Source organism: Brevundimonas sp., from assembly GCF_036963785.1.
Taxonomy (GTDB): Bacteria; Pseudomonadota; Alphaproteobacteria; order Caulobacterales; family Caulobacteraceae; genus Brevundimonas.
In genome coordinates, this window is record NZ_JBALUS010000009.1 from 1,700 (window position 1) to 59,370 (window position 57,671).

Annotated in this window: 48 protein-coding genes and 1 tRNA gene (1 of these 49 cut by a window edge); 19 read left to right on the forward strand and 30 right to left on the reverse strand. The window is 66.4% G+C overall.

Annotated features, from left to right (window positions below; translation table 11 throughout):
* The 3 genes from V7672_RS14625 to V7672_RS14635 all read right to left on the reverse strand — a co-directional run.
* Nucleotides 1-3,441, reverse strand: a 3,441-nt coding sequence (locus V7672_RS14625; RefSeq protein WP_335625303.1) for a hypothetical protein, incomplete at its 3' end; no start/stop codon positions are given.
* Nucleotides 3,441-3,989, reverse strand: a complete 549-nt coding sequence (locus tag V7672_RS14630; protein WP_335625304.1) for a hypothetical protein — start codon at nt 3,987-3,989, stop codon at nt 3,441-3,443. The genes V7672_RS14630 and V7672_RS14625, both read right to left, overlap by 1 nt.
* Before the next feature lie 196 nt (nt 3,990-4,185).
* Entirely contained in the window at nt 4,186-4,761 is a 576-nt protein-coding gene (locus V7672_RS14635; protein WP_335625305.1) for a helix-turn-helix domain-containing protein, read from the reverse strand.
* Nucleotides 4,762-4,875: 114 nt separating this feature from the next.
* Here V7672_RS14635 and V7672_RS14640 point away from each other — a divergent pair, with 114 nt between their 5' ends.
* The 6 genes from V7672_RS14640 (at nt 4,876) to V7672_RS14665 (ending at nt 10,830) form a co-directional block, all read left to right on the forward strand.
* Entirely contained in the window at nt 4,876-5,058 is a 183-nt protein-coding gene (locus V7672_RS14640; RefSeq protein ID WP_335625306.1) for a hypothetical protein, read from the forward strand.
* Nucleotides 5,055-5,321, forward strand: coding sequence for a hypothetical protein (locus V7672_RS14645; RefSeq protein ID WP_335625307.1), 267 nt, complete (start codon nt 5,055-5,057; stop codon nt 5,319-5,321). The genes V7672_RS14640 and V7672_RS14645 overlap by 4 nt, the downstream gene beginning before the upstream one ends.
* The gene (locus V7672_RS14650) at nt 5,321-7,414 is read left to right on the forward strand and encodes a recombinase family protein (RefSeq protein WP_335625308.1); all 2,094 of its coding nucleotides are present in this window, start codon (nt 5,321-5,323) and stop codon (nt 7,412-7,414) included. Before V7672_RS14645 ends, V7672_RS14650 begins: the two co-directional genes overlap by 1 nt.
* A gap of 239 nt (nt 7,415-7,653) precedes the next feature.
* Nucleotides 7,654-8,847 carry a tyrosine-type recombinase/integrase gene (locus V7672_RS14655; protein ID WP_335625309.1) on the forward strand — a complete coding sequence of 398 codons (1,194 nt, stop codon included), beginning with the start codon at nt 7,654-7,656 and terminating at the stop codon, nt 8,845-8,847.
* 146 nt (nt 8,848-8,993) lie between these two features.
* Nucleotides 8,994-9,470, forward strand: coding sequence for a hypothetical protein (locus V7672_RS14660; protein WP_335625310.1), 477 nt, complete (start codon nt 8,994-8,996; stop codon nt 9,468-9,470).
* A gap of 271 nt (nt 9,471-9,741) precedes the next feature.
* Nucleotides 9,742-10,830, forward strand: a complete 1,089-nt coding sequence (locus V7672_RS14665; RefSeq protein WP_335625311.1) for an ABC transporter ATP-binding protein — start codon at nt 9,742-9,744, stop codon at nt 10,828-10,830.
* Between the two features lie 732 nt (nt 10,831-11,562).
* On the opposite strand, the gene V7672_RS14670 is transcribed toward V7672_RS14665, so the two are convergent.
* The 8 genes from V7672_RS14670 to V7672_RS14705 form a co-directional block, all read right to left on the reverse strand.
* Entirely contained in the window at nt 11,563-14,760 is a 3,198-nt protein-coding gene (locus V7672_RS14670) for a discoidin domain-containing protein (RefSeq protein ID WP_335625312.1), read from the reverse strand.
* A 16-nt stretch (nt 14,761-14,776) separates the two neighbouring features.
* Nucleotides 14,777-15,598 (reverse strand): carbohydrate ABC transporter permease, encoded by an 822-nt coding sequence (locus tag V7672_RS14675; protein ID WP_335625313.1) that lies wholly within the window; start codon nt 15,596-15,598, stop codon nt 14,777-14,779.
* The gene (locus V7672_RS14680) at nt 15,595-16,548 is read right to left on the reverse strand and encodes a carbohydrate ABC transporter permease (protein WP_335625314.1); all 954 of its coding nucleotides are present in this window, start codon (nt 16,546-16,548) and stop codon (nt 15,595-15,597) included. The genes V7672_RS14675 and V7672_RS14680 overlap by 4 nt, the downstream gene beginning before the upstream one ends.
* Complete coding sequence (locus V7672_RS14685; protein ID WP_335625315.1) at nt 16,545-17,822, reverse strand: sugar ABC transporter substrate-binding protein; 1,278 nt, start codon at nt 17,820-17,822, stop codon at nt 16,545-16,547. The genes V7672_RS14680 and V7672_RS14685 overlap by 4 nt, the downstream gene beginning before the upstream one ends.
* Nucleotides 17,819-19,255, reverse strand: a complete 1,437-nt coding sequence (locus V7672_RS14690) for a glucoamylase family protein (RefSeq protein WP_335625316.1) — start codon at nt 19,253-19,255, stop codon at nt 17,819-17,821. The genes V7672_RS14685 and V7672_RS14690 overlap by 4 nt, the downstream gene beginning before the upstream one ends.
* Before the next feature lie 95 nt (nt 19,256-19,350).
* Nucleotides 19,351-22,392: a TonB-dependent receptor gene (locus V7672_RS14695; protein WP_335625317.1), complete on the reverse strand. Its 3,042-nt coding sequence runs from the start codon at nt 22,390-22,392 to the stop codon at nt 19,351-19,353.
* 1 nt (nt 22,393) lies between these two features.
* Nucleotides 22,394-23,482 carry a LacI family DNA-binding transcriptional regulator gene (locus tag V7672_RS14700; protein ID WP_335625318.1) on the reverse strand — a complete coding sequence of 363 codons (1,089 nt, stop codon included), beginning with the start codon at nt 23,480-23,482 and terminating at the stop codon, nt 22,394-22,396.
* 387 nt (nt 23,483-23,869) lie between these two features.
* Nucleotides 23,870-25,411, reverse strand: a complete 1,542-nt coding sequence (locus V7672_RS14705; protein WP_335625319.1) for a carboxylesterase/lipase family protein — start codon at nt 25,409-25,411, stop codon at nt 23,870-23,872.
* 110 nt (nt 25,412-25,521) lie between these two features.
* On the opposite strand from V7672_RS14705, the gene V7672_RS14710 reads away from it, so the two are divergent.
* Together V7672_RS14710 and V7672_RS14715 are read left to right on the forward strand one after the other, a co-directional pair.
* Nucleotides 25,522-27,030: a PAS domain-containing protein gene (locus V7672_RS14710; protein ID WP_335625320.1), complete on the forward strand. Its 1,509-nt coding sequence runs from the start codon at nt 25,522-25,524 to the stop codon at nt 27,028-27,030.
* Complete coding sequence (locus tag V7672_RS14715) at nt 27,027-27,407, forward strand: response regulator (RefSeq protein WP_335625321.1); 381 nt, start codon at nt 27,027-27,029, stop codon at nt 27,405-27,407. The genes V7672_RS14710 and V7672_RS14715 overlap by 4 nt, the downstream gene beginning before the upstream one ends.
* Here V7672_RS14715 and V7672_RS14720 read toward each other — a convergent pair.
* Complete coding sequence (locus V7672_RS14720) at nt 27,394-28,983, reverse strand: phytoene desaturase family protein (RefSeq protein ID WP_335625322.1); 1,590 nt, start codon at nt 28,981-28,983, stop codon at nt 27,394-27,396. The two genes, V7672_RS14715 and V7672_RS14720, sit on opposite strands and share 14 nt — an antisense overlap.
* A 146-nt stretch (nt 28,984-29,129) precedes the next feature.
* Between V7672_RS14720 and V7672_RS14725 the strand changes: the two genes are divergently transcribed.
* Both V7672_RS14725 and V7672_RS14730 read left to right on the forward strand, forming a co-directional pair.
* Complete coding sequence (locus V7672_RS14725) at nt 29,130-29,627, forward strand: hypothetical protein (protein ID WP_335625323.1); 498 nt, start codon at nt 29,130-29,132, stop codon at nt 29,625-29,627.
* A 55-nt stretch (nt 29,628-29,682) separates the two neighbouring features.
* Nucleotides 29,683-31,257 carry a B12-binding domain-containing radical SAM protein gene (locus V7672_RS14730; RefSeq protein ID WP_335625324.1) on the forward strand — a complete coding sequence of 525 codons (1,575 nt, stop codon included), beginning with the start codon at nt 29,683-29,685 and terminating at the stop codon, nt 31,255-31,257.
* A gap of 9 nt (nt 31,258-31,266) precedes the next feature.
* Here V7672_RS14730 and V7672_RS14735 read toward each other — a convergent pair whose 3' ends face one another.
* From V7672_RS14735 to V7672_RS14780, 10 genes are all read right to left on the reverse strand, one after another.
* The gene (locus tag V7672_RS14735) at nt 31,267-32,367 is read right to left on the reverse strand and encodes a radical SAM protein (protein ID WP_335625325.1); all 1,101 of its coding nucleotides are present in this window, start codon (nt 32,365-32,367) and stop codon (nt 31,267-31,269) included.
* 78 nt (nt 32,368-32,445) lie between these two features.
* On the reverse strand, nt 32,446-33,441 hold the full coding sequence (locus tag V7672_RS14740) for a hypothetical protein (protein ID WP_335625326.1): 996 nt from the start codon (nt 33,439-33,441) through the stop codon (nt 32,446-32,448).
* A 10-nt stretch (nt 33,442-33,451) separates the two neighbouring features.
* Complete coding sequence (locus V7672_RS14745; protein ID WP_335625327.1) at nt 33,452-34,948, reverse strand: MBOAT family O-acyltransferase; 1,497 nt, start codon at nt 34,946-34,948, stop codon at nt 33,452-33,454.
* 6 nt (nt 34,949-34,954) lie between these two features.
* A complete protein-coding gene (locus V7672_RS14750) occupies nt 34,955-36,217 on the reverse strand; it encodes a cytochrome P450 (RefSeq protein WP_335625328.1) in 1,263 nt (420 codons plus the stop codon).
* Nucleotides 36,218-36,253: 36 nt separating this feature from the next.
* Complete coding sequence (locus V7672_RS14755) at nt 36,254-36,661, reverse strand: lasso peptide biosynthesis B2 protein (RefSeq protein WP_335625329.1); 408 nt, start codon at nt 36,659-36,661, stop codon at nt 36,254-36,256.
* A complete protein-coding gene (locus tag V7672_RS14760) occupies nt 36,658-37,845 on the reverse strand; it encodes a nucleotidyltransferase domain-containing protein (RefSeq protein WP_335625330.1) in 1,188 nt (395 codons plus the stop codon). The genes V7672_RS14755 and V7672_RS14760 overlap by 4 nt, the downstream gene beginning before the upstream one ends.
* Nucleotides 37,842-39,560, reverse strand: coding sequence for an ABC transporter ATP-binding protein (locus V7672_RS14765; RefSeq protein ID WP_335625331.1), 1,719 nt, complete (start codon nt 39,558-39,560; stop codon nt 37,842-37,844). The genes V7672_RS14760 and V7672_RS14765 overlap by 4 nt, the downstream gene beginning before the upstream one ends.
* A 21-nt stretch (nt 39,561-39,581) precedes the next feature.
* The gene (locus tag V7672_RS14770) at nt 39,582-41,516 is read right to left on the reverse strand and encodes an asparagine synthetase B family protein (protein WP_335625332.1); all 1,935 of its coding nucleotides are present in this window, start codon (nt 41,514-41,516) and stop codon (nt 39,582-39,584) included.
* Nucleotides 41,517-41,930: 414 nt separating this feature from the next.
* Entirely contained in the window at nt 41,931-42,218 is a 288-nt protein-coding gene (locus tag V7672_RS14775) for a PqqD family peptide modification chaperone (protein WP_335625333.1), read from the reverse strand.
* On the reverse strand, nt 42,215-43,129 hold the full coding sequence (locus tag V7672_RS14780) for a hypothetical protein (RefSeq protein WP_335625334.1): 915 nt from the start codon (nt 43,127-43,129) through the stop codon (nt 42,215-42,217). Before V7672_RS14780 ends, V7672_RS14775 begins: the two co-directional genes overlap by 4 nt.
* A gap of 146 nt (nt 43,130-43,275) precedes the next feature.
* On the opposite strand from V7672_RS14780, the gene V7672_RS14785 reads away from it, so the two are divergent.
* Together V7672_RS14785 and V7672_RS14790 are read left to right on the forward strand one after the other, a co-directional pair.
* The gene (locus V7672_RS14785; protein ID WP_335625335.1) at nt 43,276-43,977 is read left to right on the forward strand and encodes an SHOCT domain-containing protein; all 702 of its coding nucleotides are present in this window, start codon (nt 43,276-43,278) and stop codon (nt 43,975-43,977) included.
* A gap of 210 nt (nt 43,978-44,187) precedes the next feature.
* Nucleotides 44,188-44,454, forward strand: coding sequence for a hypothetical protein (locus V7672_RS14790; RefSeq protein WP_335625336.1), 267 nt, complete (start codon nt 44,188-44,190; stop codon nt 44,452-44,454).
* Here the strand turns inward: V7672_RS14790 and V7672_RS14795 are convergent.
* From V7672_RS14795 to V7672_RS14805, 3 genes are all read right to left on the reverse strand, one after another.
* On the reverse strand, nt 44,451-45,011 hold the full coding sequence (locus V7672_RS14795) for a hypothetical protein (protein WP_335625337.1): 561 nt from the start codon (nt 45,009-45,011) through the stop codon (nt 44,451-44,453). The two genes, V7672_RS14790 and V7672_RS14795, sit on opposite strands and share 4 nt — an antisense overlap.
* 29 nt (nt 45,012-45,040) lie before the next feature.
* On the reverse strand, nt 45,041-45,247 hold the full coding sequence (locus V7672_RS14800) for a hypothetical protein (protein WP_335625338.1): 207 nt from the start codon (nt 45,245-45,247) through the stop codon (nt 45,041-45,043).
* 160 nt (nt 45,248-45,407) lie between these two features.
* A tRNA-Ser gene (locus V7672_RS14805) sits at nt 45,408-45,499 on the reverse strand.
* A gap of 137 nt (nt 45,500-45,636) precedes the next feature.
* Between V7672_RS14805 and V7672_RS14810 the strand changes: the two genes are divergently transcribed.
* The 4 genes from V7672_RS14810 to V7672_RS14825 are packed head-to-tail and all read left to right on the forward strand — an operon-like array spanning nt 45,637 to nt 50,543.
* Complete coding sequence (locus tag V7672_RS14810) at nt 45,637-47,208, forward strand: exopolysaccharide biosynthesis polyprenyl glycosylphosphotransferase (protein ID WP_335625339.1); 1,572 nt, start codon at nt 45,637-45,639, stop codon at nt 47,206-47,208.
* A gap of 13 nt (nt 47,209-47,221) precedes the next feature.
* Entirely contained in the window at nt 47,222-48,673 is a 1,452-nt protein-coding gene (locus V7672_RS14815) for a lipopolysaccharide biosynthesis protein (protein ID WP_335625340.1), read from the forward strand.
* Nucleotides 48,670-49,605 carry a glycosyltransferase family 2 protein gene (locus V7672_RS14820; RefSeq protein ID WP_335625341.1) on the forward strand — a complete coding sequence of 312 codons (936 nt, stop codon included), beginning with the start codon at nt 48,670-48,672 and terminating at the stop codon, nt 49,603-49,605. The genes V7672_RS14815 and V7672_RS14820 overlap by 4 nt, the downstream gene beginning before the upstream one ends.
* Nucleotides 49,605-50,543, forward strand: coding sequence for a glycosyltransferase family 2 protein (locus V7672_RS14825; protein ID WP_335625342.1), 939 nt, complete (start codon nt 49,605-49,607; stop codon nt 50,541-50,543). The genes V7672_RS14820 and V7672_RS14825 overlap by 1 nt, the downstream gene beginning before the upstream one ends.
* On the opposite strand, the gene V7672_RS14830 is transcribed toward V7672_RS14825, so the two are convergent.
* Complete coding sequence (locus V7672_RS14830; protein ID WP_335625343.1) at nt 50,540-51,241, reverse strand: hfsB; 702 nt, start codon at nt 51,239-51,241, stop codon at nt 50,540-50,542. The genes V7672_RS14825 and V7672_RS14830 overlap by 4 nt on opposite strands.
* A gap of 53 nt (nt 51,242-51,294) precedes the next feature.
* Nucleotides 51,295-52,737: a GumC family protein gene (locus V7672_RS14835; protein WP_335625344.1), complete on the reverse strand. Its 1,443-nt coding sequence runs from the start codon at nt 52,735-52,737 to the stop codon at nt 51,295-51,297.
* A 121-nt stretch (nt 52,738-52,858) separates the two neighbouring features.
* Between V7672_RS14835 and V7672_RS14840 the strand changes: the two genes are divergently transcribed.
* Nucleotides 52,859-53,596 (forward strand): polysaccharide biosynthesis/export family protein, encoded by a 738-nt coding sequence (locus tag V7672_RS14840; protein ID WP_335625345.1) that lies wholly within the window; start codon nt 52,859-52,861, stop codon nt 53,594-53,596.
* Here V7672_RS14840 and V7672_RS14845 read toward each other — a convergent pair.
* A complete protein-coding gene (locus V7672_RS14845; RefSeq protein ID WP_292157577.1) occupies nt 53,593-53,892 on the reverse strand; it encodes a sel1 repeat family protein in 300 nt (99 codons plus the stop codon). The two genes, V7672_RS14840 and V7672_RS14845, sit on opposite strands and share 4 nt — an antisense overlap.
* 189 nt (nt 53,893-54,081) lie before the next feature.
* Nucleotides 54,082-54,807, reverse strand: a complete 726-nt coding sequence (locus V7672_RS14850) for a glutathione S-transferase N-terminal domain-containing protein (RefSeq protein ID WP_335625346.1) — start codon at nt 54,805-54,807, stop codon at nt 54,082-54,084.
* Nucleotides 54,808-54,982: 175 nt separating this feature from the next.
* Here V7672_RS14850 and V7672_RS14855 point away from each other — a divergent pair, with 175 nt between their 5' ends.
* Both V7672_RS14855 and V7672_RS14860 read left to right on the forward strand, forming a co-directional pair.
* Entirely contained in the window at nt 54,983-55,558 is a 576-nt protein-coding gene (locus V7672_RS14855; RefSeq protein WP_335625347.1) for an RcnB family protein, read from the forward strand.
* 177 nt (nt 55,559-55,735) lie between these two features.
* The gene (locus V7672_RS14860; protein ID WP_335625348.1) at nt 55,736-56,680 is read left to right on the forward strand and encodes an RcnB family protein; all 945 of its coding nucleotides are present in this window, start codon (nt 55,736-55,738) and stop codon (nt 56,678-56,680) included.
* A gap of 97 nt (nt 56,681-56,777) precedes the next feature.
* Here V7672_RS14860 and gatB read toward each other — a convergent pair whose 3' ends face one another.
* Nucleotides 56,778-57,671: the 3' portion of an Asp-tRNA(Asn)/Glu-tRNA(Gln) amidotransferase subunit GatB gene (gatB, locus tag V7672_RS14865; RefSeq protein WP_335625349.1), read on the reverse strand. Its footprint extends 612 nt past the window's final position; 894 of the gene's 1,506 nt are visible here — the last part of the coding sequence; its start codon lies beyond the right edge, outside the window; its stop codon occupies nt 56,778-56,780.

Below are 57,671 nucleotides of genomic sequence, written 5' to 3' on the forward strand. Positions count from 1 at the left end.
CATCTGGCCCGTGTACTGGAACCGGCTGGTGTAGGCGCCGGCGCGGACGCCGTATTCGTCATAGGCCTGAACGCTGGCAGCCCCAGACCCATCGGCCAGGCCGATCACCGACTGGCGCTCATCGGCCAGCAGCCAGCTCCGCGCGCTGGTGCCCGACCCCGCATAGGAGACCACCACATCGTCCAGCCCTATGCCCGGCACATAGCGCGCCGCCGGGGTCGAGCCGGTCGCGGGGTATTCACCCACCACCTGCAGGCCGTCGTAGAGGAACCGGGTCGTGGCGGTGCCGGCCGCGCGCTCAAGCCGGTTCAGCGGATCGAAGGTGAAGGTCGCCCCGCCCGCCGAGGTCAGATTGTTCTGCGTGTCATAGCCATAGCTGCCGCCCGGTACGGCAGTGATGTTGCCGCGCGTGTCATAGGTGACCGAGGTGCTGCCCGCTTGGGTCACCCGGTTCAGGCCGTCGTTAGTATAGGCCGTCGTGCCGATGGTGGGGGCATAGACATAATTGGCGTTCGAGACCGTCCGCCCGACGATCTGGCCCGCCGGATTGTGTGTGAACGTGATGGTCACGTCCTGGCCCGTGCCGGCGGGGTTATGGCCCAGCGACGACAGACGCGAGACCGCGTCATAGCCATAGGTCGACGACACCCCGTTGCCGCGCGATACCCCGGTGCGCCGGCCGAGATCGTCATAGGTATAGGTCGCCAACACGCCCGGCCCCGACGTCGCCCCGTTCTCACGCACCGCAGCCAAGCCGCCGTACAGGTCCCAGTCATAGGTCGCATAATAGCCGTCCGGCCAGGTCAGGCGGGTCCGCCTGCCGGCCGCGTCATACTGTGAGGCTATCGTGCCCAGGGCGCCGGTCTCGGTCAGCTGACGGTTCAGGGCATCCCAGGTCCAGGCCATAGAGTAGCCCGTGGCGGTCAGACCCGTCATCCGGCCCAGATTGTCATAGGTCATCGTCCGGGTGGCGATGCCCGGTCCCGCAAGGCTGGTCGCCCGGCCGAGGGCGTCGTAACCGATGGTGAAGGTTTGACCTCCCCGGTCGCGCCAGGTCAGAACATTGCCGGACGCGTCGTAGGTGTATTCTTCATAGTCGGTCGTCGAGGTGCCGCCGCCCGTCGCATTGGGATAGCGCAGCTTGACCACCCGACCGAGATCGTCGCGCTCTAGGACCGAACCATTGCCTTCGCCGTCCTCCAGGCTGACTAGCCAGCCGTTGTCGGAGTAGGCCGCTTCCTCGGTCAGAGCCGCGTTCGTGCCAACCCCGGTCTGCACCGCTGTGACGCGGCCCGCCAGGTCATAGGTGGTCTGGCTAATGCGGTCCGGACCGAACGGACCGACGTCTGACGGCGTGCAGGCGGAGGTGGGCGGACTGGCGAAGGTGGCGGGGTTCATCCGCACCGCCTGGCACTGGACCCGGCCTAAGGTGTCATAGGTGACTTGGGACAGAGCGTAGGTCGGACTGGTACCCGCCCCCTGGGCGCGGGTCTGCACGGGCCGGTTCAGCACATCGTAAGTCGTGACCTGTCGCTGCAGCGGGGTGAAGGACGCCCAGGCGGTATCGCCGTAGTCGGTCACTGTGCCGGCCTCGACCAGGACAGGCAGACCCGAGGCATTGTAGGTCACGCGCTGAGCCCTCTGCTCCAGCGCGCCCGAGCCATCCGGGTCGGGCCCGACCACGCCGGTCACCCGCCGCGAGGCGTCGCGGCGGTACTCGACCAGCTGGCCCGACAGGGGGCCGCTCTCGGTCAGGACGTCGCCGTTGTGGTCATAGGTGCGGGTCACTGTGGCCGAGACCGAGCCGTTGCCGGCTCCGGTCACCACGACCGTGGGGTTCAGGTTGTTGGCGACGTTGTCCGCGCCATAGGTCACGGTGGTCTCTACCTCCGTGGCGGTGTTGTCGCAGGACGTGCCGGTGGTGCAGGCCGAGACCGCCGTCGGCAGCGTCACCGGGTCAGGGTCCTCAACGAAGCTGGAGCTGCCGAAGGGGTCGCGCACCCAGGCATTTTGGTCGGCATAGGTGATGCGGGTCTGGGGCCGGGCCGCACTGGTGGTTGGCGCGGGCTCGGTGATGCTGGTCACCCCGCCATGCGTGGAGTCGTAGACATAGTCGGTAACGCCGCCGCGCGGGTCGGTCGTGCTGGTCGGCTGGTTGCAGGTGACGGGGTTGGAGCAGGTGCCGGGATAGCTGGCGGAGGACACGATGTCGGCCTCGGTCGAGCCCGTAGGGGGCTTCAGCGTCGTGGTGGTGACGTTACCGCGTCCATCATAGGCGTATTCCACCTTATTGCCCTGCGGATAGGTAATGCCCGTCAGTCGCTGATTGCTGTCGTAGGTGAAGGAGGTGGTCTCGTTCAGCGGATCCGTCAGGCTCACCAGCAGGCCGTTGGACAGATTGGTCACCGCAACTGTCTGGCCGGTGTCGGGTGCGGTGACCGTGGTGGTGCGCTGGCCTCCGGCGTCGGCGTAGGCATAGGTCCAGGTTCCGCCCCCGGCCTCATAGCTGATCACCCGCGCCTGACTGTCATATTCGAGGATCACCGCCGCCGTCGAAGGGTTGTCAGGAAGGCGGACTTCCATAGTGTTGGTAGACCTCACCAGGCTGGTCGCCTGCCCGCTCTGGTCGGTGGTGGTGTAGGTCGTGCTGGTCGAGTCGCTGACGCTGGAAAAGCTCGCGCTGGGCCAGGTGATCGACGTGTCGCAGTCGGGATCCAGATCCGTGCAGACGGCCCGGTTGTAAGCCTTCACGCCAGTGATCCGCTGCCACTCCGTGGCGTTGGACCCGTCGTTGTTGATGAAGTCGTCCTGATAGCTGAACTTCAGAACATAGCCCGTGTTGCTGGAGACGTTCATCAGCCGCACGTACTTGTAGTACGGCAGCGTCGAGATCTCCTGCACGACCGTCTCATACTCCAGCCGGAACAGTTCGCCGTTGGGGCGCTCCAGCGTCGCCAGACGCGCCGTGTTGTCGGCGATCGGGCTTTGGCTCGGGCTTACCAGACTGCCCTGGAATACGGCGACCGTCCCATCCGGCATGGTGTAGGTGTAGGTCAGCCCCGAGACCGTCAGCGTCTGGCCGACGTTGCGCACCGGCGTGAACGTGTTGCCCGAGCGCGTGAATATATCCGATACCGGACCGATGCTGAGCGCATAGGTCGATCCCGAGGAGTTGAGTGCGCCGGTCCAGTTGTCCCGCCAAGCGGTCGAGCCGATGTAGGTCCGGCTGTAGGTCAGCGATCCGGGCCCGGATCCGATCGCCACAGGCGTTTCGCCCATGACGAAGATGCCGGTGGCCAGGTCCACCCCGCGCTCATCAACGGAATAGTTGGACGGCGGCGGGGCCTGAAGCGGGGCCTGCGCCGCAGAAGTCGAAGCATAGGCCAGAACGGCGAGGGCGACGCCGGCGCCCAGAAGAGCGCGTCGGGCAGGGCGAAACATTACGGAACCTCCCACAGGACGGTGGTGCCCGCGCTGTTCAGGATCACGGCCGTGCCGTCGTTGCGGACCTCCAGATAGGCACCGCTGTTGCCGTTGGTCGCCGTAGCCCAGAGCGCCGTCCCCCCGGGATCGTAGAGCACCAGATTGCCGCCCGTCAGCATTTGCAAACGCAGCGCCGCGCCGTTGCCCGTGCTGCTCTGCCACAAGACGGTCGAGCTCTGGCGAAGCACGACGTTGCCGTCCTGCTCGAACTTGAACTCCACCTGTCCGTTCGGCGACAGCAGCCGCTGGGTCGGCACCAGGGTGTTCCCGGACGGCAGGGTGCTGGTGAAGGCGGTGTTACCCGTGTCCAACTGGCTCCGCGCAGTGCGGTTGTTCGCATCGTCGTAGCCGTAGCTCGCAATCCGAGACCCGGCCGGCTGGGCCGTCGCGACGCCCGAGACCCGGCCTTGCCCATCATAGCGGAACGTCTGGGTCACCTGGGCCTGGGCCGCGAACGGTGCCGCGAGCGCCAAGGTTGCAGTCACGGCAAAGAACATACGCTTCATGATCAGCCCTCCCAATCCGGAGGGTGGTGCGAGAACGCCGTTCCGCGCAACTAGCGCAGGTGGTTAGGGCGACGATAATCTTCTAAGTGATTGAACCGCCGATCATACAAAACCGTGATCGGTCAGCTTGTGCGTTGGGCCGTCTCCGGCACCTGCGCGGCCCCGTTCCGACCGGTCCGAGCCCGCGCCCAAACCCTCACTTCGGCATCACGAGTGTGAACAGCGGCCTCGGTGTGGCCTCTGCGATCGCGGCCGCCACCGCCCAGAGGTTGATCAGGCCCGCAGCCTCGATCGTCTCATTGGCAGCGTCTTCGCTCAGAGCGTAAAGCAGTCGGCATTCGCCGTCCTCGATGAAGGCGTGCCGATAGACCTGGGTCATGTCCTCGAGTTCGGCCAAGATCAGCATGTAAGCATTGTCGCCGGCACGTTCGAGCGAGTCGATGTAGGCGGCGGCTTCGCCAGCGGCTCCATCGACGGCCAGCGTCCGCTTCTGGTGATCGGCCAAGGCGGCGAACACGACGCCCGGCGCCGCCTCCACCGCCACACGCCGGCTGTTGGGGAGCGAAACGCCCAACCCGCGCAAGCGCATCATCAGTCGCATTTCGGCCAGCTCGCGCGGCGTGAAACTGGCCCGGCCTCCCTCGCGTGGGCGCAGCAGGCCCTGGCTGCGCCAATCGCGCTGTAGGTGGAGAGGCGTGCCGGTGATGGCCGCCGTCTCTGAGGGCGTGAACTGCCCCTCGCGATACCGAAGCGAAATTTGCGCGCTTGACATCCCGACCGTTCCGTGTGAAGCGACTACTAACCGCATCGACGATGCGGTATTTGATGTTGGTTACATTATGAACAGTGTCGGCACGACGCGCAAGCGCAATCACAGGAGGAGAGGATGATCTCGCAGATCGACGTGAGCGGCTACGATATGGCCGAGACCTTGGCGAAGGACCGCCGCCGCCGCAGCGAGGCTGAACTGAGCCAAGGCATGAGCGAACTGGACGCCATGCTGCTGCCGCTCGCCCTGGCGGTGGCGCGCCTGTCGGCGCGGACTCAGGTGACAGGGGGCGCCCAGTGAGCCGCGTCGCCATCCACCTGGCCGCCGCGTCGGTCGACCGGGACATCATCCGGTCCCTGTTCCACGACGTGAACCGGGTTGGAGGACGCGTCGTGAACATCACCCTCGGCACCGACAGCGCCGGTGGTCTGCAGACTGCGATAGAGGGCGTGGGCAGCGACTACGAGCAGCTGCTGCTGGTCGTCGGCCGTAAGGTCTACGAGGCGACCGCGCATGGCCCGCATCCCCTCGTCCAGCCGTCCGAAGCAGGGGGACTGCACTGATGCGCGCCCTGCCCCCGCCCGGCAGCCGGGTCGCCATTTACAGCCGCTTCTCGACCGATCGCCAGAAGCAGACGTCCATCGAGGGCCAGGAGCGCCTCTGCGCCGCCTACGCCGTTGAGCGTCAGTGGATTGAGTACAAGCGGTTCAGCGACTCCGAACGGTCCGGCACCACCACCATGGGCCGGGCGGGGCTGTTCGAAATGCTGGCGGCCGCCGACCGAGGCGAGTTCGACGTCCTGCTGGTCGAAGACATCGATCGCACCAGCCGTGACGCGGCTGACATGCATAAGCTCGCAAAGGACCTGGACGAACTGGACATCGTCATCTGCACGGTGGTCGGCGGCGTGGTGACCAACATCGAACTGGCCTTCAAGGCGGTCCAAAACGAGGAGTTCATCAAGCAGAACGCTCAGAAGTCCAAGCGCGGCCAGGAGCTCGCGATCAGCCAGGGTCGCATGTCCGGCGCCGTCGCCTACGGCTACCGCAAGGTTCTGAAGGTCGACGCACGCGGCGAAGCGATCAACGGCCTGCGCGAAAAGCACCCCGAACGGGCTGCGATCGTCCAACGCATCCATGAGGAGTTCGACGCCGGCCGTACCACGTTCGAGATCTGCGCCACCCTGAACGCCGAGGGCGTTCCGGGGCCGAAGGGCAAGGGCTGGCGACCCGGGGCGCTGCTCGGCAATCGCCACGGCGGCCTCGGCATCCTGCGCAACCCGATCTACGTCGGCGAGTACCAGTTCAGGAAGACGAGCCGCCGTCGCCGCAAGGGTCGGATCAAGACGCGGTTCACCGCCGCTTCCGAGCGCATGATCATGCAGCACCCGGAGCTGGCCATTGTCGATCGGGATCTGTGGGACCGCAATCAGGCGCGTTTGGCGGCGAACTTCGACCGGCCGTTCCACACCAAGCGCAAGGTCGAATACGTCTTCACCGGCAAGGTCCACTGCGGCGTCTGCAACTCCACCTGCATCGTCAGCGGCGGGAAGTACGTCTGCACGGGCCGTCAGCAGAAGGGCATCTGCTCCAACTCCCGGCGCGTGCCGCGCGAGGCGGTTGAAACCTCCATCTTCAACCGCGTTAAGGTCCACGTCCTGAACACGGCCGTCCTCGGTCCCGCCCTGTCGGCCTTCCGCGAGGAGGTCGAACGCGCCCGCGCCGACCACGCCGCCAAGGTCCAGAGCCAGGGCGGTCGTCTCAAGGACATCGACCAGCGCATCTCCAACCTGATGGTCCAGCTGGGCGGCGCCGCAGAATCCTCCTTCGCCAGCCAGATGCTGCTCGCCGAGCTGGAGCGCCTGGGCGCCGAGAAACGAGGCCTGGAGCGTCAGGTCAAGCAGGCACCACCCCCTCCGCCCGTCGGCGGCGACGTCGAGGCGATCATCGCCTCGATCTCGGGCACGCTGGATGACCTGCACGCCATGCTCCAGGCTGACGACGCCGAGGCCTCGCGGGCCAAGGAACTGCTGCGCGGACTGATCACGCGGATCGTGCTGGCGCCGACGCCCGGCTCGGTCACCGACGGTCGGGGCGCCGGCGACATGACCGTCACCGTGGAGGGGCCCATGGCCGCGCTGATCGATCTCGCCAGCTTCAACGTCGATCGCGTTGCCAAGCATGGACATCGGCCGATGTTCGATCTTGGCAACGCGATCGACGTTTGGACCTTCTCCTACGTCCTGGAGTGGCGCGATCCGCGTCTGGCCACGGTGCGGGCCGACCTGCCGATCGTAGCACGCCTGCTGGACGAGGCCGACGTTCCAGTCTCGATGGTGGCGATGGTCAAGGCCCTGGGCGACGCCGGGCCGACTACCGGTCCGGATGCCGACCGCACTCCCGACCAGCGTGCCCGCAACGCCGTCGCCTACCTCCAGACCCAGGGCTTCACCCGCTGCGTCAACATGCGCGGCCCCGACACCGGCTACGTTTGGAACGATCGGGGAATCAGCGACGCGGAATGGAAGGCGCGGATCGCTGAGCCGCCGATGACCCAGACCATCCCGGTCATGCGCGCCATCCCGCCCGAAGCCGTGGTGGTCGTGGTGGGGCCACCGGCCCCCGAAGACGTAACCAACGAGCGGGCTGACGAGTGAAGCATGGCCCACGACCCCGGCGCCCGTCTTCTTCGTCGTCCCTTTCCAGACGACTGGGCCGATGACGAGCCAATGACCTTGGTTGAGGCGGTCGCGGTCTTCTACCCGCACGGGCCGCTCACCCTGTCCTCGCTCCGCACTGAAATCCGCAAAGGCCGCCTCCCCACGGCAAAAGTGGCAGGCAGATTTTACGTCACCCCAGCAGCCTTGAAGTCCCTGTTTCATCCGAGTTCCGTCCCATGGCCCGCAGATCGAAAGGCGCAAGACTCTATCTGCGGCGTGGCCGCCCCGAACGAGGCACGGGGTCGGTCTGGGTCATCCGGGATGGATCGAAAGAGATCAGCACTGGCTTCGGCCCGGATCGCCGTGAAGCAGCTGAGCAAGCGCTCAGCGCCTACATCGACGCCAAGTGGTCGCCGGAAACCGCAGATCGCGGCACCCGCGACCCCGCCGACGTTCTGATCGCCGACGTCATCGCGCTCTACGCCACTGAGAAGGCCCCGCGCGTGGCTGACCCTGTTTCATGCAAGGGGCGCCTTGAGGCTCTCTTGGCCTACTGGGGCGAATCGTCGCTCGCCGACATCAAGCGATCCTCCTGCACCGACTATGTCTCATGGCGCGTGCAGCAACCGATCAAGGCCTACAAAAACTCGTCAGACGCGCCCCGCGTCAGCGACCAAGCCGCAAGGCGGGAACTCGAAGACCTGTCCGCTGCCATAGGCTACTGGGCCGAAGAACATCCCCTCACGCGCCGCCCGAAAGTCGTGCTGCCTGCGAAGGCCGAGGGGTCTCGCGATGCGCTGACCCGTAACGAAGCGGCGCGTCTTTTGAAGGCCGCGATGGGCTGGCGGTTTGACCCGCAGACGGGACGCTGGCGCCGACTTCAGGAATCGAGCCGGAAGAACCGCGCCCACCTTCGCCGCTTCCTGCTGATCGGGCTTTACACCGGCACCCGGCCGGGCGTTCTGCCGAAACTGCTTTGGGAGGAATCCCCGACCCAGGCCTGGGTCGATCTGGAGGCGGGGATCATCTACCGGCGCGGCAGGGCGGAGCGCGACCACAGGACCAAGCGCCGCCCATTGGTGAAGATGCCAGGTCGGCTGCTGGCCCACATGCGTCGTTGGCGGCGTCTGGATGTCGCGGCGGCCAAAGCTCGCGGTGAACCGCCTCCAGTCACCGTTCTCCACCATGGTGGCCGGGCGCTGGCGGGGCGCATCCGCACCGGCTTCGAGGGTATCGTGCGCGATGCCGGGCTGGCGCGGGAAGTCACGCCGCATTGGATGCGTCACACCTGCGCGACCTGGCTGATGGAGCAGGACGTTCCACCTTGGGAGGCCGCCGGCTACACCGGCATGACCATCAAGACCCTTGAGGAGTTCTACGGACATCATCGGCCGAGCCATCAGGCACGCGCGCGTCGGGCTCTTGGCTGACGACGGCAGAATGATCTGGGCGACCGCAATGTCGCGCGGTCGAAGATGCCGTCACCCGAGGATCAACCTGTGCCATACGTTGCCGCATGACTCGACAGCGATCGAAGAGCGCCCCGGATCGCCTACTGGCTGTGTCAGGCGGTGCGATGCACATTTGGATCAAGCTGCAATGGGAAGCGAACCAACTTCAGGCAGCGCGAACCAAGCGCCCTTTCGATGTGATCGCGACGCTCTATGGCGCGATCAATTTCGCCATAACGGCGCAATCACTGGAAGATTGGACCATTAAGGCCCTGATCCAACGGGACAGGCGCAACGGCCTCAATGCTGGCGCATACAAAAAGGCGATCGCCGAAGCCGTGCCGATGCAGCCAGCGTTCAGGGACATCGCCAATACCGCAAAGCATGGAGAACATCGGGAGGACAATTGGCTGGGCGGCACCGTCGAGCTGGTGCACATGCCCGGCTTCACCGGAACGGAGCGGGAGTATGTCCTGCTCTACCACGGCGATGGCCCAACCCTACGAACCAGCCTGGAGCTATTCGGCGACGCGACGCTCCAGTGGCGTCAATATCTGACCCGCATGAGGGTGTCGGGGTTCGAAGCTTTGCCGCAGCCCTGACCGTTCTGCCCCTCCCCCCGGAAATCCCCCAGAAACCCCACCAAAAAAACATGAACGAACCCAGAAACGTCGCGACTTGAAGCTCAACAAAGTCAATGCGTTCGCGGGAGAGCACCTCGTTCACACCGAGGGGGTCACAGGTTCAATCCCTGTCGCATCCACCACTCCTTCCTCTCTCCGATCAAATGTCATGAGCAGGTGACACCGCGCTTGATCGGGGCCTGTAACCGGTTACGTTGACGCCAACGAGAAACGAAGGGCAGGAAGCGCGATGGCAGGCGTCCGTCTCAACGGCGTGCGAAAAGACTTTGGCGCCGTGCAGGTGCTGAAGGGCATCGACCTCGACATCGCCGACGGAGAGTTCGTCGTGTTCGTCGGGCCGTCGGGCTGTGGCAAGTCGACCCTGCTGCGCACCATCGCCGGGCTGGAGGATGTCAGCGCCGGTGAGGTCGTGATCGGCGACCGGGTGGTCAATGAGCTGTCGCCCTCGGACCGGGGCATCGCCATGGTCTTCCAGTCCTATGCGCTGTACCCGCACATGACGGTGCGCGAGAACATGGCCTTTGGCCTGAAGCTGGCCAAGCACGACAAGGCCGAGATCGAGCGGCGCGTCGATGCGGCGGCCGCCATCCTGAACATCACCGACTATCTGGACCGCAAGCCCAAGGCCCTGTCGGGCGGACAGCGCCAGCGGGTGGCCATCGGCCGGGCCATTGTACGCGAGCCCGAGGTCTTCCTGTTCGACGAGCCCCTGTCGAATCTGGACGCGGCCCTGCGGGTCCGCATGCGCTACGAATTCGCGGCCCTGCACCAGCGGCTGAAGACCACCATGGTCTATGTGACGCACGACCAGATCGAGGCCATGACCCTGGCCGACCGGATCGTGGTGCTGAACGGCGGGGTGATCGAACAGGTCGGCGCGCCGATGGACCTGTATGAGCACCCCTGCAACCGTTTCGTCGCCGAATTCATCGGCAGTCCCAAGATGAATATGATCGCCGTCACCCTGGTCGAGGCCGGGCCGGCGGGCGCCGTGCTGAAGACCGCCGGCGGCGATACGCTGCGGGCGGCGGTCAAGGCCGAGGGCGCGAAGCCGGGCGATAAGCTGACGCTGGGGATCCGCCCCGAGCATCTGTCGCTGGACGGGCCGGGCGAGGCCATCCACGGCCGGGCCGACTTTGTCGAGACGCTGGGCAATGCCACCTATGCCTATATCGATATCGGCGAGGGCCACGACAGCATGACGGCCCAGCTGGCCGGGTCGGAACGACCGAAGTCGGGCGACCGGCTGGAGCTGAAACTGCAGGCCGAACACGCCTATCTGTTCGACGCGGACGGCAAGGCGTTCCAGCGGCTGTAGGCCGGCAGCGGGCGCTCCTGATTTCTGACAGCGGTGCCGCCCCCTCCACCACTCCGTGGTCCCCCTACCCGCGAACGGGGAGGAGATGAGTGCACGACTCTTTTCCTCTCGCCTGCAGGGCAGAGGTGGAGGGCAGGCGGAGCGCCGGGCCTTCGCCCGGAGAAGATGAATAATACCGTTTCGACGAAGACAGACGCTCCGCGCGGGTGGTTTTCCGGGAGCTTGCGTCGGGTGGCGGTGTTATCGCCTTACCGCAGCGCCCCCGGCGGGCGGGCGGGGCCTGCGACCCGTCCCGGAACGGCCGAGTATCCCCCTCGACCCTTGCCTCGATCCCGCACCCGGAGGCGGAGATCGAGGGTGCTCAGGCCCTGAGGCCTGATCCCGCTCCATCGCTCCTGCCGCTCACAAGGTCGCAGGCCTTACGAGCCCTCCGTGCGACAGGACGCGAGCAGTGTGGCACAGGCCCCCGGTGAGGCGGGAAAGTCGGCGCGGGAAACGCGAGGGGTGTTGGAAGGACGGGGGAATTCGAGGGCGGTCAGGATGGCTGAGGCGTCCGACCTAGCGCGCGGTCCCTTCTCCCGATGGGAGAAGGTGGCGCGTGAGCGCCGGATGAGGGTCGGCGGCTTCATTCGGCGACGGCCGTGGCAGGACCGACGCGACGGCTCACGCCGAAGGTGAGGGAGAGCCCCTCACCCCCTACCCCCTCTCCCACGGGAGAGGGGAAATGGTCTCCTAGCGCAGCTCGACCCTCCGGGTGCCGGGGGGCAGGATCAGATCGCCGCCGGACCAGTCGACGGGGCGGCCGTCGATGCGGGCTGTGCGGGCCTCGCTGCCTTCGGGCCAGGCAAGGACGAAGCCGCCGGGCGGCGTGGCGGTGGTGTCGAGGTCGAGCACATAGCCGCGGCCCTCCTGCCGCAGGTGCCAGCTGACCGGGCCATAGGGGGTGCGCAGATTGCGGATACCGACCCCCTCCTCCGTCTCGATCCAGTCCAGCGGGATGCCGGCGGCCAGCACCAGGGCGTGGTCGCGGTCGCGTTCGTGGACGAACAGGTCCAGCGCCGAACGGATGTAGTCGGAGCTGATCCAGGCGTGGGGCATGTCGCCGATAAAGCGGGGCTCGCGCGCATCCCGACCGACCACCTCGGCCCAGCCGTTCCAGGCCTGCGGACGCAGGTCGCCGAAGAAATAGTCGAAGGCGGAGATCGCGCGGTCGCGCTGGCCCAGCCGCACGAAGGCGCCGACCGAGCGCAGCTCATAGGGGGTGTAGTCGCCCCAGTCGGGCCGGGGCTCCCAGTCCTCGGCCATCAGGGGGGTCCAGTCGCCGGTGCGACGCGCCTCGAAATTCAGCCAGTAGAGGTCGAAGGTCCGGCGCAGCAGGTCCTGGGGCAGGACGTCGATCAGCCCGCCGGGCGACAGGCCGATGGTGGTCGAGGTGGCGTCGAAATCGCCCCGGTCGGCCGCGCCCGCAATCCAGTCGATGTCATGGAAGGCAGCGGTGGCGACTATGGCATTGGCGATGTCGGTGCTGAACTGATCGCGGCCGGCGGCGAAGCGGGCCTCGGCCGCGTCCTCGCCCAGCACGTCGGCGATGAAGACGGCGTCGCGGTAGCCGACCAGACCCCAGAAATCGTCCCAGTAGGAATAGGCCGGTTTGTCGGAATAGCCCTCGTGGCTGATGGTCGGCGGCAGGAGGCCGTAGAGGTGGCGGGTGTCGGGTGTCTGGAACTCGGCCGTGCGGGTCTCGCCGCGCAGTTCGTCCATATAGGCGATGGCGCCCTCGACCTGGGGCCAGACATCGCGCAGCAGGGCGCGGTCGCCGGTGTAGCGATAGACCTCGGCGGCGAGGAAGACGAACTCGCCGTGGCTGTCGTTCTCGGGGACCGGATCGGCGCCGCGCGCGTCGACGCAGCAGGGCACCTTGCCGTTGTCGAACACATAGGGGGCGAACCAGCGCAGATAGTCGGCCGAGATGTCGGCGTGACCGAGGCGGTTCAGCCCTTCGGCGATCATGGCGCCGTCGCGGATCCAGGAGCGGTTGTAGGAGCGGGTCCCGGGCTGGAGGATCGGCCCCTGACGCGACATCAGGATGTGGGCCAGCGAGGATTTCAGCACATCCTCGACCTGCTGGGCCTGGGGCGGCAGGATCAGGTCGACGCGGTCGATCTTTGCGCGCCAGTCGGCGGCGACGCGGTCCTCGACGGCATCCAGAGCGGCCTCGACCGAGCCGGCGACCGGCAGCGGATCTGGGACACCGGCCATGGGCAGCATCCAGCCGAACTGGCGGGTTTCGCCGGGCTGTAGGGTGACCTCATAGAACAGCGCCCCGGCCATCAGGCCGTCATCGGACTCGACAAGGCGCGCGTCCACGGGCTGGCGACGATCCGGCTGGGTCAGCAGGCTGTGGGGATCCGCACCCGCCGCGAACAGGGAGGCAGCGACCGCATCGGGCATCACCAGCGGGCGCACGCGGGTGTCGTCGTTCAGCACCAGCTCGCCCCCGGTCCAGTCGATCTGGGCGATGGGGCCGACGCCGCCCGGGACGGCGAGGAACTGCTTCGGTCCATTGACCTGATAGGGGCGCGCCATCAGGGCCAGGGTGACGGTCCGGGCGCGGTCCGAGGTGTTGGTCAGATGGTAGCGGCCGAACAGGCGGGAGGTCTCGGGCGTGCCGTCGGCGAAGGCCTCGATCTTCAGCGTCAGGCCGTCGGTCTGCCACTGGACCCAGGGCATGGGCAGGTCGTCGTCGCGCAGCCCCTGGGTGATGTTGACGTCGGCCCAGGTGGTCAGGCGGCCGTCTTCCAGCAGGAAGGGTTCGATCGAGGGGCCGCCGCGGCGCAGCTCGATGGCGCCGTCCTCGCCCATCAGGCCGCTTTCGCCGCCGCCGTCGACCCCGACCAGGGTCCAGTAGGGCTGCTCGCCATGGAACCCCCGGGGGTAGAGACCGCGCCGCGATTCCGAGGCCACGGCGGTGATGAAGGCGGTCTGGTCTGCGCCGAAGGCAAGCGGCTCGATCTCGACCTCCGCGAGGCCATAGGTCGGCATGCCGTCGAGCAGCTGCAGCTGGATGTAGCGGGCCGAGGTCTCGGGCAGGCGCAGCCAGTCAGTGCCGCCGTCGCCGTAGTCGACCTGGGTCAGGAAGGTCCAGTCGGTCCCGTCGTTCGAGATGTCGATGCGATAGCGGTCGGCCCAGCCGTCGTCCTGCCAGCGCAGGGTCAGGCCGCCGAACTCGCGCTCATAGCCGAGGTCGAGGGTCAGGTTCTGGAAGCCGCCGTCGGCGGTGCGCCAGACGGTCGAGGGATCGCCGTCGACGGCGTTGGTGGCGGAAAAGCCCTCGGCCTCGGATGTGGCCGACGCCAGCGGGCGCGGCGGCACGGCGGGCTCGGGCGGCAGTTCGCGCAGGGTCAACTGGTCGATCTCGATATGGCCGGACCCGCCCTCGGCGGCGACCACGACGAACTCCATCCGCTCGGCCTGACGCAGCACGGGGTCCTCGCCCGGGCCCCAGGCCTTGGTCACCTGGCGGCGCTTGATGGTGAACAGGGTCCAGTCGTCGGGGAAGTCATAGCGGGTGGTCTGGCGCCACCAGACGTTCTCGTTCTCCGCGTCGGTGAACTTGACCTCGAAGGTGTTGAGCGGGCCGACGCCGCGCACCCAGAAGCTGATCTCGTAGTTTTCCGGGAGGGTGACGTCGATCTCGCGCGCGGCAAAGGCGTAGCCGGCGCGGCCGTTGAAGTCGAAGTCGAGGCGCAGGGCCTGTCCCTCGCGCCCGGGCACGGTGCGGATGGTCGAGGTCACATCGGTCGAGGCGTCGGCTTCCCAGGCGCCGGTCGTCTCGAAGGCGTCGAGCACGCGGGTGTCCTGGGCCACGACGGGCGCGGCCGTCAGAAGACACGCAGCGATCGCAAAAAGACCGTTTCGGATCATGGGCATGGGCAACACTCCTGTCTCAACCCTTGACGCTGCCGGCCAGCATTCCCCGAATGTAATAGCGCTGCAGCGCGAGGAAGAGGATCAGCACGGGGGCGACGGTGATGACCGAGCCGGCCATCATCATTTCAATGTCCTGCACATGCTCGCGCGACATGGCAGCCAATGCGACCGGCAGGGTGTAGTTGGACTGATCGGTCAGAATGATCAGCGGCCAGAGGAAGTCGTTCCAGCTGCCGAGGAAGACGAACAAGCCGAGCGTGACGATGATCGGCTGCATGGTCGGCAGGACCACGCGACGGAAGATCTGGCCCTCGGTCGCGCCGTCAACGCGGGCGGCCTCGAGCATCTCGTCAGGAATGGACAGGGCATACTGGCGGACCAGGAACAGGCCGAAGATCGACGCCAGCCAGGGCACCAGAGCGCCGGCATAGGTGTTCACCAGCCCCATGCCCTTCAGCATCAGGAACAGCGGCAGGGTGCCGATCTGGGCCGGGATGACCAGGGCGCCGATCAACAGTTGAAAGAGCCGGTCGCGCCCGGCGAACTTCAGCTTGGCAAAGGCGTAGCCGGCCGGGACCGTAAAGCCGAGCGCCAGAAGGGTGGCCATGGTGGCCAGCGCAAAGCTGTTCCAGAGGTACTGCCCCATGCCCTGAGTGACGAACAGGGTGCGGTAGTGTTCGAGCGTCCAGCTGTCGGGCAGCAGCGGCGGCGGGAAGGTGGCGGCCTCACCCGTTTGCATGAAGCTGACCGAGACCATCCAGGCCAAGGGGAACAGCACCATCAGGGCGATGAAGCCCACGGCCAGGTTCAGGGCGATGACGCGGGGTTTGAGCTTCATGACGTGGCCCCCAGACGCTTCGACACCCACAGCTGGATCAGGGTGATGGCGAAGATGCACAGGAACAGGATGAAGGCCACGGCCGAGGCGGAGCCGAGGTTCCACCATTTGAAGCCCTCTTCATACATGAAGTACAGGACGGTCACAGTCGACTGGGCGGGCCCGCCCTGGGTCATCACATAGGGCTCGGCGAACAGCTGGAAGAAGGCGGCGACCGAGATGATGCTGACCAGCAGCAGGGTCGGTGCGATGGCCGGCAGGGTCACATGGCGGAACTGTTTCCACGGGCCGGCGCCGTCGATGCGGGCGGCCTCGTACAGCTCGTCCGGGACAGTCTGGAGCACGGCCAGGAAGATCAGCATATTGTAGCCGAAGGTCTTCCACACCACGAACATCAGGATGGCCGGGATGGAGGTCGAGGGCTGGCCCAGCCAGTCGACGGCGGGCAGGCCGACCGAGGTCAGGCCCCAGTTGATGATGCCGTAGCGGGTGTGCAGCAGATAGTTCCAGAGCACCGCCGTGGCGACCAGGGTCGTCACATAGGGGGCAAAGAACATGACCCGCCAGATGGGCCGCCACAGCACCATGCGGGCGTTGAGGATCACGGCGGCGGCCAGCGACACGGCCAGCGTCAGGGGCACGCCCAGGACGCTGAACCAGACGGTGTTCTTCATCGCGCCCCAGAACAGGGCGTTGCCCAGCAGGTTCTGATAGTTGTCGAGGCCGACGAAGCGCAGATTGTTCAGATCGGCGAGCGCGTAGATGTCGAAGTCGGTCAGGCTGAGCAGCAGGGCCGAGACCATCGGGATGACGAAGAACAGGCCGATGGCGATCAGCGACGGGGCGACAAAGCCCCAGGCGGCGCGGCTGCGCCTGCGGTGATCGGAACGCCGGGGCGGACGGGTCGCCTCGCGCGTGGCGGCGGGGGCCGTGACGGTCTGCATGGTCATGAGGCCCCTCCCCGCTCCAGCATCCAGCGGCGTTTTTCAAGCAGGCGGTCGGCGCGGCGGTCAATCTCGGCGGCGGCGGTCTCGGGTGTGTATTCGCCGCGCACCATGCGCTCGGCGACGATCTGCATCTCGGTCACGATCCGCTCCCACTCCGGGGCCTTGGGCACGGCCTCGGCGCGGGCCAGCTGGGCCTTGAACGGCAGGATCATCGGATCCGAGGCGAGCGCCGGCGCCGACCATGCGCTTTCGCGGGCCGGGAGGCTGCCGGTGATCTGGTTGAAGCGGACCTGGGTCTCGGGCTCGAGCAGGTAACGCACCCAGGCCCAGGCGGCCTCGGGGTGGCGGGTGGAGCGAAACACGGCCAGAGAGGAGCCGCCGGGGGCCGAGGCGCCGGGGCCGTCGGGCCCCGGAATGCCGGCGGTGGCCCACTGGGTCTCGGGCGGCAGGCGGCGACGGAAATCGCCGATCGACCACGGACCCGAGAAATAGAAGCTGAAATAGCCGCGCTGGAACTCGGTCCAGACGTTCGAGATCTGGGTGGCGGACACCAGCGGGGCCAGGCCCTCGTCGAACAGGCTCTTGTAAAAGGCGAGCGCCGCGATGAAGCCGGGGCTGGAAAAGTTTCCGCGTGTGGCCTGATCGGCCAGCAGGGGTTCGTCGGCCTGAAGTCCGAAGGTCAGAAGCTGCTCGAACTCATTGACCGGCAAAAGGATTGCATGGTTGCCCTCGCCCGCCACCCGCTTGATTGCGTGCATGGAAGCCTTCCACTCTGCCCAGGTGACGGGGACGGTGTCATAGCCCGCGCGGGCCAGGATATCGGTGCGGCAGAACAGCAGGCGGGTGTCGACATACCAGGGGGTAGCGACGGCCTGACCGTCGACGCGGTTGGTTTCGAGCACGGCCGCGAACTGATCGGTCAACAGGTCGGAGGCAAAGGCCGGCGTCGGCGACAGGGCCCCGATGGCCGCCATTTCCGACACCCAGGTGTTGCCGATCTGGCTGATGTCCGGGAGGGAGTCGCCAGCATAGGCGGTCAGCAGTTTCTGGTGAGCAGCGGTCCAGGGCACGGCCTGGACCTCGACCGCGATGCCGGGATTGCGGCGCTCGAACTCGGGCACCAGTTGCGGCACGGCCGTGCCCTCCGCGCCCATGGCCCAGAAGGTCAGGGGCGTACGTCCATCGCTGCGGCCCGAACAGCCGGCGGTCGCAAGCGCTGCCGTCGATCCGGCCAGCCAGCCCAGTGCCGTCCTGCGGTCGGGCCGGATCAGTGTCATGCGCGGTCCAGCCAGCCGCCCTCGAACCCGGCGCGCTGAAGGCCCCGGATCAGATTGGGCTCGCCGTGCATGTGGGTCCAGACGAGGTTGCTGCGGTGGTTCTCGATCATGACCACGATGGGGCCCTGGTCGATGCCCAGATAGTCGCCATTCACCCAGCCGATGTCGGGCACGATCTGGCCGTGCATCAGCGGCCCGTCCCGTTCCGTCAGGGTCGGGTTGAAGGAGTCGAGGAAGCCCCACTGCGTGTACAGGGCCTCGCCATAGCGGGCCTTCATGGCCTTGAGGCAGGCGGTGACCGCATCCGGGGCGAAGGGCATGGAGGCCATGGCGGCGGTCGGCGCGATGGTGCCGTCGTCGCGCTCGCCCGGCCCACGCGCGGAATAGCTGAAGAACTCACGCTCGCGGCCGTTGATGGTCTGGGTGAAATCGCCCGGGCCGTCGCAGGCGGTCAGGCCCCACACCTCGTCGTCATAGCCGACCCAGCCCATGGGGTTGGTGCGGGCGTAGAACTGCTGGGCCTCGGCGGCGCGGACGCTGTTCTGGAAATAGTCGAAGTCACCGATCTCGGCCGATCTCTCGCGCATCCAGGCATCGCGGATGCCGCGGAAGTCGATGAACATATGGCTGTACTGATGGCCGAACATCGGGGCGAAATGCAGGTGCGGGGTGCCGTATGCGTCCGTCCAGCTGTCGCCGTAGACGGAGCACCACTCGGTCCAGACCTCAGGCGCGACCGGGTGGGTCGTGCTGCCCATGGCCAGCAGCAGGACGATCATGCCCTCGTTATAGACATGCCAGTCGTGCGGGATGTGGCCGGTCTCGGGGTGCCAGCCCATGGAAATGAGGTTGGGGCGGACGACCGCCCAGTCCCACTCGACCCGGTCGTAGATGGCCTGGGCCTTCTCGCGGATTTCGGCCTCGCCGGCGTCCTCGCCGTCGAAATAGCGGGCCGCGAACAGCATGCCGCCCAGCAGCAGGGCGGTGTCGACCGTCGACAGCTCGGTCGTGCCGAAGCGGTGGCCGGTGTCCATGTCGAGGAAGTGGTAGAAGAAGCCCTTGTAGCCGGTCACGCCGGTCGCCTCGGGCCCCTGGGGGGCGTCGTGGAAGAAGCGGATGGTCGTCAGGGTGATGTCGCGGGCTTCCTCGCGCGTCATCCAGCCGCGCTCGACGCCGACCGGCCAGCAGGCCAGGGCAAAGCCCACAGCCGCGACCGACGAAAATGAGGGGGTGGGCCAGCGATCCGGCGTCAGGCCGGTGCGCGGGTCGGTGACATGGCGGAACCAGTCGAAGGTGCGCTTTTGCAGCTCCTCGACATCGGCATCGAGGGCCACAGGGGTCGCAGTGCCGTTGCTCTGGCCGCGTCCACAGGCGGCAAGGCCAGCCAGACCCGCACCCGCCACCGAAGCCAGAAGAAACCGTCTGCGATCCATACTCACACCTTACGCGACTGTCGGGCGAAACCCGAAAACACAAAAAAGAGGGGCCGCCCCCACGCACGGTGAGAGGCGGCCCCAGGCTCAGGAGATCAGAACTTGTAGCGCGCGCCGATCTGGAAGGTCCGGGTCGGGAACAGGACCGACGAGGGCTGGCCGAAGTTCGGGTTGGGGCTCGCTGCCGAGCCGGTTCCACCATCGAAGCCGTTGTAGTTGTCGAAGTTGAACACGTTGATCGCGTCCAGATAGACCGACAGCTCCGAGCCGTTGGGCAGGCCGATATCCTTGGTCAGGCGCAGGTCCAGATTCCGGTACGCGAAGGCGTTCGGAATGATGAAGCTGTACTTCTCAGGCTCGCCGCCATACGGGCGGAAATAGAAGCGCGAACCGGTGCCGTCGAACACGTTGAACGGCGTGCCCGAGCCCAGGGTCAGGATCCCCGACAGCTGGAAGTCCCACGGCAGATCGACGATGCCGTTGGCGACGATGCGGTGTTCCTCGTCGTTGGCCGAAGGCCGGGTCGGCGAGGTCTCGACGCTGAAGCAGTCGAAGCAGAAGGCATCGTTACCGCCGTTCTGGGTCGATTCCGACCAGGTGTAGGCGACGTTCATGCCCCAGCCGGACTCACGCGTGTAAGGCTTGTCGAGCTTGACGTAGAGGGCGGTGAACTCGCGCTCCTTGTTGTGGTCCGAGACCAGGTAGGTCCGGTAAGGGTTCGAGCCGCTCGGCGAGCAGAAGCCACCGTTGTCGCCGAAGCCACCACCGTCGTTGCCGAACGTAGGTTCGCGGCAGCGGTTCAGATACTGCCAGGTGAACTCGTTTTCGGTCTTGCCGTAGGCCAGGGTGAACTCGGTCTGCCAGTCACCAACGCGCTGACGGACACCGAGGTTGAACTGGTCGGTGCGCGGCGGTTCCCACTCGTTCTGGAGCAGGAAGGCCTCACCCCGGCCGGCGATCGTCGCGAAAACCGGGTCCAGGCCGGCAGCCGTCCGATAGGACTCCTGCCACAGGATCGGGTCACCGGCCGAACCGGACGCCACGCCCAGCGGACCGCCCGTGGTGCTGAAGAAGACGTTCTGGCGGATGTCGTTCGGCTTGACGACTTCGTCGTACGAGAAGTTGAAGTTGATCCGGTCGTAGTAGCGACCGGCGCCGCCGAAGATCACCGTCCCGCGGTCCCCGAACACATCGTACGAGAAGCCGATCCGCGGCTGGAAGGCACCCATGAACGGATCGCGGTTGTCACCGGTCGAGATGTACTCGCTGCGGTCGAACCAGCTGGGTGCATATCCCGCCGGCTTGCCGCCGTCGGTGGAGGCGATCCACTGGTCCAGGCCGGCGATCACACTGGCCGGGGTGACGTAGTCCTTGTTGCCTGCGTTCGACTCATAGTCCCAGCGGATACCGAGGTTGATTTCCAGCTGGTCGGTGATCCGCCAGTCGTCCTGGACGTACAGGCCGATGACGGTGTTATCGAGGTCGACGTTCGGGAAGGACCGGCCCAGTTCGACGCGGTACGGGACCGTGGTCGAACCGCTCAATTCCGGACGGCCGTCCACGTCGTAGTAGAACTGCGGGTTGCGGCCGAACTGCTTCAGGACCTCGTAGTTCTGCATCGAGATCTTGCCGCCGACCTTGATGGTGTGGAAGCCGTTCAGCTCCAGCTGGTCGAACGTCAGGTCGTTGCGGACCGTGAAGGCGCGGTCGTGGATGTCCTGGGCACTGTCACGGCCGCCCAGGTTGAGGATCGTGGCTCCGCCGAAATAGTCGGGCTGGAAGCCCGGCATACCCGGGTTGGTGTCGTTTTCGAACAGGCGATAGCTTTCCCCCACGTCGGAGAAGTTCAGAGCCCCCGGCGCGTAGTTGTAATCGCGATAGTCGACGGCCAGTTCGTTGAGGAAGCCGTCGCCCTGCCACTGCCAGCGCAGGTTGCTGGTCAGGGTCTGCTGGCTGAGGTTGGTCGCACGCTCGTAGGCGTTGGCCCCGCCGAAATCGCGGATATCGAACTCATCACGATAGGTGACGCTCCAGTCGACCAGATGGCCTTCGCGCGGCTGCCAGCTGAGCTTGCCGAAGAACAGGTCTTCCTCGAACGGCGCGGCAAAGGTGCCGATGTATTGTCCGAACTGGGTCTGGAAGCGCGGATCCTGACGGCCCAGATTGACGACGGCCGCGCGGTTTTCTTCCTTGCGCTCGTAGGTGCCGAAGAAGTGCAGGCGGTCACGGATGATCGGGCCGCCGAAGGCGACGCCCCACTGCTCGACGCTGAGGTCGGCTTTTTCGTCGCCGCGGCGCTGCGCGAAGACGTCCTGCTCGATCATGCTCTCGTCACGGTACGAGCCGAAGATTTCGCCCTCGAACTCATTGGTACCCGAGCGGGTGACGGCCGTGATGATGGCCGAGGAGGCCTGCTCATACTCGGCCTTGAAGTTCTGGCTGATGACCCGGAATTCCTGGATACCGGCCTGGGGGAACGGGTTCCCGCGGCTGTCGTCCTGACCGATGATGCCGCCCGAGATGACGTTCGATTTCAGGCTGGCGCCGTCGATGAAGGCGTTGACCGATTCCGCGCGTTGGCCGCCGGCAGTGATGGTCTGTTCCTGCTCGTTCACCGAGACGCGGACGCCCGGCGCCAGGGCGGCGAAGTTCAGGAAGTTGCGGTTGATCTGCGGCAGGGTTTCGATCTGCTGGGTCGTGACGTTGGTCGCGATTTCCGGGGTGCGAACCTCGGGCAGACGACGACCGACGACGACAATGTCATCGACAGAGGTGCCGCCCGGGGCGCCCGCGACGACCGTGCCGCTGACGTCGAGGTCCAGGTCGCCGACCTGGCCGACGCCGATGGTGACGACGTCGCTGGCGGTTTCGCCCTCGGCGGTCGTGACGGTGATCTCATAGGTGCCGGGGCGCAGGCCCGACAGGACGTAGCCGCCATTGGCATTGGCGGTGGTCCGCGAGGTGAAGCCCGAGGCCACATCGCGCGCGACGACCGTGGCGCCGGCTTCGCCCACACCGCTGTCGGTCACTTCACCACGGACCGTGGACGTCGCCACCTGGGCCGTGGCCGTTGCAGCCATGCCCATCGACACGGCTATCGCGAGGGCGGAGGCCGCCCCCAGATATCGAATGTTCATTTTAGCCATCCTGGTTTTCCCCCTGAGCGGAAGCTGTCACGCCCGACGGCCGCCCGTCCGCCGCACGTGTGGTTGAGACCGCCGCCCTTGTGGACGTACGGATCACGAGTTCAGGCCGAACGACCTCGCAGGCGGAGGACGACGCGGTCGCCTCACGTCCGGCCTGCGCGGCCTCGATCTGGCCGACCAGACGCTGCAAGGCGCGGCGTCCGGTTTCGGCGATACGAATTCTGAGCGTGGTCAGGCCCGGCCTGACGAGCGCGGCGATCGGCACATCGTCGAAGCCGACCACGGCCACATCCTCGGGGCAGCGAACGCCGGCCTCCTGGAAGGCCAGCAGGGCGCCGATGGCCATCATGTCGTTGCCGCAGAACACGCCGTCGAACCGGCGCGGGGCGTCCATCAGGGCGTGGGCCGAGGCATGTCCGGAGCCCTGGTTGAAGTCCCCCTCGACCACGTGCGGCTTCAGCCCCGCGGCGGCCATGGCCTCGAGATAGCCGGCCAGACGGGCCTCGGCCTCGAGGTTGCCGGCCGGGCCGGCAATGTGGGCGATGTCGCGGCATCCGCCGGCCAACAGGTGCTCGACGGCCGCATGCGCGCCGCCGTTGTTGTCGACCACAATCGACGGAAGGGTGCTCTCTCCGGCCCCGCCATGCATCAGCACCACCGGCAGCCGTCCGGCCATGGCGGTCGCCAGATTGGCCGAGTCGATCTGGGGTGACAGGACGAACAGGCCATCCACCCGACCGCGCATCGAGCGGATCGCAGCGGCGGCGCCGTCGGCGTCGTCATGGGAGCTGGAAACAATCAGGTGATAGCCGTGCTCGCGCGCGGCCAGATCCATACCCCGGATCAGCTCGGAGAAGAACTCGCCGTACAGGTCGGGAAGGATAATGCCGAGGGTGTGGGTCTTGCTGGTCGACAGGCTGCGGGCGCCGCTGTGGGGCACATACTGGAGGGCCTCGGCCGACTCGAGAATTCGCTTGCGGGTCTCTTGGGTAACTGTGTCCGAGCCGTTCAGGGCACGCGAGACCGAGGCCACCGAAACCTGGGCATGACGCGCCACATCGCGAATTGTAGCCGGTTTCATTTTCCGGCCTCGCGGACTGGCGAAGGACATCGATGGAACGTCACGCTTTCAGACTCCCTGGACAATCCAGCCGTGCCGACCCCTTGACGAGGTTCGTCGGTCAAATCGTGTAATCGGTTACATGACACACGAGCCATGAGGCGCGCAAGTGCCCCGATTTGGACACAGGGGCACGGGGCCGGGTGGTCGAGGCGCCCTGCCCCCGCTCCTGCAAAGGCTGGCAATCGAGGCCGGATAACGTCGTTAACGCTGTAAAGCCTGATATTTTTCGCGCGCAGTCGAGCTGTCGGATGGCGTGCCGGCGCCGGCTCGAACAAGCAAGGCGCTGGCACCGGCGCGCCACAGTTCAGTCGAAAATGTCACGGGGGCGCGACCCGATATGCGGCGCTAGGCCCCGGGACGCACCCGGGCGTAGAAGGATTCGATCAGGTCCAGCCGCTCCGCGTGCGGCATCGGCCGGGCGACCGGACCGTCATTGGTGAACTCCAGCAGTTGGTCCGACGCGGAGCGGATGTCGGGCCAGGTCGGGCGGTCGCTCGCGTTCGGATCCCCCTCCCCTGCAAAGGTGGTCCAGTAACCGGCCATGGCGTCGGCGGCATCGTGATCGCGCTGCCCCAGGGGCCGGCCGACCGTGTCGAGCGTGTCGAAGACATAGGGGCGTTCCGAGGCGTGGGTCGCGCCACCGCTGGGCTCGGGATTGGACTCTGGCACCACATCGAAGCGGTACAGGAAGGTCGGATGGCCGGCGGCTGCGTGCAGGCGCGTCAGATGGCGGGCGGGCTCGTTGAAGATCAGGTCGCTGACCACATGGGCATCATAGCCGTCGGGACCGCCATAGGCCGCCAGCAGGGCGTCATGCTCGGCCTCGGTCAAGGCGTCGTCGGTGCGGCCGTAGGCGCCGGCGTCCGTGGGGCGGATCCACCAGAACTCCGCACTGTTGGTGCCGAGGATCAGCGGCACGGGCGCCTGACGTCCGGCGGCGAAGGCTTCGACCACATCCTCGGTCAGGATGATGCCGTCGACGATCAGATTGTCCGAATAGAAGGCCGGCATGGGAGCGAGGAACGCCTCGGCGGGGACCGCCCGCAGTTGCGAGGCATCGGCTTCGGCGGGCAGGCCGGCGCTGCGGGCGAAGGCCAGACCCAGGGCCTGGGCCGAGGGCCGTCCCGGGCGGTCGAGCGCCAGTTCAGCGGAGCGCTGACGTCCCAGGCCGGACTGGACGATGGCCTTGTGGAACAGGCCGCGAGCGGACGGGGCCACCATCAGCTGGGTGACGGCCACCCCGCCGGCGGACTCGCCGAAGATCGTGACATTGCCGGGATCACCGCCCAGGGCCGCGATATTGTCGCGCACCCATTCCAGCGCTGCGATCTGGTCCATGACGCCATAGTTGCCGGCAGGCTCATCCGCCGGGCGATCGGCGGCCAGCGCCGGGTGATCGAAGAACCCGAGACGGCCGAGGCGGTAGTTGATGGTCACCACCACAACGCCGCGCCGGGCCAGCGCACTGCCGTCATAAAGGGCGGCCGTGCCCGATCCATTGTTGTAGCCGCCGCCGTGAATCCAGACCATGACCGGCAGGGCCCCGTCCCGCTCGACCGGCGCCCAGACGTTGAGCGTCAGGCAATCCTCGCTCATGGGCAGGGGACCGACGCCCGGATCGCCGTTGGCGGGGGGCTGGATGCAGAGGGCGCCATAGGCCGTGGCATCCCGTACGCCCTCCCAGTCCTGAACGGGGCCGGGCGGCCGCCAGCGCCGCTCGCCGGTCGGCGGCGCAGCATAGGGCAGGCCCTTGAAGGCAACGACATCGCCTGAGACCGCACCTTGCACGGCCCCGTTTTCAAGCCGGACGGGGTCGACGGGATCGGGCGCAGAGTCGGGCAAGGGCGCAAACACCATCATCAGCGACAGAAGACTGGAGAGGATCATGGGGCGACCCTAGCCTCGCGTTTCGACAATCCCAAGTCAGTCGCTTGACATGCTTTGGGAACCGCTGTCGGGATCGGGCGTTTCGACGGCTTCGTCGAGGGGGCAGCCGATTGAAGTATCTTGAGTTGAGCGATGTGGCCGCGCGGGACATGGCCCGGGCGTTTGATGCCTCGCCCAATCCCTACACCATGCTGACCGCAGACTTCTGCTATGCCGGGGTCAACCAGGCGTATCTGGATGTGGTCGGACGCGCGCGGGACGAGCTGATCGGTCGCAACCTGTTCGAGCTGTTCGACGGCGGAGGTCAGGACGATCAGGCGCGTGAGAATGCCCGCCAGCTCAGGGCCTCGTTCGAGCGGGTCCTGCAGACCGGAGAGCCAGACCATCTGGCCTTGATCCACTATCCCATCGAAATCATCGATGCCGACGGCCGCATGCGGATCGAGGATCGCTACTGGAGCGCCACCCATACGCCGATCCGGGGCGCGGATGGCAAGGTCGCCTATATCCTGCAGCATACCACCGACGTCACCGAGCTGCAGAATCTGCGAAAGCGCGTGCTGGGCGACCAGGACAAGAGCACCGTCATGGAGCTGCTGAGCAGCAATGTCATGGCCCGGGCCGAGCATTTGCAGAGCGACAATCTGCGCCTGAAGTCGGAGCGCAATCGCCTGCTGGACATCTTCATGCAGGCGCCGGGCTTTATCGCGGTCCTGACCGGGCCGGATTTCGTCTTCCAGATGCACAATGAGGCCTATGCCGAGCTGATCGGACACAGAGCGCTGAACGGCAAGCCGGTGGCCGAGGCGTTACCCGAGATCGTGGCTCAGGGATTTCTGAACCTGCTGATCCAGGTGCGGGAGACCGGCGAGGCATTCGAGGGGCACGCCATGCCCGTCCAGCTGGGGACCGGGCCGGACGGCGCCCTGCGCACCCGCTATCTGGACTTTGTCTACCAGCCCCTGCGGGACGGCGTCGGGGATGTGGCCGGTGTCTTCGTCCAGGGACATGACGTGACCGACGTCGTCGAGTCCGGAAACCGGCAGAAGCTGATGATCGACGAGCTGAACCATCGCGTGAAGAACACGCTGGCGACGGTTCAATCCATTGCCATGCAGACGGCCCGGACGCACGCCGATCCCGAGACCTTTGCCGAAGGATTTCAGGCGCGTCTGATGTCGCTGTCCCATACGCACAACCTGCTGACCCGCACCCATTGGGAGGGGGCGGATTTGGCGGATATCCTGACCCACGAGACCGAAGCGCACGGCTCGACGCGCATCCTGCCCAACGGGCCCGTTGTGTCGCTGGATCCTGCCCAGGCCCTGTCGCTGGGCATGATCTTCCACGAGCTGGCCACCAATGCCGCCAAGCATGGCGCGCTGCAGTCCGGGGAGAGCCGCGTGCTGGTCGACTGGACGGTTCAGGATGGCCAGGTGTCGCTCGTCTGGCGCGAGATTGACGGTCCGCCCGTCGTGATGTCCGAACACCGCGGGTTCGGCAGCCGTCTGATAGAGCGGAATGTGCGCCATGATCTGGCGGGACAGTCCCGCTTCGACTATGCCCTTGGCGGATTGATCTTTTCACTGACCTTTCCACTCGAAAGAACTGCGTCATGAGTATTCCGGGACTGGAAGGCCGAAAGATCCTCGTCGTCGAGGATGAATCGCTGGTCGCCATGCTGCTGGAGACCATGCTTGAAGATATGGGTTGCACGGTTTTCGGAACGGCCGCCCGTATCGAGGACGCGCTGGAGATGATCGCAGGCGAGGCCCGGCCGGACGCGGCCCTGCTGGACGTCAATGTTGCGGGCCAGACCGTGTATCCCGTAGCCGAGGCCCTCGATCGCCAGGGCGTGCCGCTGGTGTTCTCGACGGGCTATGGCCAGGGGGGGCTGGCCGAAGGCTGGGAAGGTCGCCCGACGGTCCAGAAGCCCTATACCGAGGCCATGATCCGCGACGCCCTGATGCGGGTGCTGGGCGTCAGAAACGCCTGAGGTCTCGGACCACCGCCCGAGCCGCATTATGGCCGGGCGCCCCGGTCACACCGCCGCCGGGGTGAGCGCCGGAACCGCACAGATAAAGCCCCGGCACCGGCATGCGGTAGTCGGCGTGGCCCAGCACCGGCCGGGCGCTGAACAGCTGGTCAAGGCTGAGTCGGCCATGGAAGATGTCGCCGCCGATCAGGCCGAAGCGGCGCTCCAGATCGCGGGGACCGAGCGCCAGCCGTCCGACCACTGAATCCCTGAAGCCCGGCGCGTGGGCCTCGACCGTATCGATCATCAGGTCGGCGACCGTGTCGCGGTGCGCGTCGTCGAGATCTGGCGCGACGTGCTGGCAGAACAGGCTGGCGATGTGGTGCCCCTCGGGGGCGAGACTGTCGTCGAGCGTCGAGGGGATCAGCATTTCGACGATCGGCTGGCGAGACCAGCCGTCGCGGCGAGCGTCCTGATACGCGCGGTCCATATAGGCGAGGCTGGGGGCGATGATGATGCCGGCGGTCAGGTGATCGCCGAGCCCTGGCCGGGCCGTAAAGTTCGGCAAACGATCCAGCGCGACGTTCATGCGGAAGGTGCCCGAGCCCGACACATGCCGGTCCATCCGTTCACGGAAGTCCGCGGGCACCACCGCCGGATCGACCAGCCGGTCGAACAGCAGGCGCGGATGCAGGTTTGAGACGACCACGCGCCCCCGCACGACCTCGCCCGCCTCGGTCACGGCGCCCACGGCCCGGCCCTTTTCGGTCAGCACTTCGGCGACCGGGGCATCAAGGGTGATCTCGACGCCCGCCTCGACGCAGGCGGCCGCCATGGCCTGGGTGATCGCCCCCATGCCCCCTATGGCATGGCCCCACGCGCCGCGCTTGCCGTTCACCTCGCCGAACACATGGTGCAGCAGCACATAGGCCGAGCCCGGGGTCCAGGGGCTGCCATAGGCGCCGACCACGCTGTCGAAGCCGAACAGGGCCTTGATCGGGTCGCTCTCGAACCAGCCGCCCAGCCATTCCCCGGCCGAGCGGGTGAACAGATCGATCAGGTCGCGCTGGGTGGTCTGGTCCAGCTGCTTGACGCGCAGGCCCAGCGCCCCGGCGGCCAGCGCAGGCCCCAGGCTGGCGAGCCTCAGGCCGGGGGTCAGATTGGGCGGGGCCTTCAGTATCTGGTCGCGCAGCACATCGGCGACCGCGTCCAGCCGCCGGCCGTAATCATCCAGCCGTGCCGCATCGCGCGCGGAGAAGCGGGCCACCTCGCGTGCGGTCAGCCCGCCCTCGCCCACCGACAGGCTGTCGCCGTCCGGCAGGGGCAGGAAGTTCGACATGCGGCGCTCGACCACGCGCAGCCCGTGGCGCGCCAGCTGCATGTCGGCGATGACCTTGGGACTGAGCAGGCTGACGGTGTAGCTGGCGGTCGAGTTGCGATAGCCGGGATGGAACTCCTCGGTGACCGCGGCGCCGCCGACCACCGACCGTCGCTCCAGCACCCGCACCTTCAGCCCGGCCCGCGCCATATACCAGGCACAGACCAGACCGTTGTGGCCCCCGCCCAGCACCACAGCATCCCACGTTTCGCGCGCCATCCCGCCCTGCCCCCGTCTCGATCCCTGCGACGAGCCTAGAGACTGAACAGGCTTGAGGGAATCGATTCCCGCGCCGTCCGTCACACGCCGTCAGTCGACAGAACGCCGATCCGGGTTCACACAAGGACGAAAGCGGAGGGAGATAGGTGGCGCGCTTCAAAGCCATTCTGGCAGTGTCTGCATCGCTGGCGCTGATGATGTCGACGACAGGGTCTGCCAAGGCCCAGGACGGCGGGATGTGGCAGGTCTATATCGCGGGCGTGCCGCTGCGCTGTGCCAGCTATTACGGCGAGCCGGTACGCATCTATATGACCCGGGGCCTGAACAATGTCGGAATCGCCACCCGGGTTCAGAGAGGCCAGCCGATCATCGTCATGAACCCCGATGTTCTGGCCCGCTTCACGCCGCTGGTTCAGGTGTGGTGGTTCGCCCACGAATGCGGTCATCACGCACTTGGCCCCTACAACAGCGAAACCAATGCGGATTGCTGGGGTGTGCGGGTGCTGCGCGATCAGGGCTTCATCCGCAGCGTCCATGATCTTCAGGCCTTTGCCTATGACCTCAGCAGCCTGCCGGGCAGCGCTGTCGGGCATCTGCCCGGACCGCAACGGGCGCAGAACGTGATCAACTGCTCGCTGACCTGAGTGGCCACAGCCGCCGCACGCGTGTAGCTAGGGGTCAGGGAGGGTGCCCGACCCCATGGTCCGTTTTCTGCTGATCGCGCCCAAGCCGCACTGGGATGCTGACTTCGCCGGAATCTCTGGCGGTGCTGAGGACTCTGTGACCCGGGTTGCGCCCATCGCCATCGCCACCGTGGCCGCCCTGGCCCCGCCCGGGCTTGCCATCACGCTGCACGATGAGGCGCTGGCTCCGGTCGACTTCGACGCCGAAGCCGATTTCATCGGCATCACCGCCAATGTCTCTCAGGCCAAACGCGCGATCGAGATCGCCGGGGAGTTCCGGGCCCGCGGCAAGCCGGTGATCATCGGCGGCCCCCACATCACCCTGGACCCAAAGGCCTTTCACGGGGCCTGCGACGTGGCTGTGACCGGCGAGTTCGAGGAGATCGCCGAGAGCTTTTACGCCGACATGCTGAACGGCACGCTGAAGCCCCACTATTCCGGAGGCCGCCCCGACCTGTCGCGCTCACCCGTTCCGGCCTGGGATCTGTTCGACAATGACCGGGCCCTGGTCGGGGTGGTGCAGACCAGCCGGGGCTGTCCGTTCGAGTGCAACTATTGCGACGTGATCCAGTATCTGGGCCGAAAGCAGCGCCACAAGACGCCGGATCAGGTGATCGCCGAGGTCCAGCGCCTTTACGGCCTGGGCTATAACCGCATTGCCTTGGCCGACGACAATTTCACCGTCTATCGCAAACGCGCCGCCGAACTGCTGGACGCCCTGATCGCCTGGAACGGGCAGGACGGGCGCGATCATGTGATCTTTGCCACCCAGGTCTCGATCGATGTGGCGCGCGACGACGACATGCTGGTCCGCTGTGCCGAGGCAGGTGTGTCGAACCTGTTCATCGGCGTGGAGTCGGTCAACGAAGAGAGCCTGAAGGCCAGCAAGAAGCGCCAGAACCTGAACACCGACATGCAGGCCCAGCTGCGCAAGGTGGCCAGCCACGGGCTGAAGATCGAGGCCGCCCTGATGGTCGGGTTCGACGCGGATGATCTGACGATCTTTGAGCGCCAGTACCGGTTTGGCATGGGCCTGCCGGTCGGGACCTTCAAGGTTTCCTCGCTGGTCGCGCCCATGGCAACGCCCATCTATGACGAGATGCTGAAGGCCGGGCGGCTGGACCTGACGGGCGAGCAGGCGCACTTCCCCGGGGCGGACATGGTGACCAACATCATCCCCGCCCAGATGACCAAGCAGCAGCTGTATACCGGCACACGCTGGCTGATCAGCCGGCTGTACAGCCCGGCGGCTTTCTGGACCCGGTTCGAGGCGCTGGCCGATGTTCTGGGGCCCAATCCGCTGCTGAAGCGCGGGACCGGACGGCTTCACAATCCGCCGTCGCGGGCGCGGGCCAATGCCCATTTCGGACGCATGCTGCGCGCGGTCAGTCGGGGCAATCCCGAGATCGCCGAGGTCATCCGCAAGGCAAACCGGCTGATGCGCGCCCGGCCGGATATCCGCGACGGGCTGGCGGACATCCTGACGACGTGGATGCTGTCGCTGTATGTGCACATGGAAAAGGGCGTCTATGACGTGGAATGGGCCCGGATGGAGGCCCCGCCCTTTGACCGGATCCAGTCTGCGGCCTGATCCTGTCGGTCAGGCGGCTAGGGTGGCTTGGCGGGAGGCGTCCCGTTCGATCAGGAAGATGCGGCCCAGGGTGGCGATCATCTCCAGCCAGTCGGCCAGCGAGGCCTCGCTGACCAGATCGGCGTCGCGCGGCTCAAACTTGGACGACCAGCCGCCGCTGTACATCCGGCATTCCGAACAGACGGCGTCAGAGGTGCCGCACTTTTCCTGACCTTGCTGCAGGTCGGTCTTGAAGTAGCGCATCTGGCCGATCATCCGCGAATGGCAGTCGCGGGCGATGCCGGTCTCGGGGTCAATGTCATAGAGGGGCCCCGACTGGGTCGCCCAGGCGTTGTAGGCCTTGGAGTAGACAACGGTTTCCGGAAAGGCGTCGATCAGGTCGTCCATGGTCCGCCGGACCCGGGCCAGGCTGTCGTCGTCCCAAAGCAGATTGCTGTCGGGGTTTGAGATTCGGAAGAACTGCCGGTCATTCCCCTCCCCCTCCGTCAGCTTGCGCAGATAGGTGTGGGTCGGCGAATACATGTTGAAGGTGACGGGCAGGCCGTTGTCGCGGCCGATCTCGGCCAGGCGGCGAGCATCGCCCAGGTTGGTCTTCGTCAGGGTGTAGAGAAGGATGGCACGGGGATCGCCGGCATAGTTGCGGATGGCCTTGTGAAATGAGCGGCCGCCGCGCAGGTCGGCATCGGTGTCAGCATCGACACCCCAGACGGACACGCCGATGCGGTAGGGCACCGCCGGGTCGATCCGGACCGTGCCGTTGGTGCCGACATTGCCATAGGGGAAATACTTGCTGGCGGCGATCAGGCGGTCCTGATGCAGGGCCGGTTCGGCGCCGACAAAATAGGCCATGGTGACGCCGCGTTCCGCCTCGGCGGCGAAGAAACGATCCCAGGTGCTGATGTCCTCAACGCTCTCGATCGGTTTGAAATCATCCGAGAAATAGTAGCAGCCCTCGCAGAACAGGTTGCAGCGCGTGGCGACCTCATAGAAGGCCGGTTTGCGGAAGGCCCGCACAACCCGCTTGGCCTCCTCATAGGACGGTGCCAGATGCGGCGCGCCCTGCAGGAGGGCCGACAGCCGGATCAGTCTGGCTCTGCGATCACTCGACACACGGCCTCCCTCGCCGACCCACGGTCGGACGCCTGACGCTACCATGCCTTGCAACCGCTGGGGAGTTGGCGACGGAATTCAGCCGGAGCATGTTGTCGCTTCCGCCTGACCGCGGGACTTGAGACGGGCGGCGATATCCCTGGAGAAGAGGCGCGCGCCTTCGGGGTTCATGTGATTGGGATCGACGAACAGCTCGGCCGGATAGAGCCGCGCCGGGTTGCGCCAGGCATTGATGACGACGGCCCCCTGCCCCTCGATCCGATCCAGGGATTGCCACAGTGTCTGAAGTTCGGCGCCCATGTGCCGGCGGGTGGCTGCCTGCATCTGTGGCGAGGCGGGGGGCACGATGATGTAGAGCTGTCCGCCGGCCGCGCGGATGTGCGCGTGGATGTCGGTGATCGCCTGGGCGGCGCGCTCCGACACGCCCGGGTCATAGTAGGCGATGGCGTTGACGTCGGACATGCGATCCGACACCTGACCGTCGGCCAGGCTGGCTTCCAGCGCCGGGTCCAGGGTGCCATCAAGGCGCCAGATCAGGGTGTCGATCGGTTTGGCGGGTGAGCGAAGGCCGACCGTCACCAGCATCTGCTGAAAGCGCTTGCGCCAGTCCTGATAGCCGAGCGCGGGCGAGACCCGGGTCACGGCGTACTGACGCCAGTCCCCGTCGATCAGCCCATGGCGGCCGTTGTCGAACAGGAAGCGATAGGTGATACGCCGGTTATGGCTCCGGCCCGACGCGGGGATGGCGTTGTTGTAGAAGGTCGCGCCCGGGCTGAGGGCCAGGAACCACGTGCGGGGCGGATCGGGACGACTGAGCACCAGCTCGACCATGGCCTCGGTCTCGAACACATCCTGCAGGACAAAGAAGAAGTCGGCGCCGTCAAGGCACAGGGTGTCGAACCGGATCGCGCCGCCGACGGAACTGCCGACGATGATGGCGTCCTTGCCCGAGGTGTCGTGCAGCAAGGCGTTCATGGCGTCGATCTGACGGCCGTCGTCGAACACGCGCGACACAATGTTGAGCCCGGCGACCAGAGCCACGGCCAGGACGAGGAACAGGATCAGGCGGCGCATCGGATCCCCGTCAGAAGTTGAAATAGAGGAAGCCGGGCTTGTCGAAGGTCCCGAACATGAGAATGACCGCGATCAGGGCGTAGTAGAAGCCCCAGGCGACGACCGGGCCGCGCGCCTTCAGCCGTTCAAACACGGACCGGCGGCAATCGAACCACTGGAAGATCTCGAGGGCAACGATGGCGATCACCAGATAGCGCGGCATGATGCTGAAGCCCGACAGCAGGGCACCGGGGTCCTGTATGGCCCAGGCGGGGAGCTCGGCCATCCGGCCCCAGGCCTGGATCGCCAGTTGCCAGCTGGGCGTGGCCACCATGGAGCCCAGCAGGATCAGGAAGCTCCAGAGGACCAGCCGGTTCAGACTGTCCTGAAGGCCGACCTCGACCCCGCGCGGCAGACCGAGGGTGCGCGACAGACCATGCGAGACGGCCACCGCCCGACGGCTGCGACGGACGATGCCCTCACCGATCATCACCAGACCCGCGATCACCCCGGCCGCCAGCCAGGTCCAGGCTGCGCCGTGCCACAGGGCGACGATGGCTATGGTCAGCAGGGTCGCCAGCGCCCGGCGGATGGCCTTGTCATCCCGGCGCCCCCGACTGCGCCCGCCTTCCCGGGCGATCGGCAGATAGACATAGTCGCGGAACCAGGTGGAGACGGTGATGTGCCAGCGTCGCCAGAACTCGGCCACCGAGACCGAGGCCAGCGGACGGTCAAAGTTCCGCGTCAGCTGAATGCCCAGAATGAGGCTGGAACCGATGGCGATGTCGGCATAGCCGGACAGGTCGGCGTAGTAGCGATAGATCTCCCCGACGGCGGCCGTCAGCACCAGCAGGGGGGAATGATCCAGCGGCTGATTCAGCACCGGCGGCACGATGTCCGCCAGCCGGTCGGCGATCACCAGCTTCTTGAAGTAGCCGACCAGCATCAGCGCCCCGCCGGCGGCCGCCCGTCCGACCTCGAACACCTTGTGCTGACGGAACTGGGGCAAGAGGGTGCCCGGCCGCTCGATCGGGCCCGCCAGCAACTGGGGGAAATACATGACGTAGACGGCGAAATAGCCGAGGTGGCGCTCCGGTTCTTTCCGGCCGCGATAGACGTCGATCACATATCCGAGCGTCTGGAAGGTGTAGAAGGATATGCCGAGCGGCAGCAGCAGGCTGATCGGCTCGAACGCCTGACTGTCGCCGCCGTGGAACAGCGTCAGGCCGGTATTGGCGACCAGGGCGAAATATTTGAAGGTGAACAACAGCCCCAGATTGCCGCACAGGCTGACGGCCAGCAGGGCCTTGCGTCGCCAGCCCGGCTGCACGCGGGGCAGCATCTGCCCGACGACATAGTCGATCAGGGTCGAAACCCACAGCAGCCACAGGAAATCCCAGCGCCAGGCCGCGTAGAACAGATTGCTCAGCGCGAGCAGGACGACCCACCGCCACCGCTGGGGGGTGAAGAAATACAGCACCACCACGAGCGGCAGAAACAGCAGATAGTCGAGGCTGTGAAAGCTCATGCCCGGTCAGGACCGCGCGTCGTCGCGGTGCGGCGTGACCCGGATCGGCGCACGACCGTCCGGCCTGAGCGCGAAGTCGATCCAGCAGGTCAGGTCCTGGCCGGGATTCGGTAGCAGGCGGTAGCCGCTGACCACATGGCCGATGGCCCGGCTGAGGACCATGAAGGCGAAGGACGTGCCGACGCAGCCTCTGGGCCCGGCCCCGAACGGCAGCCACAGCCGACGGTGGGCGCTGAGATCCTTGCCCATGAAGCGATCAGGGCGGAAGGCATCGGGGCGGTCCCACAGGCGCCGGTTGCGGTGCATCGCGTAGATGCCGAGAACGGCCGTGAAGTCCTTGTCCAAAACCTGATCGCCGACCGGGAGGTCGACCGTCACGTCCCGCAGGATCTGGGGAATGGGCGGATAGAGCCGCAAGGTCTCGTGGATCACGGCGCTGGTCAGGGGACAGGATCGCAGATCGCGCGCGGGGTCGTCCGGGCCGGGCCCCACGGCCCATTCATGGCGCAGACGGTCCTGGATGTTCGGGTGTTTCGCCAGCAGCCAGAGCGCCCATGTCAGGGTGGCGGTGGCATTGTCGTGCCCGGCGTGCAGGAACAGCAGGGCGGTGTTGAGCATCCGGTAGGGCTCGCCGAAATCCTCGGCCCGCACTTCGACCGCGCGGGCACTGAGCGGACGCAGACATTCGATCTGGTCACGCAGCGGGGCATAGGCCAGACGATCCATGGCGTCCGCGGCCTCGACCAGCAGAGGGTCGCTGTGCCGCGCCCGTTCCTCGTCGCAAAAGAAGGCCCGCCACAGGGCCTGCATTGTCAGGTGTCGCGCGGTCCGGAACAGATCAACCGGGCCTTCGTCCCACCCGGACAGGGCATGGGCGCAGGCAAGGGTCACCCGGTCGATCGTGGTGCGTTCATTGGTGCCGTGAATCGGGCTGAGAAAGGCCTGACGCCATTCGGGCCAGTCCATCTCTTCCCCCTGCAGCAGGGTGTCACCAAAGCTGCTGCCCAGGATCCGGTCGTGAAGGCGGGACCGGGGGAACTGCCCCTGCCGGTTCAGCAGCACTTCGGTCACGACCGGCGGATCGGTCACCATGACCATGCGACGGCGGCCGACGGATGCCTCGACGAACGGATGCGTCAGGCAGGTCTCTGACCAATGCCGATCCGGTGCCTGAAGCGCCCGGATCATGCCGGCAAAGCGCAGGGGATCGCGACCCTGAAAGATCAGACGTGGCAAGTCGGCGCTGGCTTCGGTCTGGTTCTCGCTCATCCCCGCCCCGCCGACTCGGCTCCTTCGACGTCCTGCTTACGCCGTCCCTGAAAAGCGGGCCAGTTCGGTGAACTGTCCGGCCACCTCGCCGCCCACGACCATCTGGTCACCCGAGGTCACCCAGACGTGGGCCTTCAGCTCTCGCTGCTGATCCCCTTCGCGCGCAACACCATAGTGGAGCACGCTGGAGATCCCCCGCCGCCGCAGCATGGCATGGGCCGCCAGCCCCTGTTCGAAACACAGGGCCCGCCAGGGCACATTCCGGGCGGCGCGCCGCACCGCGCGTCGGACGGGCATGATCTCGTCACGGGTCCGCGCCGGCCGTCCGCCGGTCCGGACCCCGTGCTTGGCCACATAACGGAAGGGCACGAAGGCGAGGCAGAAGGCCGCCAGTCCCAGAAGGAGGACGGCCTCTGTCAGAATGGGAACGTCACGCAGCCTCATGCGCGCCCCCGCGCCACGAGACGCCGCGCCTTGCGCCACAGCCACAGCGGAACGCGGATGACGACGTAGAGAAAGCCCAGCCCCTGCGGCAGGGGGATATGAACGCGATCATAGTCCCCGGCCCAGTTGCTCTCCAGTTCGGCCAGGAAGGCCCTGGGCGTCGTGCCGATCAGATGGCGACCGATCGAGGTCATGCGCCACGGCTTGCTGTAGGCCGCGATCTCGGTCACGCCCCCACCGTGGGTCAGGCTGGCGTGAGCGGCACGCACGAGGTAGCGGCCGGCGGCATCCAGCTGTGCCGTCGCGAGGGGGCGGCCAAACAGACTTTGACAGAGCGCCAGCGCCACGTCGGGCGCGCGACCGGCACCCATGGCCACTGCCTGATCCCGCAGGCGGACGATTTCGTCGCGACTGCGCCCCTTCAGAAAGGCGGCGACGTCGGCGATCCATTTCAGCCGTGACCAGCTGTGACGGGTGCCATGCACACACAGATAGGCGAACAGTTCGGGATCGGCGAGCGTCCGCAACGTGCCGGATCCCAGAGCCACGGTCTGGGTCTGGCGCAGATCCAGGCCGGATAGCTCATGCGGATTATCGACGAGCTTCCAGTGAAGTTCGAGATAGATGTTCCGCGCCGGATGGAAGAACACGCATTCCTTGGCAACCTGCTGGAAGCGCTTGAAGGCGTCGGGCGCAAGGTCTGCGGGGTAGTTGAGGATATAGCCCTCCCCGATCAGGAGATCGCAGGCGGCATCGATCTGGTCCGGGCGCACGAGGAGATCGATGTCCCAGGAGTCCTTCATGCCCACGTCGCGGTGCATAAGGAGGGCCAGCGCCGTGCCCTTGACGAAGGTTGCGTCCAGCCCGGCCCGATCAAAGACGGACTGAAGGGACAGGCTTTCCTTGGCCAGGTTCAGACTGCGGCGAGCGGCCTTCCCGGCCATCTGCGCGAGCCGCGCGGCCGTTTCGGGCGGCAGGCGCACGCCCGCCTCCGTCAGGGCCCGATGCACCTGGGGCGCCACCCGGTGTCGCGCCACCGTCTGGATCAAGCGGTCTATGTCGAGGGCGGGACTGGCAACGATTGCCCGGAGGCTCGCACTGCGGCCGGCGTCATCGTCCGGACGGCAGCAATTGGCCACGACGTGAAGGGCCAACGGCAATGGCAGGGCTTCGCCCGCCCTCATAGCGGGCGGTCGTCGATCAGACGTCCCTCGTCGAAAGCCACCCGGCGGCTGCACACGGAAAGGCTTTCCGCCCGGTGCGAGATCATCAGGATCAGCGGTCTGGGATCGAGTTCGGCCAGCGCCTTCAGGACGGCGTCCTCGCTGTCGGCATCGAGGGCCGCCGTTGCCTCGTCCAGCACCAGGACATCGGGCTGCCGCAGCAAGGCCCGGGACAGGGCCAGGCGCTGACGCTCTCCGCCCGAGACCATGGCGCCGTCCTCGCCCACGACACTCTGCAGTCCGAGAGACAGTCGGGCGACGACGCGGTCTGCCCCGGTCGCGGCAAGCGCCTTGGCGATTCCGGCTTCGTCGGCCTCGACGCCGCCCCAGAGCAGATTGGCGCGGATGGTGTCGTTGAACAGAAGCGGGTCCTGGGTGACATAGGCCAGGCGGTCCCGCCAGGCGGAAACCGTTTGCGCGTCAAGGGTCTGGTCGCCGACCGTGATGCGCCCCTGCTGCGGCTGGAGCAGCCCGGCCATGAGATCCGCAAAGGTCGTCTTGCCGGCCCCGGACGAGCCGGTAATGGCGACAAATTCTCCGGGCTGAAGCGTCAGGGACAGGGCACGGACGCCGCGCCCGTCCGTCGCGCCTTCGTGCAGATAGGTGACGTCTTCCAGCCGGACAGGACCGCGCAAAGGGGCCGCATTCGAGCGGGGGCTGACGACGGTGCGGGCGTCGTGGGCCAGGTCATCCAGCGTAGTCTGAACCGCTTCCCAGGCCGGAAGAGCATAGGCGACCTGCTGGAGGCCAGATTGAATCTGCATGGCGGGTCCGGCAATCCGCGCCAGCACAACCAGCAGCGTCAGCATGACGGCCGGGGGATAGTCGAGGACCAGGAACCCGAGCAACAGGGAGATCGAGGCGACAGCGGCGCCCAGCAGACTCCACATGACCCTCATGGCCGCCTGGCGATTGATGAAGGCGATCTGCTGGTGGGCGGCGATGCCCAGATCCCGTTCAAATGCCGCGACAAAGGCAGAATGCAGGTTCTGGCTCATGGCCGCCTTGAGCCCGCCCAGAAACCGCCCCAGCTCGACCATCAGCCGCATATTCGAGTTCGTCACCCGGGCGCCGATATCGCGAGTGGCCCCCAGCCAGCGGCCCATGACAAGGGCACCCAGCCCCATCGACATCAGAGCGATAACGGCCAGCTGGGGCGCAAGGGCGAGGGCCACGCCGGCCTGAATGACCACCAGAATGACGGCGACCCCGCCCTGCAACAGGAAGTGCACACCGGACGCACACCGTTGAATGTCCCCGCTCATCAGGTGGGTCACGCGTCCATGCCCGAGTCGATTCAGCGCTTCCCACCGACTGTCGGCGAGGGCGCGGGCGAGCCTCGACCTCTTGCTCTCCAGATATCCCACCTGCAGCGCGCCCATGCGCAGGTCGCGCTGCCACAGGATCAGGGCGCGCAGGGCCATGACAAGACCGAACAGGCCCAGCACCACGATCAGCCTTGAGGCCCCTTGCATCTCGGGCCACAGATTCAGCAGCAGGCCGAGCGGGCCCGTCTGGCTCGCACTCTCCGCAAAGAGTGTCCCCAGCAGCGGAACCAGCAGGAGCAGGCCGAAGCCATCCAGCAGCGCGCCAAGTGCCACCAGGGCGAAAAGCCCCAGAGCACGGCCACCGATGTAGCCTGCCAGATCCCTGACAAAAGCGAGGGGCTTTTTCATCGGACGGACAGCACGGGGAGATCAGGCATTGGTGCGGGTCGCCTTGCGCATGAAATGGCCGGCAGACACGCCTCGCAAGACCAGCAACCGGTAGTGGCGCATCGTCTCGCGGTTGGTCCAGTCCTTCTCCGGCATGGATTGCAGAAGGGTCTCGAGCCGATCCAGGTCCAGAACTTCCGCGACCCCGTCGACATGGCGCAGGCGGCGGACCTCCTGAAGCAGGGATTCGCGCGACGTCTGCACATTCTCGAACCAGTCGGCAGCCTGGTAGCCTTTGCGACGCTCTTCAAGAACCACGGCCGGGAGCCGGTCGGTCAGCCCCAGACGGGCCAGACGACGGGGCAGACCGTCATTCAGATAGGCCTCGGTCGGAAGGGCCAGGCAGTATTCGACCAGACGCCGGTCCGATGTGGGGTCGCGGACATCGATCCCCCAGCCCCCTGTCACGCCCTTGGCATAGTTGCCAAAATCCACCCGCCGCAGAATGCGCAGGCGCTGGGCAAAGGCATCCGCTTCGGAGCGGTATTCCAGGTCGTGGCCGCTTTGCCGGGCGCGCCCCGCCAGATCATAGGCGAGGACAGCGCTCTCCTTTACGGCCGAATAGTCGCCGAGAACGGCGATGCGACCGCGAAGCCGGTTGGCGAGCCGCCAGAGCGCCGTCGGCATCCAGGGCCCCAGCCCCTGGGCCAGGTAACCCTTCCAGTTCATCCGCTTCTCACGCGAAAGGGTATGGCCCTGGCGCAAAAATCCGACCAGATCCCCTTTCTTGAGCAGTTCGCCGGGCAGGGTCTTGCCGTCAAAGCTGAAGGTCATATTGCCCATCGCGCCGACGAGCAGGACATTCAGGTCAAGTCGCCGTGCCTCCTCATGGATATGATCCATCCAGCGCGCATTGCAGATGTTGAGGGCCGGGCGCTCGGACAGGTGAAAGCCACGATCAAGTCCGGCCGTCAGGTCGCGCCCATCATTGCGCAGCACCACATGGTCCATATTCGGGTAGAGCGCCGCCGTCGCCGCCGCCAGTTCGGTCTCGTCCTCGACCTGGCCGGGCGTGCCGGGGAGGACGAAGCCCGCCCGCGGGGAAGACGTGAAGGCTGTGACCCGGCCGCCGCGCTCCGCCATCAACCGCGCGGCGGTGGCTGCCACTGCCGAACTGTCGAGGCCGGCACTGAGATGGCTGCCGACGCGACGGCCGGCGCCTCTCAGCCGCGACTGAACCGCCCGATCCAGGTGCTGGCGCAGCCCCTCGACCTGCGCCTCAAAGGTTTCAGGGACCGGCATGGACCGGCTGGGGTTCCAGTGGCGGTGAACAGACTGACCCGTCTCATCCACCCGGACATATTCACCCGGCTGGACCCGATAGATGTCCTGGAACCAGGTCTCGGGGCCCCCTTCCGGGAGCAGGGCCAGAAGTTCGGTCACGCGAGACAGATTCGGCCCGATCGGGACATCCGCCAGGGTGTGCAGGCCCTTGGCCATGGAGGCGAAGGCGAACAGTCCGTCCTGACGATGATAGTGCAGCGGCTTGGCGCCGAGGGCATCGCGCGCCAGCGTCAATTGGCGGTCGTGCGCATCCCAGACGGCAAAGGCGTAGTCGCCGTAGACATGATCGAAAAGTCCTGTCTGCCAGCGCTCCCATGCGGCCAGGAGCAGCCGCGTGTCGGAACTGTGCGCAGCGCGGGCGGGATCAAGACCCAGCGCGGCCGACAGCCCGTCCCGGTCATCGAGACGCACATCGGCAACCAGATGATAGCGTCCGCAGCCGCTGGTCAGGGGTGGGGTGTCAAAACGGTCTTCATCCAGACAATCGAACCGGCGCAGGCCGAAGGCGATGTCGCCGCCGTCCCAGAAGCCCTCACCATCGGGACCGTAGAGAGCCTGGGCCATGTTCATGGACCGGCACGATTCGGCGGCAGCAGTCCCGTCCAGACGCCATACGCCCGCAAGCGCCGTCATTGCGTCTCGTTTCCCGGAGTCATGGCGAGTCAGTCAGCCCGATAAGCGAACAGCGCAAGGCCATTCCGAAGTCAGGGAGTGGATACGACAGGCACCGTCACAGGCCAACCGCATTCCCCCGGAGCGCCAGACTGTCAGACGGGATCAGGACGCCGAGCCGGTAGCATCCACCCCTGCCGTCGGGTTGCTCGAGGCGCATTCTGCATCCAGTCGGAGCAGCGAGGGCGCCCGCCAGGTCTTGCGGCCCGACGTGTCGTCCTGGCCCGGAAGGTCGCATTGGTCGTCGATCGGATCACGCATTAGACTCAGTTTCCTCAGAACCCTCAGGGAAGCCTGCCATATCCGCCGCCACTGTCAACGGACTTCCACCATAGCGCGAGCCTCGTCGCCCCGCCGCCCCGCGGGTGATCCGCCTCAGACACGCCGGATCATCCCCTCGGATTCCATGCTGGACAGAAGGGCACAAACGTCGGTCCTGCAGACTGCGGCATCCACCTCGTATTCGCGGGTCAGGCGGACGACCAGATCGCCCACGGTGACCGGCGTTTCGACCAGCTCCCAGATGCGCGAGCCGATCGGGTCAAGGCCGTAGCAGGCCCCGCGCTCCACGCTCATGGCCATGACCTCGCCGTCAACCCGCGTGGTCAGTAAATCCGTGGACGCCACGATCCGGTCCTCGTCCCGGAATTCCTGATCACTCATAGCTCATGCCCCACACCCAGAATCTGCGCCTCGCCGAGGTGGCGAATCAGCCGCTCGACCTCGGCTTCAAAGACCTCGTGCCCCCATTGGCGCGTCCACTCGAGAACGGCAACCCTGGCCGCCACCGAAACGCAATGGCCGAAATGCGCTTCCTGACGGCCCAGGACGGAGACCAGCTGGGGCCGATAGGTTTCGGACATCAGCAATTGCACCGCCGCACGACCGCGCAGCCGGTGCAGGCCGCCCTGCTGTGCGCCCTCCCGGCCCAGGCGGATGACTGCAGCGAGCGGCACAGGGGCCTGATCGGGGTCGGAGGGCAAGCCCAGCTGATATTTGTCCATGTCGTCGTGGATGCGCTCAAGCCCGGCGATGTCATGGCCATGCAATTCGGCCGCGTCGGCCCACAGCTTTACGCGGGGAAGCCCCGGATAGACGATCGGTCGTCCGGCGGAATCAAGACCGATGATGCAGACATCGTCGGTGAGCACCGTATGTCCGGCCGCCGAAAACCAGGCGGCCAGAGTCGACTTGCCCGCACCGGAGTGTCCCGTGAAGGCCACGGCGACGCCGCCGATCACCACCGCATTGGCGTGCAGCGGGAACAGGCCCCTCTGGTGAACCAGGATGCCCAGCGCCGAGCCCAGAAGAAACAGGCGCAGATTTCTCTCGGAGCACCCCGCGTCGATATCCACGGTGATGGACCGGCCGCCTTCGACCCGAAACCGGGCGACACCGGGAAGACTGAGGACTGCGGTGTCGCCATCCCGCTCCACAGGGCCTTCCCCGGTGGCAGCCACCGCGCCCCGTCGTATGTCCACGACGTCACGCCCTGCTGCCGCCCCGACCTCGATCAGCTCGGGGAGCGGAATCTCGGACCGCAGGAGAAAGTCGACACAGGCATAATCGGGCACACGCCCTGCTCGCCTGTTTCCGCAAGGCTGGCAAGAGGTAGGAGGTAGGGTCGCGGCCAAACTCGTCGGGCAATCCCAAGTTGGCGTTGCCTATGTTAGGAAACTCTATTGAGGCGGGAATCGGCTCGCACTAGGGGGACACCGGCGTGAAGGGCATTTTCAACGCTATTTGGTTTTTCGTGTTTTGGACCGCTGCGGTCGTGTTCACGGCGTTTATCGGAACGATCCCACTCGCGATCCTTCTCTTCTGCACCTACGCAGGCGCTCAGGCACGGGCGGAAAAGGCAGCGAAGATCGTCCAAACCACGCTGATGAAAGACGAGCAGCTCGTTGCTCAAGCGATTCAGCATCGGGTCTTCGCCCTTTGGTCGCGCCGCAAGACGGTCGCGATCACCAACAGCCGGATAATCGTCATTACCCGGGGCCTCATCGGCGGGTTCAAAATGTCCGACATTCAGTGGAAAGACTTGAAGGATGCGAAGCTAGAGCAAAACGTCATGGAGTCGATTTGCGGTTCCAACCTTCAGTTCCAGCACTTCAATATGGGCGCTGGCTGGATGGGCGTGGACGGTATTCGTAGCGACGTGGCCTCTGAAATCTACTCGCGCGCTCAATCCGAAGAACAAGCTTGGGAAGAGAAGCGAAGGGTTCGGGCGATGGAAGAGGTCCGGGCCGCCGCCGGTGGCGTTGTGGTGCACACCGGGGCAACCCAAGCGACTGCGCCTGCTGCTCCGGCTGGCAACCGCATGATGGATGAAATCCAACGCGCCAAGACGTTACTGGACGACGGCATCATTAGCGATGCCGAGTTCCAAGAGATGAAATCGAAGATTCTCGCTGCTACTTAGGAAGCTAGCCTTGCCATCCACCAGCTGCCCGCTCGGCGAAGTTAGAGCGAAGCGACACGACGGGACGCCCGTCTTCAGCAGCGTCTATCGGAAGCATGGGGCGGTCTATCTGAGCTTGGGGCAGGAGCCGGGAGGTGCCCCATTCTCTCCCCCCTCTGTCGGTCTCCAATAGCCGTTGCCTTCAGGCTCAAATCACGGTCGTCTTTCCCCATGCCGACAAAATACTCGCCTCGCCGGGATGACGAGAATGCGGTCTTTATCGACTGCTTCCTTTGTCGCCAGCCGTTTCGCTTCGGTGACGGCATCTATGACGGGAAGCATGTTCGAGGCTGGGAAACAAACTTCTGCTGGACCTGCATAAACGGCAATCACGACGGGATCGTGCTGGAGTATCACCCTAGCCTCGTCTCCCATTTGAAGGAGCGGGGGATTCCGATTCGTCTCAATGCGCGCGGCTGGCTCGACATTCCAAACTAGGGTTCGACGTCGCGAGACGAGATCGGATCGTTTGCGAACAAGGCGTAATGTAGACGCTGAACGGCTTGGCTAAACCGCGCCGCTTTCACCGCAAGCATCTCTAAATCTCCCGGCCAGTAATTTGTCCTATGGATGGTGATCTCGCCACCGTCGATAACGATCTCATTGAAGACAATCGCCCATCGCGGGAGAACCTCCATATCTGCGTGAGCCATCCGATTACGGATTACGCGGCTCTTGTCGTATCGATCTAGAACCGCCTTGCCGAGTGTCGCATATCCGGACAAGGGGCCATCGGTTTCGAGGACTTTTCGAAGGTAGCTAATGCGGGCGCCGCTGCTGAACGGAGGCTTCTCCCGAAGATCTCGATACTCCGGTGAATGCGAACACCGGATCGCCACGTCAGTCAGCTTTTGCTCGATATGGCTGTAACTCCACAGTATCGAGGCACGAAGAATCAAAAGGCGGGCAAGGTCGCCATCCTGAACCCATGGATTGATGACGGCTCGCCACTCGTTAGGAACGAGCTGTCCTGATTGCGATTTGCGACCCATCACGCCCCCATCTGTTCAATACACGGACGGCGTCAAAGTGTGCCGCCCTCGATATCGGCGATGAGCTTCACATATTCGTCCTCGCTCCGTTTGAGGCTCTCAATATGCTGCGCTGTGTAGTCTCGGAACTCTTCTCCGGCTCTCTGCGCGCCAATCCTCGCGTTCGGTTGCGACCAGAACCAGATGCTCTTGCGGGTCGATTCCAACTCTTCACGAAGCTGTTGAAGATAGTCGTCCATGTTTCCCCCCTCGTCCAAGCCGACACCGTAAACATTCAAGACGAGTGGCGGGACAAAAAAGTGCGCGGGAACAAGCGGGGGAAGTTACCACGAACCCATGCCACACATTGCCCCCTGGGGGCGGCTTATGCCCCTGATTTGCGGGGTCTTTAGGGGGATCTGGCGGAGACGGAGGGATTCGAACCCTCGGTACCCCTTACAGGGTACGACGATTTAGCAAACCGTTGCCTTCAGCCACTCGGCCACGTCTCCGGCAGGCGCCGTCGATAGCCGAGCCGGCGCGGGTGCGCAACAGGCTGTTCGATGGTGAAAGCGCATATGCGTTAACGGGACAGTCAGCCGCGTGTGGTGTGGTGTGGGCCATCGTCGACAGGAAGCCGCCCTGCCCCATGCCAAGCCCGCTCGCCAATGCCCTTGCCGATGACGTCACCGGTTCGACAAGCGAGCTGGATGCCGCAGGCCTGCAGGCTTTGGCGCGCGCATCGCTGTCGGACGACGCGTCGGTGGACGAGACGGCCGCCCACAAGCGGGGCCCGTTCCGGCCCGGGGTGTGGCTGAATGCCCGGGAACGGGCACGGGCGCGCCTGTCGGTTCACTATTTTCATGCCATCGACGGGCTGGTGGTGACGATCGTCACCCTGCTCAGCCTGTTCCTCCTGACACCGGAGGGTCTGGGCAAGGCGAGCGTCGGCGATGTGCTGCCGGTCATTCTGGGTGCCGTCGTCACCCTGGGCCTGATGCGGTCCATCGACATCTACCGCTTTGGGCGCGACACCTCGGGCATCATCCATCTGGGGACCGTCGGCGCACTGGTCATCGCCGGTGGCCTGGGGGCGGTTGCCACCGGACTGGCTCTGGGCGGCACCAACTATACGCTGTGGCTGGTCTGGCCCGCCCTGATGCTTGTCAGCCTGTACGGCCTTCACCTGTGCTGGCTGGAGCTGATCCGGCGCATGCGGACGACGGGCGCCCTGACCCCCAATGTGGTGCTGGTCGGAGCCACCAGACATGCCGAAACCATGATCCGTGAAGCGATGCAGCGGCGCGACCTCAACATCATCGGCGTGTTTGACGACCGCATGGCGCGGTCCCCCAAGGCCGTCGAGGGGGTGCCTGTTCTGGGTGACAGCGAGGCGCTGATGTCGCACCGCATCCTGCCCTATGTCGACCGGGTGGTGCTGGCCATCGACCCGAAGGCCGAGGAACGGGTGCGCGACCTGACCCGTCGCCTGGGCGCCCTGCCCAATCCGGTCAGCCTGCTGGTCGATTCGGCGGACGGAAAGCTGCGCGCGGCGGCCATGGAGCGCCTCGCGCGCACACGCCTCGCCCGTCTGAACGGCCCGGTCGATGACGATCGCCGGGCCTTCAACAAGCGGCTGCAGGACATGATTATCGGCGGCATCGCCCTGATCCTGCTGATGCCGGTCATGGCGGTCATTGCCGTGCTGGTGAAGATGGACAGCCGCGGACCGGCCTTCTTTCGCCAGCGGCGCCACGGCTTCAATCATGAGGAGATCGTGGTCTGGAAATTCCGCACGATGAAACAGGAAGCCGCCGACGCCACCGCCAGCCGTCAGGTGACCCACGACGACGACCGCATCACGCGGCTGGGCAAGGTTCTGCGCTCGACCAGTCTGGACGAGCTGCCGCAACTGCTGAACGTGCTGAAGGGCGAGATGAGCCTGGTCGGTCCCCGCCCCCATGCGATCGGCATGAAGACCGGCCAGGTCGAGTCCGCGCGACTGGTCGCTGACTATGCCCACCGCCACCGGATCAAGCCCGGCATGACCGGCTGGGCCGCCATCAAGGGGTCGCGCGGTCCCCTGCACACAGCCCAGGACGTCCGGCGCCGGGTGCAGCTGGATGTCGAATATGTCGAGCGGCAGTCCTTCTGGATGGACCTCTGGATCATGATCGTCACCGTGCCCGTGCTGCTGGGCGACCGGCTGGCCGTCCGGTGATCGGCGGGTCCTGATGTTCTGGCGCGGGGTCTGGGGCTATCTGCCCGCCAATATCGTCCAGGGGCTGGTCGGCTTTCTGACGCTGGTGCTGTTCACGCGCCTGCTCAGTCCCGATGACTTCGGGCGCTACGCTGTTGCCTATGCCGTGTTCAGCCTGACCCATGTGGCGGTGTTCACCTGGGTCGAGGCGGCCATGGCCCGCTTCTGGGCGGCCGAAAGCCAGGGGCCGTCGCTGGCCGACCATTTCGCCGGCCTCTATCAGGCGACCTTTGCCCTGACGCTGATCTTCCTGCCGGTCATGGGGCTGGCGATCTGGCTGTGGCCGATGGACATGGCGTTCCGCATCGCGGTGGCGGCCGGCGTCGCGGGTGTGCCGATCCGCTGCCTCGCCCGACTGGTGCAGGAGCGCTACCGCGCCTCGGGCGAGGTCGCGAAATCCGCCTGGATGGACATCTTTACCAGCGTCGGCGGGCTGGGCTTTGGCGTCGTCTTCGCCCTGCTGGGGGCCGGTGCGGCCTCCCCCCTGATCGGGCTGGGGCTGGCGCCGCTGGTGTTGCTGCCCTTCGTGCTGCCGGCGGAGCTGAAGTTTGCGCGCGGCGGCCGGGCCGATCCGCAGCGTCTGCTGTCGTACGCCCGCTATGGCTATCCGATCGCCGTGTCGCTGACACTGACCCTGGTGCTCAGCTCCACCGACCGGATCCTGTTAGCCGTGTTTCTGGATGAGGCCGCGACCGGCGCCTACCACGCGGCCTACAGCCTCGCGAACCGGACGCTGGATGTGCTGTTCATCTGGCTGGGGGCAGCGGGCGGGCCGGCACTGGTCATGGCGCTGGAACGGCACGGTCTCTCGGGACTGAAGGAGGCGGCGCGCGAGCAGGCCTCGACCTTCGTGCTGATCGGCATTCCCGCGGCGGTCGGACTGGCGCTGGTGGCGCGGCCCATGGCGGAGTTCATGATCGGCGAGGATCTGCGCGGCGCGGCTGCGGCCATCACGCCCTGGATCGCCTTCGCGGCCCTGATGTCCGGCCTGTCCAGCTATTACTTCGGACAGGCGTTCACGCTGGGCAAGCGCACCAGCCTGTTGTTCGTGACCATGGCCATCCCGGCGCTGGCCAATGTGGTGCTGAACCTGATCCTTATCCCGGTGCACGGGGTGATGGGGGCCGCCTGGGCCACCGCCGCCAGCCTCGGGCTGGGGCTGGCCTCGGTCATCCTGATCGGACGACGGGTCGTGGCCCTGCCCATTCCGGTCGACAGCCTTATCCGGATCGGCGTCGCCTCGGTGGCGATGGCCGCCGTGGTCATGGCCCTGCCCTCGCCGGGCGGCTTTGTTGAGCTGATGCTGGATGCGGGGGTGGGGGCCGCCGTCTACGGGCTGGTCGCCATCACCCTCAATGCCGCGGATGTCCGCGATGTGCTGGTGGAGCGCTATCGGCGGCTGAAAGCACGGGGAGCCCCGGCATGAGCCGCGCCAGGATGAGCGACAGCCCGGCCTATGGGGCGGCCCGGCCGACCCTGTCGGTGCTGATCCCGTTTCTGCGGGATGATCCGGGTGCCCTGCTGGGCCGGCTGGACGACGAGGCTGCGGCGCTGGGCGGCGCCGTCGAACTGGTGGTGCTGGACGACGGGACGGGCGACGCGGACCTGACCGCCGCCCTGATGCGACAGGTGGGGGCGGCCCGGCTGCCCGTGCGCCTGATCACCCTGACGGCCAATGAGGGGCGGGCGCAGGGGCGCAACCGGCTGGCGACCGCCGCGCGGGGCCGGACCTGGCTGTTCCTCGACAGCGACATGCGACCCGACAGGCCGGATTTCCTGCAGGCCTGGCTGGCGCTGGTCCGGCGGGAGGACCCGGCGGTGGCGTTCGGCGGCTTTTCGTTGCTGCAGGCGCCGACGGACGCGCAGTTCGCCGTGCACCGGGCTCTGGCCGACCGGTCGGAGTGCTTGCCGGTCGAGGTGCGGCGCCTGACCCCGGAGAAATACGTCTACACATCGAACCTGCTGGTCCGGCGCGATGTGTTCGAGAGCGAGGCCTTTGACCCCGGCTTCACCGGCTGGGGGTGGGAGGATGTGGAATGGGCCATGCGGGTCTCGCGCGCCCATCCGGTCCTGCATTTCGATATTCCCGCGACCCATATGGGGCTGGATACGGTCGAAAGTCTGATGCGGAAATATGAGCAATCGGCCGGGAATTTTGCCCGGGTGATCGCGCGACATCCGGATATCATCGCCACCTATCCCAGCTATCGTGCGGCGCAGAAGATCCGGCGCCTGCCCGGGCGAAGGGTGCTGCGCGGACTTGCCCGGGCGTGGGCGTTGCGGGACGGGTTGCCGGTCGCCAGCCGGGCCTTTGCCCTGCGCCTGTATCGCGCCGCCCTTTATGCCGAGGCAGTGTGATGCGCCGGGTGGCTGTCGTTGTCCCCACACTGAGACGCCCCGAGGGGCTGGCGGAGGCGCTCGCCTCGCTGATGGCGCAGCAGGGGGTTGCCGACCGGCTGGGCGAGATCGTGGTCGTCGACAATGACCGCGAACCCAGTGCGCGCGCGGTGGCCGAACGCTTTCAGGGACGGTCCTTTCCGGTCATCTATGTGCACGAGCCGACGGTCGGGGTGGCCTCGGCGCGGAACACCGGGCTGGCGGCGACCGATGCCGAGCTGATCGCCTTTCTGGACGATGACGAGATTGCCTCGCCCGGCTGGCTGGCGGCCCTTCTGGCCAGCCAGTCGAGCACCGGGGCGGATGTCGTGTTCGGACCGATCCGGGGCCGCGCGCCCGGGGCCGCGGCAGACGTGCGCCCGTATCTGGAAGCGTTCTTCGGGCGTGCCGGTCCGGACGCCGACGCCCTGATCGATCACCCCTTCGGCTGCGGCAACAGCCTGATGGTGCGGGCGACCGCCCTGCCCGGCCCGGCGCCGTTCGAGGTGCGCTGGGACCAGTCGGGCGGTGAGGACGATGCCCTGTTCGCCGCCCTGAGCGCGAGAGGGGGCCGATATGGCTGGTCCGCCGCCGCCTGGGTGGACGAGGTCGCCCCGGCTCACCGGGCCAATCTGGCCTATACCCTGTCGCGCGCCTTCGCCTATGGCCAGAGCCCTGCGCAGGCGGCCTGGGCCAGGCGGGACGTGGCCGGGGTGGTCAAGTGGATGGCAGTCGGTGCGGTGCAACTGGCGGGCTGGGGCCTGATCGCCCTGCCGCTGACCCTGCTGCGGCGGCCCGGTCGCGCCCGTGCGCTGGATCGGGCGGCGCGGGGATTGGGCAAGATACTGTGGATGCCGGGGCTGGAGCCACGCTTTTACGGCGCCTCGGAACTGCAGCGACTGGATCGTGCCGCGACCTAGGCGGACCGGCGGCGCAGCAGCTGGGGCGCTCGGTAGGTGGAGCGGTTGACGACCACGCCGGCGATATTGCCGCCTACGGCCTCGATCTCATCGCGCAGGGCCACCGGGGCCGCAGCCTCGGTCGCCTGACCCGCAACGACCAGCACCGTCACATCGACCAGCGGGGCAAGGATCAGGGCCAGGTCGCTGCGGTCGGCGGACGGCGCGTCGATGACGATGGTTTCGGCGTGGGCCCGGATAGCGTCCCAGTAGCGGCTGTCGTCGGTGGCCTCGGCGCGCTGGCCCGAGCGCAGGATTTCCTGATTGAAGCGGGTGACCCACAGGCGACCGCCCAGAGCCGGACGGGCCGTCAGCAGACGCGCGGGGGCCACGGGCTGGCCATCCCGGCCAACCAGCGGCGGGCTTATCGCGAAGAAGCTGGATCCGTCGGGCGACGCCTGGGCCGGGCGTCCCAGCTGGCCAAACCGCTCGGGGTCGTGACCGACGGCCTCCATCTGGCCCTGCTGGCCGAGATCGGCGTCGATCAGCCAGACGGGGCGGCGGGCGCGCACGGCGGCGAGGCGGGCGTATTCCCGCGCGACGGTCGAGGTCCCCTCACCCGCCAGCGCCGAGACGAACAGGATCACCCGGCCGCGATGCCGGCGGCCCGGCCCAAGGGCGGCCCACAACTCTGCCATTTCGGTTGTCAGGTCGATCATCGAATCGCAATCACACGCGCCACTACGCCGTGGAGGCTAGCACGCCCGCGCACTCATCGAGCCTTCATTGGCGCGACCGCCAGAACCGGCATGTCGAGGGTGCGCCCCACCACCTCGGCGGTCGCGAAATCCCGCCGCGAAAAGATGCGGGCCAACCCGACGCACAGGGCGGTAAATCCGGCGAAGAGGATGACAAGCGCCAGCAGGGGCAGCTTCAGGCTCTTGCCGGTCGTGGGCGCGGTGGCCCGTTCGATCACGGTGACATTGTCGGCACCGGCCTGCACCAGGGCACTGTCGGCGCGGCTTTGGGAAGCGCGCTGCTGGAACTCGCGGATGTTGGCCGAAAGCACTTCGCGTTCGCTGGACAGGGTGGCGTTCTGCGATTCGACCTGCACCAGCTCGCTTTGGCGGGCCTTGATCTGCTCCAGCTGACTGTCGAGCGTCGCCAGGCGGGCCTGAAGGGAGTCACGTTCGGCCTGGACGGTGATCCGGGTGGTCTCCAGCTCGGTCCAGATGGGGTTCGGGCCGGTGCGCACCTCCTTGACGCCGACACCGCCGCCCGAGGCGACATAGGCCTCCAGCTGGGCAATGCGGGCCTCGATGTCGCGGACCGGTTGGGAATCCGGCAGGTAGCGCGCCAGCAGGGCCTCGCGCTCGTTGCGGGCCTGAAGAATCTGATCCTGGGCCGAGACGTTGAGGTCCTGCGACAGGGCGACCTCGGGCGGGGTGCGGGCCAGTTGCGCCTCAAGCGTCTGCAGGCGCCGGTCGGTCTGCCTCAGCAGGGCCTGGGTCGCCAGCCGGTCGGCATAGACCGTCTGGTAGCTGGTGGCATAGCCGGCCTTGGCCGCCGCGAAGTCGCCGATGTCGTTGGAGCGCAGGAAGGCCTGATATTCGGCATCGGCCTGGGCCAGGTCGTCCTCGAACGCCTGCTGCTGGGCCAGATTGGCGTCGGTCGAGCGATCGGTGAACAGTTCGCGGCGATAGGACAGATAGGCATCGATGATCGCATTCAGCACGGTGGCCGAGCGGGCCGGATCCGAGCTTTCATAGCCGACGGCAATAATCGGGCTGCCCGGGGCGACGCCGACGGCAAGACCGCCTTCGAGCGCCTTCATGGCCTGGGCTTCCTGAACCGCCCGGCTGCCGCTGGCCTTGTCGCCGAGGATGGCAGCGGGGCCGAGGGACTGGATCACGCGCTGCTTGACCTGATTGCTGTTCAGGATCGTGGACTCCGCATTGGTGACGAGATCGCCCTCGGGCGCCTGCCCCCGTTCCGTGACGCCGACGCGGGGCTGATAGACATATTCCTGGCCGACGCCGGCAAAGATTCGCGCCTCGGCCGTATAGGTCTTTTGCAGGGTCATCACCGCCAGGGTGCCGAGCACCGCGATCACCAGAAACACCAGCAGCATGACGCCGATCTGACGGAACAACAGCCCGACGATGTCCGCCAGGTCGTACCGGGGTCTGGCAGAGGTGTAGGCGGTGGAACGCATACGGGGGGAGAATCCTGTCGGTCGGGTCAGCATGATCCTCGACCCCGCGCGTTAACCATCGGTTACCCACGTTCACCGACAGTGCGGGGGCCATGGTCAGAATGAGTCGAGGTAAGCCCGAATGACGGTCGATCGCAGACACCTGCTTCTGCTGGGCGTGGCGCTGGGTCTGTCGGCCTGTGGCGGCAACGGCGGGCGTATGCCCTCGCCCGGATACGGCCGGGTCGACGCGGCGACCGCGCCCGGGGCGTTCCCCGACATTCCCTTTGCCGACTGGACAGACGCCGAGCCGGAATACGTCCTTTATCCCGGCGATGAGATCGAGGTTGCGACCCCGACGGCGCCGGAGCTGACCCGCACGCTCCGGGTCGGGCCGGATGGCCGGGTGTCCCTGCCCCTGATCGGCCAGGTGATGGCGGCGGACCGCACCCTGTTCGAACTGGAATCGGATGTCAGCGCCGCGCTGTCCACCCAGCTGGTGCGCCCTGTCGTCGAGGTGACGCTGAGACAGGCCGGGCCGCTCAAGGTCTGGGTCGATGGTGAAGTCCGTACGCCCGGCGTCTATGATATGGCGGGCGACATCGATGCCTATCAGGCGATCATTCAGGCGGGGGGATATCTGCCGACCGCCAAGCCGGCGCAGGTGGCCCTGATCCGTCGGGGGCCGGGCAGCACACGCATGATGCGGGTTCTGGATCTCAGGCCGCGCCGGGGCGAGATTGTCGCGCTGCGACGGGGCGATGTCCTGTTCGTGCCGCGATCCAATCTGGGTGAGCTGGCCAACTTCTTCACCCAGATCCGCAATGCCCTGCCCATCGGTTTCAACTATACGATCAACGGGCAGTATCAGCAGTTCTAGGCGGCCAGCGTCACCGTGCCGGCGTCGATCCAGCGGCGGGCCGCGCGCTGGGCCTCGCTGATTTCCTCGCGGTCCATCTCCATCGACATCTCGCGGCGATAGTCGCGCGCCTCGATCGAGCCCTTCATGGCCGCCAGGTTGAAGATCATGTGGGCCGAGACCCGGTCGAGGGGACAGCCCCCCTGCCCGGCTGAATACATCAGGCCCAGTTTGAACAGGGCGTCGCCGTCCATGTCCGGGGTGGGCAGCGGCAGGCCGCCCGTTTCAGCGTCTTGCGCGAGTTCTTGCGCCATCATCACCAGTTCCTCCAGCCAAGGCCTTTCTGGCCCGCCGATGGTCTGGATAAAACAGCCGCGGATTGAAGTTAGCGTTAACAGCAGAGGGGCCGGTGACGACTTTTGTGTCACCAAGTCATGAACGCAAGTTACTGTATTTACTTGGCGTAAATCGGTTGTTCAGACGCGGTTTACGGATGCCCCTGCGGGTTATGTGCGTCGGGCGCGCTGGCCGAACAACAGCTTGCGGGCTTCTTCCGCATCCTTGCCTGTGGCCCCAAGATTGGAGCGCAGGGCGTCGCCGACCGCCCGGCCGGCCTTGACCGCAGGGCGCTCATCCACCCGTTCCATCCAGGCGGCGAGGTTCGGGAACTCGCCCAGGTCCTGCCCCTGCGGCGCCGGCAGGATCCACGGCCAGATGGCCATGTCGGCAATGGAATAGTCGCCGGCTACAAACTCGCGGTCGGCCAGGCGGCGATCCAGCACACCATAGAGACGGTGGGTTTCGTCGGTATAACGGCGGACGCCATAGGCGATCTGGCGCTGGTCCTTGATCATGGCCGGGGCGTACTGGCGGAAGTGGTGCGTCTGGCCGGCCATGGGGCCAAGGCCGCCCATCTGCCAGAACAGCCACTGGTCGATCTCGGTGCGGGTGCGGACGTCCTGCGGATAGAATTGCCCGGACTTGAGCCCCAGATACTGAAGGATGGCCCCGGATTCGAAGATGGACAGCGGCTGGCCGTCCGGACCTTCCGGATCGATGATGGCCGGCATGCGACCGTTCGGGCTGATGGCCTGGAAGGCGGGCTCGAACTGTTCGCCCCGCCCGATGTTCACCGGCTTGAGCTCATAGGGCAGGCCCATCTCTTCCAGCGCGATCGAGACCTTCCAGCCGTTCGGCGTCGGCCAGTACCAGAGTTCGATGGGTCGGGTCATGCGGGGCCTCCTGCGCCTGGCCCTTGCATCTGGGCAGCGGAGAGAGCCGTCACAAGGGGGCTCACCACGCCTTCCTGACCAGAGCGTTCAGGTCGGGTTCATTTCGGACCCGACAGCCTGTGCCCATCGCGGATCGGCTCCGTCGATCCACCGGACCCCTCACCGGAGTAGAGTTATGAGACACCTTGCCCGCGCGGCCGTCGTCGCGCTCACCATGGCCACCCTGGCCGTCCCCGCCATCGCCGAAGCCCAGAGCCGCCGCGACCGCGACGACCGCCGTGAGTGGCGTCAGGACCGGCGCGACGACCGCCGGGACTATCGACGCGATCGCCGCGAAGACCGGCGCGACTGGCGCAGTGACCGCCGGGATGACCGCCGCGACTGGCGCGGAGATCGTCGGGATGACCGTCGCGACTATCGCAACCATCGCCGCGCGGACCGCTGGGATCGCAACAATCGCGACTGGTGGCGCGGCCGGTCCGACTTCCGCGACTATCGCGGGCATCGCAACGGCTACTGGTATGCGCCGGGATACGGCTATTATCGGGTCGAGCCGCGCTACTACGGCTATCGCTGGCAACGGGGCTCGCGCCTGCCCTCGAGCTATCACCGCTATTATGTGCGGGACCCGCACTATTACGGTTTGAGACCCGCCCCGCGCGGCTATCGCTGGGTCCATGCGGACAATGACATCCTGCTGGTGGCCCTGGCCACGGGCGTCATCGCCGACCTGGTGCTGGACATCTGGTAGGCACCCGGCAGGTTTGGGCAGGAAGCCCCGCGTGGTTCGCCTCGCGGGGTTTTCTGTGTCTGAACAAAAGGCCGCGGCGCGGTCAGATTTCGTTCACATACGGTTCAGCCTGTCCCTGCCAAGCCTAGGGACAGATCATCGATCGGGATGACAGACAGGGGCGACAAGGACATCGAGATGAAACGTACTCTTCTGGTCTTCAGTGCCCTGACGGCGTTCATGGCTCCCGCCATCGCGCCTGCGGTCGCCCAGGCCCAGCAGGCCGAGGCCCGTCAGGATCGCGGCGACCGCCGCACCGAGGCGCGCACCCAGCGACGCGAGCAGCGCCGCGAGGACCGTCAGCAGCCGCAGACGCAGCCTCCGCAACAGCCGCGCCAGGATCGCGGCGACCGCCGTCAGGACCGTCGTGAGGACCGACAGGATCGCCGCGAGGATCGGCGGGATGACCGTCAGGACCGGCGCCAGGATCGCCGGGAAGACCGCCGTCCGGACACGCGCCCTGACACGCGCCAGGATCGTCGCGAGGATCGCCGTGACGACCGGCAGGATCGTCGTCAGGATCGCCGCGAGGATCGCCGTGACGACCGTCAGGACCGGCGTGAGGATCGCCGCGAGTGGCGGGGCGACCGTCGGGAAGATCGCGGGGAGCGCCGCGAGGATCGGCGGGAGTGGCGGGGCGACCGGCGCGACGACCGGGCCGACCGGCGCCAGGACCGTCGAGAGGATCGCTTCGAGAACCGGCGTGACCGTCGGGACTACCGTGAGTTCCGGCGCAGCTGGAACCGGGACAACTGGCGCCGTGACTGGAACCGCAGTCACCGGTCGGACTGGTGGCGCAATCACCGCTCGTTCCGCGGTTATTACGGCGTCCGTGTCGGCTTCTACTTCGCCCCGGACTACGGCTACTATTCGGTGCCGCGCCAGTACTGGAACCAGCGGTGGAGCGAGGGCCAGTACCTGCCGTCGATCTTCTGGCGCTATCAGCTAAATGACTATCGCACCTACGGGCTGGGCTTCCCGCCCCAGGGCACGCGCTGGGTCTATGTCGACAACCACGTCTATCTGATCGACGAATACGACGGCTACATCATCGAGGTCGTCTACGACTTCTGGCGCTGGTAGGCGTCAGTCCTGAATGACGAAGGGCCCGGAGATCGATCTCCGGGCCCTTTTCCATGGCGCTCAAGCAGCGAGCGACCGCGTCGCGAGCGTCAGCGCACTAGGCAATGCCCAGCTTGGCCTTCAGGATCTCGTTGACCGCAGCGGGGTTGGCCTTGCCGCCGGTGGCCTTCATGACCTGACCGACGAACCAGCCGAGGGCCTGCGGCTTTTCGGCGACGGCGGCGGCCTTGTCCGGGTTGGCGGCGATGATGTCGTCGATGGCCTTTTCGATGGCGCCGGTGTCGGTGACCTGTTTCAGGCCGTGTTTCTCGACGACCTCGGCGGGAGAGCCCTCGCCGTTCCAGACGTGGTCAAAGACCTCCTTGGCGATCTTGGACGAGATGACCCCCTCCTCGATCAGTTGCACCAACTCGGCGACATGGGCGGCCGGCACCGGGCTCTGGTCGAAATCCAGATGGTCAGCAGCCAGGCGCGCCGACAGTTCATTGGTGACCCAGTTGGCGACCAGCTTGGCATCGCGCCCCTTGGCGGCGGCCTCGAAATAGTCGGCCTTGGCCTGTTCCGAAATCAGCACGATGGCGTCGTATTGCGACAGGCCGTAGTCGGCCATCAGCCGCTTGCGCTTGGCGTCAGGCAGTTCCGGCAGGGACGCCTTGATGCTGTCGATCCAGGCCTGCTCGATCTCGAGCGGCAGCAGGTCGGGGTCCGGGAAGTAGCGGTAATCGTGCGCCTCTTCCTTGGAGCGCATCGAGCGCGTTTCGCCCTTCACCGGGTCAAACAGTCGGGTTTCCTGGGTGATCGAGCCACCGTCCTCGAGGATCTCGATCTGGCGGCGGGCCTCATACTGGATCGCTTGAGAGATGAAGCGGAAGCTGTTGACGTTCTTGATCTCGCAGCGCGTGCCCAGATGGCTAAAGTCGCCCGTCGCCTTGAAGGCGTCATAGCCCCCGGCGCGGCACACCGAGACGTTGACGTCGGCGCGCAGGTTGCC

Coding starts and splice junctions, on each gene's coding strand:
- V7672_RS14630 (WP_335625304.1), bottom strand. CDS start 3,989: ATGAAGCGTATGTTCTTTGCCGTGACTGCAACCTTGGCGCTCGCGGCA.
- V7672_RS14635 (WP_335625305.1), bottom strand. CDS start 4,761: ATGTCAAGCGCGCAAATTTCGCTTCGGTATCGCGAGGGGCAGTTCACG.
- V7672_RS14640 (WP_335625306.1), top strand. CDS start 4,876: ATGATCTCGCAGATCGACGTGAGCGGCTACGATATGGCCGAGACCTTG.
- V7672_RS14650 (WP_335625308.1), top strand. CDS start 5,321: ATGCGCGCCCTGCCCCCGCCCGGCAGCCGGGTCGCCATTTACAGCCGC.
- V7672_RS14655 (WP_335625309.1), top strand. CDS start 7,654: ATGGCCCGCAGATCGAAAGGCGCAAGACTCTATCTGCGGCGTGGCCGC.
- V7672_RS14660 (WP_335625310.1), top strand. CDS start 8,994: ATGCACATTTGGATCAAGCTGCAATGGGAAGCGAACCAACTTCAGGCA.
- V7672_RS14665 (WP_335625311.1), top strand. CDS start 9,742: ATGGCAGGCGTCCGTCTCAACGGCGTGCGAAAAGACTTTGGCGCCGTG.
- V7672_RS14670 (WP_335625312.1), bottom strand. CDS start 14,760: ATGCCCATGATCCGAAACGGTCTTTTTGCGATCGCTGCGTGTCTTCTG.
- V7672_RS14675 (WP_335625313.1), bottom strand. CDS start 15,598: ATGAAGCTCAAACCCCGCGTCATCGCCCTGAACCTGGCCGTGGGCTTC.
- V7672_RS14680 (WP_335625314.1), bottom strand. CDS start 16,548: ATGACCATGCAGACCGTCACGGCCCCCGCCGCCACGCGCGAGGCGACC.
- V7672_RS14685 (WP_335625315.1), bottom strand. CDS start 17,822: ATGACACTGATCCGGCCCGACCGCAGGACGGCACTGGGCTGGCTGGCC.
- V7672_RS14690 (WP_335625316.1), bottom strand. CDS start 19,255: ATGGATCGCAGACGGTTTCTTCTGGCTTCGGTGGCGGGTGCGGGTCTG.
- V7672_RS14695 (WP_335625317.1), bottom strand. CDS start 22,392: ATGAACATTCGATATCTGGGGGCGGCCTCCGCCCTCGCGATAGCCGTG.
- V7672_RS14700 (WP_335625318.1), bottom strand. CDS start 23,482: ATGAAACCGGCTACAATTCGCGATGTGGCGCGTCATGCCCAGGTTTCG.
- V7672_RS14705 (WP_335625319.1), bottom strand. CDS start 25,411: ATGATCCTCTCCAGTCTTCTGTCGCTGATGATGGTGTTTGCGCCCTTG.
- V7672_RS14715 (WP_335625321.1), top strand. CDS start 27,027: ATGAGTATTCCGGGACTGGAAGGCCGAAAGATCCTCGTCGTCGAGGAT.
- V7672_RS14720 (WP_335625322.1), bottom strand. CDS start 28,983: ATGGCGCGCGAAACGTGGGATGCTGTGGTGCTGGGCGGGGGCCACAAC.
- V7672_RS14730 (WP_335625324.1), top strand. CDS start 29,683: ATGGTCCGTTTTCTGCTGATCGCGCCCAAGCCGCACTGGGATGCTGAC.
- V7672_RS14740 (WP_335625326.1), bottom strand. CDS start 33,441: ATGCGCCGCCTGATCCTGTTCCTCGTCCTGGCCGTGGCTCTGGTCGCC.
- V7672_RS14745 (WP_335625327.1), bottom strand. CDS start 34,948: ATGAGCTTTCACAGCCTCGACTATCTGCTGTTTCTGCCGCTCGTGGTG.
- V7672_RS14750 (WP_335625328.1), bottom strand. CDS start 36,217: ATGAGCGAGAACCAGACCGAAGCCAGCGCCGACTTGCCACGTCTGATC.
- V7672_RS14755 (WP_335625329.1), bottom strand. CDS start 36,661: ATGAGGCTGCGTGACGTTCCCATTCTGACAGAGGCCGTCCTCCTTCTG.
- V7672_RS14760 (WP_335625330.1), bottom strand. CDS start 37,845: ATGAGGGCGGGCGAAGCCCTGCCATTGCCGTTGGCCCTTCACGTCGTG.
- V7672_RS14765 (WP_335625331.1), bottom strand. CDS start 39,560: ATGAAAAAGCCCCTCGCTTTTGTCAGGGATCTGGCAGGCTACATCGGT.
- V7672_RS14770 (WP_335625332.1), bottom strand. CDS start 41,516: ATGACGGCGCTTGCGGGCGTATGGCGTCTGGACGGGACTGCTGCCGCC.
- V7672_RS14775 (WP_335625333.1), bottom strand. CDS start 42,218: ATGAGTGATCAGGAATTCCGGGACGAGGACCGGATCGTGGCGTCCACG.
- V7672_RS14790 (WP_335625336.1), top strand. CDS start 44,188: ATGCCGACAAAATACTCGCCTCGCCGGGATGACGAGAATGCGGTCTTT.
- V7672_RS14800 (WP_335625338.1), bottom strand. CDS start 45,247: ATGGACGACTATCTTCAACAGCTTCGTGAAGAGTTGGAATCGACCCGC.
- V7672_RS14810 (WP_335625339.1), top strand. CDS start 45,637: ATGCCAAGCCCGCTCGCCAATGCCCTTGCCGATGACGTCACCGGTTCG.
- V7672_RS14815 (WP_335625340.1), top strand. CDS start 47,222: ATGTTCTGGCGCGGGGTCTGGGGCTATCTGCCCGCCAATATCGTCCAG.
- V7672_RS14820 (WP_335625341.1), top strand. CDS start 48,670: ATGAGCCGCGCCAGGATGAGCGACAGCCCGGCCTATGGGGCGGCCCGG.
- V7672_RS14825 (WP_335625342.1), top strand. CDS start 49,605: ATGCGCCGGGTGGCTGTCGTTGTCCCCACACTGAGACGCCCCGAGGGG.
- V7672_RS14830 (WP_335625343.1), bottom strand. CDS start 51,241: ATGATCGACCTGACAACCGAAATGGCAGAGTTGTGGGCCGCCCTTGGG.
- V7672_RS14835 (WP_335625344.1), bottom strand. CDS start 52,737: ATGCGTTCCACCGCCTACACCTCTGCCAGACCCCGGTACGACCTGGCG.
- V7672_RS14840 (WP_335625345.1), top strand. CDS start 52,859: ATGACGGTCGATCGCAGACACCTGCTTCTGCTGGGCGTGGCGCTGGGT.
- V7672_RS14845 (WP_292157577.1), bottom strand. CDS start 53,892: ATGATGGCGCAAGAACTCGCGCAAGACGCTGAAACGGGCGGCCTGCCG.
- V7672_RS14850 (WP_335625346.1), bottom strand. CDS start 54,807: ATGACCCGACCCATCGAACTCTGGTACTGGCCGACGCCGAACGGCTGG.
- V7672_RS14855 (WP_335625347.1), top strand. CDS start 54,983: ATGAGACACCTTGCCCGCGCGGCCGTCGTCGCGCTCACCATGGCCACC.
- V7672_RS14860 (WP_335625348.1), top strand. CDS start 55,736: ATGAAACGTACTCTTCTGGTCTTCAGTGCCCTGACGGCGTTCATGGCT.